This window comes from Stenotrophomonas sp. CFBP8994, from assembly GCF_034044835.1.
Taxonomy (GTDB): Bacteria; Pseudomonadota; Gammaproteobacteria; order Xanthomonadales; family Xanthomonadaceae; genus Stenotrophomonas; species Stenotrophomonas rhizophila_A.
This window is the reverse complement of sequence record NZ_JAXCWT010000002.1, coordinates 1-57671: the sequence shown is the minus strand read 5'-3', so window position 1 is coordinate 57671 and position 57671 is coordinate 1. Positions and strand designations below refer to the sequence as shown.

Genomic DNA, 57671 nt, shown 5'->3' with positions numbered 1-57671 from the left:
TTGTCCGTCATCGCCCAACCTGCACTGTCGTGTGATGTCCCCCATTTCGATGCTGTTGATCGGCTTTGCCATGTCCACCGATGCCTTCGCCGCGGCGATCGGCAAAGGCGCTGCCATGCGCAAGCCGCGTTTTCCCGATGCCCTGCGCGCCGGCCTCATCTTCGGTGTGATCGAAGGCCTTACGCCGGTGATCGGCTGGTTGCTCGGCCGCGCCGCGTCGTCCTACGTGCAGGCCTTCGACCACTGGATCGCCTTCGTGCTGCTCGGTGCACTGGGCGTGCACATGATCATCAACGGCGTGCGGCACGACCCGGACGATGACAGCGACGATCCCGACAAGCACCACGGTTTCTGGCACCTGGCCGTCACCGGCTTTGCCACCAGCATCGATGCCCTGGCCGTTGGCGTGGGCCTGGCCTTCCTGGACGTGCACATTGGCGTGATGGCGGCGGTGATCGGCCTGTGCACGCTGGTGATGGTCACCACCGGCATCATGCTGGGGCGGGTGCTGGGCGACATGATCGGCAAGCGCGCGGAGATCGTCGGCGGCGTGATCCTGATCCTGGTTGGCAGTGCCATCCTGTATGAGCACCTCAGCGGCGCCGCCGGCTGAGCAGCGCCGGGCGGCCGGGCCTCAGCTGCGTGGATCGTGGTAGTCGACGATGTCGACCAGTTCATGCCCGGCTGGGCCTTTGCGGTGCAGAAGCCGCCACACGTTGCGGCCGGGACTCTGCCGGCCCGCAAAGTGGATGTCGATGGCGAGGTAGTTCCTGCCGTGGTAACGCACCGGATGGCCGCACGGACGGTTCGCTGCGAGATCCTGCTCGATCCGTCTCAGTTCCCGGCAGGTACGACTGTCCGCGGGCAGTCCGGCCAGCTTTGCGCGCAGCAACGGCCCGCGGATGACCCGTTCGTGGTCAGCGTCTGCTGGCGCGGCGATGTGCGTCACGGGCGCGGCGCTGTCGTGGCTCACGTGCCGGCGCCGCGGCAGTCGGCGATGGGTTACATCCACCAGTGGACTGGTCGCCAGCGTTTCCACTGTTTCCCGGGCTCGGTCATGCAACGAATGCACGCGCATCTCGCCCTGGCATTCGTCGGTGGTGAACGCATGCGCATCACGCAGCGCGGTATTGGCAAGGTCCACGCGCAGGTACGGGCAGTGCAGCTGGCGCAGCACGGTGCCGGCGCGCGTGCCTGCCTGGTTCAGCGCGGTAGCGATGGCCGTGCCCTGCCCTTCGCGCGCGGCCACCAGGTAACACGCGTTGGCGTTGCGCTTGGCGAGCAGCATCACCGCACGATCGCGGCAATGGGTCAGGTAGAAATGACGGATGACGCCTGCAATGAGCGGATTCGGTGGCACCCTGCGGGTCTGGCAGTATGCATTGAATTCACGGGCGACCCGGCTGAAATCCCGCTCCAGCTGCGCGGCGAGAGACTTCAACGCGTCCAGGTCATCAACGCTGGTGCCGGCCTCATGCAGCAGCTCGCGGACGGCCGGGTAGTCGACCAGCGCCTTCTCATGCGGCTGCAGTTGCCGCGCAGGCTTGTCGGGGTCCAGCCATCGCATCGCGTTGGTGCAGCCGATCCCCATCCAGCCGGAGATCAGCGCGGGCTTCACGATCTCGGCAACGCTCCATGCGGGACCGGCGGCATTGGTGCAACCGCGGAATACCAGCTCGAATCCTGCGCCCACCACGACACCCAACGTGCCTGCGAGGGGAATCGCCGCGCCGGAATGCAGCGGGGTGGCAAGAAGGGAACGCAGCGAGGGAACGGGCACGGAAACTCCGCAGCAGGTGGTCGGCTGCGCAGCATAGACAGCGCGACGGCACGAGCGTGCCGCAGCTGTCGCCTTCAACCTTGGAGGGTCGAGTGCGCCGCCAGGTACGCGCGCAGCGAGGCTGGCTTGATTGGCTTAGTCAGCAGGCGGTAACCCCGCTCGCGCGCCATGCGCTTGAGTTCGTCGCGCCCATCGGCAGTGAGCAGCGCGCCGGGAATGTCGCGCCCGGCGCGTTCGCGCAGCGCCACCAGCGTATCCAGTCCATCCAGGCGGTCATGCAGGTGGTAATCCACCAGCATCACGTCCGGCTGCGCCTGCACTTCCTCCAGCGCCTGGTCTACGGTGCTGGCAGTGATCACCTGCACCTGCCAGCGGCCGAGCAGCGCGCGCATGCCGTCGAGGATTTCCTGGTCGTTGTCCACGCACAGCACGCGCATGCCGGCCAGCGAATCGGTGCGGGTGCTGTGCTCGGGCACGCTGGCCTGCGCGTCGCTGGCCGGTAGATCCGGCACCTGCGCACGGGGCAGCAGGATCGAGAACATGCTGCCGCTGCCCACCTGGCTGCGCGCGTTGAGGCGGTGGTCGAGCAGGCGCGAGATGCGCTGGCAGATAGACAGGCCCAGCCCCAGCCCCTGCTCGCCCCAGTCGAACGGCTGCTGGTAGCGGTGGAACTCGTTGAAGATCTGCTGCATGTGGTGCTCGGGGATGCCCGGCCCGGTATCCCACACCTGCAGTTCGATCTCGTCGCGGCGGTGGCGCACGGCCAGCACGATGCGGCCCTGGCGGGTGTAGCGCAGCGCATTGGCCAGGAAGTTCTGCAGCACCCGGCGCAGCAGCCGGCGGTCACTGCGCACCCAGGCCGGGCGCGCGAACAGGTCCAGGCGCAGGCCGCGCCCGGCCGCCACCGGCGAGTACTGCGCGGCCAGCTCGCGCATCAGCAGGCTCACGTCGAAATCGCCGATCACCGGGTGCAGGCCGCCGGCATCCAGCCGCGACACGTCCAGCAGCCCGTCCAGCAGTTCTTCGGCGGCACGCAGGGAGGCGTCCACGCGCTCTGCCAGGTGCCGCTGTTCATCGTTGTTGTGGTGGCTGTCGCGCAATGCCGAGGCGAACAGGCGCGCTGCGTTCAGCGGCTGCAGCACGTCATGGCTGATTGCGGCCAGGAAACGGGTCTTGGACTGCTGCGCCACTTCGGCTTCATGCGAACGTTCGGCCACGCGCTGTTCCAGCGTCTCGTTGGCTTCCAGCAGCGCGGTCTCGGCGTGCTTGTAGTCGGTGATGTCATTGTAGCTGGTGACATAGCCGCCGCCGGGCAGCGCCTGGCCGCGCATCTCGATCACCCGGCCATCGCTGCGGGTGCGCTCGAAGATGTGCGGCGAACCGGCGCGCATGTAGCCGATGCGGCGGTTGATCTGCACGTCGATATCGCCCTCGCCCAGCTCGCCGCGCTCGGCGTTGTAGCGGATCAGGTCGGCCACCGGGCGGCCTACGTACAACATGCCATCGGGGTAGCCGAACATCTGCTGGTAGCGGCGGTTCCACGCGGTCAGGCGCATGTCCGGATCAACCACGCTGACCCCGGCACTGATGTTTTCCAGCGTGGTGGACAGGATTTCGCGGTTGAAGCGCAGTTCCTGCCCGGCCTCATCGAGTACCGCTACCACCTCGCCCAGGTCCATGCCCGAGCCGCGCAGCAGGCTGGTCAGCAGCAGCCGCGCGGAGGCCGCGCCGATCGAGGCGGCCAGCAGGCGTTCGGTGAACTGCACCCAGGCCCGGTCCGCCGGGGCCGAGGCCTGCAGCTCGCGGCCCAGCGACTGCGCCTGCTCGAAGAACGACCGGCGCGCATGGCGATCGCCGACCACGCGCGAGGCCAGCGCCAGCAGGTCGCCCACATGCACATGGCCCGGCCAGGCACCGGCCACGGAGGGGCGCTCGGCATACGGGTCCAGGAACGGCGCGGCGCGCAGGCGCTCGTCCACGCCGGGGCGCCAGCGCACCGACACCAGCAGCATGGCCGCGGCGTTGATCAGCAGCGACCAGAACGTGCCATGGGTGAGCGGGTCCCAGCTGGTCATGCCGAACAGCCCCTGCGGCCGCAGCCAGGCAATGCCGAACGGTCCGTCGCTCAACCAGGCCGCATCCATCCAGCCGGCGTGGGTCAGCGCCGGCAGCAGCAGGGTGTAGATCCAGGTGCCGAAGCCGAGCAGGATGCCGGTCTCCACGCCCCGGCGGCTGGCACCGCGCCAGTACAGGCCACCGATCAGGCCGGGCGCGAACTGGGCCACCGCGGCGAATGCCATCAGCCCGTACGAGGCCAGCGTGCTGTCGTTGCTGCTGCCGCGGTAGTAGCTGTACGCGGCCAGGGCCAACAGCAGGATCGCCATGCGGCGGATCCACAACACCCGCGAAGCGACGTCCGCCGCTTCCTGGTGGTCGCCACTGCGGCGCAGCAGCACCGGCATCACCAGGTCGTTGCTGACCATGGTGGCCAGCGCGATGGACGACACGATGACCATGCCGGTGGCAGCCGAGAAGCCGCCCACGTAGGCCACCAGCGCCAGGAATTTACGGCCTTCGGCCAACGGCAGGGCCAGCACCATGCTGTCGTCGGCGATGCTGCCGCCGGTGCCGAACAGGGTCACACCGGCCGTGGCGATCGGAATCACCATCGCCGAAATGATGATCAGGTAGCCGCCGAACATCCACCGCGCGCGGCGCACATCGCGCACGTCGCCGCATTCCACCACCGCCACGTGGAACTGGCGCGGCAGGCACACGATGGCCAGGAAGCTGAGCAGGGTCTGCGAGATGAAGCCCACCGGCGGCAGCCCGGTGAACAGCGTATGTGCGCTGCGCACCACGGTTTCGCCACGGTCGGCCAGCCACAGGTAGGCGAACAGGCCCAGCGCCACCATCGCGATCAGCTTGATCATCGATTCCAGCGCGATGGCCAGCATCATGCCGTGGTGGTGTTCGGTGGCATCCACCTGGCGGGTGCCGAACAGGGTGGCAAACAGCGCCATCAGCAGCGCCACGTACAACGCCGGGTCGCTGAACCAGCCGGTGGGCCCGACGCTGCCGGTCAGCACCTGCAGGCTCATGGCCACGGCTTTGTACTGCAGGGCGAGGTAGGGAACGATGCCGATCAGCGCGATCACCGCCACCAGCGCGGCCAGGCGGCGCGAGCGGCCGAACCGTGAGGAGATGAAATCGGCGATGGACACCACGTTCTGGCTGCGCGCGATCAGCGCCAGGCGTTCGATGATGCGCCAGCCAAACAGCAGCAGCAGCAGCGGGCCCAGGTAGATCGGCAGGTAGCCGATGCCGTTGCGCACCGCCGTGCCCACCGCCCCGTAGAAGGTCCACGACGAGCAGTACACCGCCAGCGCCAGGCTGTAGACCACCGGGCGCAGCCACGGGCGGTCGGGGTACATGGGACGGCGGTCGCCCCACCAGGCCACGCCGAACAACAGGGCGGCATAGGCCACCGACACCAGCAGCAGGATCCAGCTAGAAACCACGGGCATGTTTCCGCAAGCGCAGGCCGCAGTGTAGCCGCTGCACGCCCCTGCTCACGCCGCCAGCGGACGCGACGGCAGCTGCAGGTCGATCCGGGTGCCCTCGCCCGGGCGGCTGTGCACCTGCACCGCACCGCCGGCCGCCTCCACCAGGCCGGCGGTCACCGCCAGGCCCAGGCCGGTACCCTGTCCCACCGGCTTGGTGGTGAAGAACGGTTCCAGGCAGCGCGCGCGGACCGTTTCGCTCATGCCCTGGCCGGTGTCCTGCAGCTGCAGGACCACGCGTCCGTCGGTATCGGGCGGCTGCAGGCGCAGCGTGAACCGGCCACCGTCGGGCATGGCCTGGCTGGCATTGACCGCCAGGCTGAGCAGGATCGATTCGAGCTGGGCCGGGTCGAAGTGGATCAGCCGCTGCACGTCGCCGGTTTCCACTTCGCAGTGCACGCGGTCATCGAACACCTGCTGCAGCGTGGGCGCCATCGCCGCCAGCGTGGCGGCCGCGTCCAGCAGCTGCGGTCGGCCCGGCTCAAGCCGGCTGAAATCCAGCAGGCGCCGGCTCACCGCGCTGGCCCGCCGGGTCGCCGAATCCGCGCCCTGCAGGGCCGCCTGCAGGGTCTCGCCCTCGCTGCGCCGCGCCTTGGCCACGTAGCCCTGGATGAGCGCCAGCAGGTGGTTGAAATCGTGCGCGATGCCGCTGGCCAGGCGACCTACGTTGTCCATCTTCATGGCATGCACGAGCTGGTCGCGCGAACGCTCGCGGGCCTGCATCTCCACCTGCAGCTCGTCGCGCTTGCGGGCCAGTTCCTGGCTGCGCTGGTGGGCTTCCTGCAGGCTTTCACGCAGGCCGGTCACGCTGTGGTGGAGCAGCCAGGCAGTCATGACGGTGCCGAATGCCGACACTGCCAGGTCACTGGTCGCGTGCAGCACCCGGTCGGTCCGGAACAGGCCCGACGCCGCGTCGACCCAGCCGCCCAAGGCCATCAGCCCGCACAGCCATGCCGCGGTCCAGGCCAGCGGACGGCGGCCAAGCACCGCCGCCACCAACAGCACCGGCACCAGCTGCACCAGCTGCACCCGCAGCTGGGCGGCCAGTCCCCAGTACCCGTAGGCCAGCACCAGCAGCAGCAGTTCACCGGCAAGGAACACCACGGCGGCATGCAGGCTGCGGCCGGCCCGGTGCTCGATCAGGCACAGCAGGCACAACAGCAGGTGGGCCGCAGCCATGGCCGGGACCATCATGTCCAGGCCCGCCCCGAGCCGAAACGCCGTCCACGCCGCCAGCAACGGGTGGTACAGCCCCACCAGCAGCAGCAGGCTGCCCAGCATGGCATCGGTACGCCGACCCAGCCCGGCAGGGCGTTCAGCGGCGGCGGCGCGGGTGGAAGGCGACGACTCGGGCATGCGGCAGGGAATGGCGGGCGGCGCCGGCGCGCGGCGGCAACATCGGTATATTAGCAGTGCGCTGTAGATCGTCTGCACTCGACCGGGGAAGTCGTTGTCGCCATGCCTATGTTGTCGCTAGTCCGGCGCGGACTGCCTGCGCTTGCCGTTGTGCTGTCCCTGGCCGCGCCGCCCGCCCAGGCACAGCGCCCGCTCGACGCAGCGCCGCAGATGGCGCAGGTGGAACAGTGCCACGCCCTGCTCACCAGCGAACCGCAGGCCTCGCTGCAGCTCGCGCGCAGCCTGTTGGCCGCGCCCTCGCTGTCCACCTCGATGGAAATCGGCGCGGTCGGCTGCCTGGGGGTGGCGCTGCGGGCGCTGGGGCAGCTGGACCAGACCACCGACCTGCCCGACCGCCTGCTGGCGGCCGCGGCGCGCGCCGACGCCAGCCCCGACGATATCCAGCGCGCCCGGACCATGGCCGCGCACCTGCTGCTGTGGCGCGGCGACCACGCGCGCGCGCTCGGCTTGACCGGCACCCTGCTGGACGATGCGGTTCGGCAACGCGACGTGCAGGGCCAGATCGGCGCGTTGATGCAGATCGCGATGATCCGTGGCGACGCGATGGGCGATGCCGAAGGCGCCCTCACCTACCTGCACAAAGCCACGCAGCTCAGCGACCACCTGCACCGGCCGCCGAACCCGGGCGACCTGATCCTGTACTACAACTATGGGTATGCGCTGCTGATGCTGCAGCGGTACGAGGAAGCCACCGCAGCCTTCAAGCGCGCCGAAGCGATCGGAACGCGGCTGAGCGGCCAGGACGTGTTCCTGCATCGCATCGCCAGCCATCGCGCCGAAATCCTGCGCGTGTCGGGGCAGCGGGAGGCCGCCGAGGCAGCGCTGCGCGGCGTGTTGGCCTGGCAGGGAAAGCAGGATCCGCAGGGCCAGGTGGTGACCCTGCAGCGCCTGGCACGGCTGGCGATGGACCGGGGCAACGCCGCGATGGCGCTGCCGCTGGCCACCCAGGCACAGGGCCTGGCAGAGCACGGGCGGTTCGTGGAAGAAGTCCGCAACGGCCTGGACCTGCTCGGTGACATCCACACCCTGCTGGGTCACCGCGAGCAGGCGCTGCAATACGTACGCCAAGGCCGCGCGATGGACCAGGCGCGCAGCAAGGGCGAGACCCTCACCCAGCTGGCCAGGCTGCAGGCCTCGGCCGAACGCAGCATCCATCCCGCCCAGGTCAATGCCGAACAGGACCTGGGCCGGGTGCGAGTGCTGCGCAACAGCGCGGTGATCGCTTTCCTCACCGTCGCGGTGATTGCGACGGTGCTCGTGCTGCGGCTACGCCAGCAGCGCGGCCAGCTCACCGCACTCAGCCGGACCGACAGCGTCACCGGGCTGCCCAACCGCCGCGAGGCCGAGCGCAGGCTCGACGAACGCGCCGCAGGCCACGAAGGCGCAGCGCGCAGCGCGCTGCTGCTGATCGAACTGGACGACTTCAAATCGCTGAACGAGCGCCATGGACAGGCAGCCGGCGACAGCGTGCTGCGTGCCGTGGGCGAATGCCTGCGTGCGGCCTGCGACCGGCACGACCTGCTGGCACGCTGGGGCGGCGCGGCCTTCCTGGTGGCGCGCCACGACACCGGCGCGGAAGCGGCACAGGCCCTGGCCGGGCACCTGCGGCTGGCCATCGAGCGGCTGGTGGTGGATCTCGCCCCCGGTCAGCACCTGACCCTGACCGCCAGCGTGGGCATGGCACCCCTGCCGTTGTTCGGCGATGCAACGGCGGAGCGGGATGACAGCCTGCGCGCTGCCGATCGTGCACTGCAGGGCGCCCGCCAGGGCGGGCGCAATGCATGGGCAGGGATATGGGGCGAGGACGGGACCCAGGCACCGCATCTGTATGCAGTGCTGGGAAATCCGGAAGAGGCCGCGGCGGCCGGGTGGGTGCGTCTCAGTGGCAGCCGGCCCATTCGCTGGGATGTGTGATGGATCCGACGTCAGCGGATGACGTCGAACCGCACTTCCACCCGCCGGTTGGGCAGCAGGCATTCCAGCAACGCCACGCGCGGGCGCACGCCGTCGCACTGCTGCACCTGCTGCGTGTCACCCCGGTATTCGTAACGGATCGTCGCCGGGTCCAGCCCGCGTCCGATCAGCAGCTCGCGCACCGTGCGCGCGCGCCGCTCTGAGAGCGCCTGGTTGGCGTCGAAGCCGCGCCCCTGCAGGCGGTCGGCATGCCCGACCAGCGTGACGCCCTGCAGCTTCAGCTTCTCCGCGGCGATGCTGGCCAGCGCGCGGTCGATGCTCTCCAGCGAGTAGGTGCGGATGTCGCCGTAGCCGTCGCGGTCGAACTCGAACAGCACGTTGGCCACCAGCGGGCCCGGTGCGGCGATGGCCGCCGGGGCCACGTCGCACTGGCGGGCCAGCGCTTCGGCGTCGTTGACCAGCTCCTCGGCGATCTGGATGTACGGCTTGGAATGCCGCCACTGCTGCTGGTTGAATTCGTTGCCGGCGTGCACGAGCTCGACCTCGCCGCAGGCCACCTGCTGCGCCGCGCAGGCAAAGCCCGGCGTGCCATGCAGCACGCGGAGGCGCTGCCACAGGTCGTCGCGCAGGTACTTCGCGTTGTTGACCAGCGGCGTGTCGGTGGGCAGCGGGCTGGCGCCCTGTTCCATGCCGATGATCAGCCGCTCGGATTCACCCAATGCAGCCTGCGGGAAATCGCTGCGGTCGTTGCGGCTGTATTCGTGGAAGGACACGTCCAGCCAGCACTGTGCCTTGGACAGGTGGTAATCGCGGATCGGGCGGCCGCCGTCGTTGAGCGCCTGGATGCGGCCCTGGGTGGCCTCATACGTGGCATGGTCGGCATGAATCGCCTCGTCGGTGATGCGCTGCTGCTGCGGCAGCAGTTGCGCCGTCTGGGCGTGTGCGGCACCGGCAAGGGCGGCAAGGAGCGCCGCGCCCAGCAGCGGGCGCGCAGAACGGAAGATCGGGTTGGCGTTGTTCATCAGGGCATCCTCAGCGTGCCGGGTCGCGGTAGCGGACGGGGTCCGGCCGGAAAAGGTCTTCGTCGAACTTGAAGCGCAGGCGCACGAACACGCCCTGCTGGGTGTACTCATAGCCGTTCAGGTCGCGGTCGCCGGCAAAGCCGGTCCAGTTGTAGCCGGCCGACAACCACAGGTTCTGGCGCAGCAGGCGGCCGACTTCCATGCCGTAGGCGTACTGGTTGGCGCCGCTCTGGCCGCGGAACGTGGAGCCGAGCACGCCGATGTCCCAGTTCTCGGTGATGTCATAGACCACCCGCCCGGACAGCAGCGTGGCGCGGAAGTCACTGTCGACCCGACCCCCGTCGGCGTAGGCGAACTGATCCTGCTGCCACTTGCCGGCCACGCGCCCGGTGAACCACCACGGCCGCGACGGATGCCAATCGGCATGGGCAGAGACAATGTGTGCGCGGGTGCGCACGTCCTGGCTGCTGCCATCCACGGTGCTGCCATCGACCAGGGTCAGCCCGCTCTCGTCGCGCTCGAGCTTGTACTCGTAACGGGCCAGCGCGTTGATCCGGTTGCGGTCGGTATCGCGGTAGGCCACGCCCAGCTGGAAGCGATCCTGCAGCACGTCGCCGCGTGCGTCATAACGCGTGCTCAGCAGGTAGTTGCGGGCCAGCAGGGTCCAGTCGCGGCTGAGCTTGCGGGCCAGCATGAACTGCAGCAGCGTCGTGTTGAACGCCTCATTGGTGTCGGTGTCCGGCACGTCTTCGGAGATGCGGTGCTCGGCCCGTATCGCACCGCGCCACAACGGGTTGGCGCCGTAGTCCAAGGCCAGCGCCAGGCCGGTGCTGTCACCGGTGCTGCCATCGATCACCTTCACGTGCTCGGCCGAACTGGACAGGCGCAGGCCCTCGGCGATGTCCCAGTTGTTGCGGATACCCGAGGCGGCCTGTACGTCGCGGCCACTGATCGCATCGCGCAGGCGGTACTCGCTGAAGGTCTGGGTATCGCGCAGGTAGCTGCTGTCGATACCGAACACCAGCGCGTCGGCCTCTCGGTCGGTGGTGGTGATGCCGTAGGCGCTGGTCAGGCCGGTCTGCTTTTCGTAGCGGCCGTAGAGGCGGCTGCGTTCGAACACCTGGTAGTCCAACCCGGCGGCCAGGCGCCGACGTTCTTCGCCGCTCACGCTGTGCTCGATCTCGGCACCACTGCTGAGCTTGTCGCTCAGGCGATAGCCCAGGCCGAAGCGGGCGCTGTCCGATTCCAGCTCGGTGCCCACCGGCAGGTCGCTGGTGATCGGACTGCCGGTGCTGCTGCCGTTTATCACCATCAGCCCGGTAGCCGGGTCCAGCGCCTGCTGGCCGTAGCCGAGCGCGCCGCCACCGGCACCGGTGGCGAAGCCGCCGGTCAGCCCGCCGGCATTGCCGAACGGTACCCCGGACGACCACGGCGAGGTCACGCCGATGGTTTCGCGGATGCTGCGCACGCCCAGGTCCACGGTCAGCCGTTCAGTAGCGCCAATGCGCACGCCGGCGCCGCCGGCATCGCGCTTGCCACCGTCCGGGTTGCGGTCTTCGCTGCGCAGCCCTTCCACGTACAGCTCCAGCCGCGGCCCAAGCTGGTAGGCCACGCGCGCGTTGTACTCACCGCGACCGCCGTACAGCGGCGCGGCCGGGTTGTTGAACGCCGGGTCGGTACGGGCGGCAAACAGGCGCGCTTCCAGCTTCTCGGTCCGGTGCGCGAATTCCACGCGCCAGGCATCGCCTTCCACCTCGCCGGTGACGTCCTTCAGGCCCTGCGAGGTGATCTGGTTGATGCTGTTGGTGTTGACCTCGCTCTGGGTGCGCGCGAACTCGGCCACCAGCAGGGTGTTGTCACCGAACCGGTAGCTTGCGTTGGCGCTGCCCATGCGGAATTCCGCATACGGGTTGCGGTCATCCACCGCCGCCGCGCCGACTTCCAGCTGGTCGGTGAGCTTCACCTGCGCGTCGGCTCCCACCACCCAGAACTTCTCGGTGTCCTGGTCCAGTTCATAGGTGATGCGCAGCGAGACCGGGTTGAGGTCGCTGTCGAAGGCCGGCAGGAACTGGTTGAGCAGGATGCGGCCGGAGAACGGCTCGAAGCTGTAGTCCACCAGCCGCGCCAACGGCCGCACCGACACGATGCGGGTGGGCTGGTTGCGGTCGCGCGAGATGACTTCGACACGCTCACTGCCTTCCAGCACCGCGTTGTTGCGCAGCGCGTAGGGACCACTGCCCTGGCTGCGGAACTCTTCGATCACCTGGCGCAGGGAATCTTCGATGGCGAACACATTGCTGCGCACGCGTTCGCTTTCGAAATGCCAGCCCAGCCCGGTGGCGGTGCGGTTGTAGGTCCCCAGGCTGCGCTGCGGAATCGGACCGCTGCCGCCGATGCCGGTGGCCGTGGCCAGCCCGTCGCCGGTCTGGAAATCACCGTACAGCAGGTAGCTGCGCTGGTTGTCGATGCGCACGTACAGGCGCTCGGCCGAGCGCGCGTCGAAGCCGCGCAGCGACGCGTCGCCGTAGACCGGGTAGAACTCCTCGGGCTGGATGTCACGCAGCAGGCGGCCGCGGGTGTCCTTGTCCGAATCGTAGGCGGCAGTGAGCAGCGCATCGCCCTTGATCCGGCCCTTGACGAAGAACGCGGTGCGCGCGGCGGCGTTGGCCTTGCCGTTGTTGAACTGGCGCTCCCAGCGACGGATGTCGCGGTCGAACGCGTCGTTGTGCTCCACCGGCGAAACCAGGCTGCCATTGCCGTGGCGACGGAAGTTGACCACGCCTTCGATGAGGCCGGTGGCGATCATCTCGCGCATCTCCGGCACGAAGCCGATGCTGCCCTGCGCGGTTTCGGCCCCTGCGGTGATCCGCAGCAGCACATCCTGCGGCTCGTGCGGCGCGACCAGGTCGAACTCGGCCACGCCGTCGACCACCTGCAGCTGCACGCCCGGGGTGACCTTGTCGGCATCCAGCGCACCCGGACCGAGCTCATCGGTGCGCGAGCCGGGCAGACGGATCCGGCCGCCACTGTTTTCAATCGTCGCGTAGCTGGTGCCGGCCAGCGGCAGACCGTTGGAGTCCAGCAGCTGCACGCGCACGTGCACCGGGCTCTGGCCATCGGCCGGCACGCCGTCGCGGTCCAGCTCGACCACGATGCGGTCCAGCGTGCCCGCTGCGGCGCGCACCGCAACCGGCGCGGCGTCCACGCTGGCGGGGCTGCGCGGGTACAGCGTGCTGGCATCGCCCAGTACCGGGGTGAAGCGGCCCGGCGTACCCACGCTCTGGGCCATCGCCGGCAGGGTTGCCAGCGCACAGGCCAGCAGGCTCAGGCGCGGCAGCTGGCGCACTACGGAAGCACGGCTCATGGCTGGCCCTCCGTGGCGGCGGCGGGCGGTGTGGCTCTGGGATGCACGATCGGTCTCTGGTTGGCCGTGTCGGTCGCCTGCTGCGGCGCCCGTGCGGGTTTGCTCTCGAAGCGCAGCGGCGCTTGGCCCGGTTCGGTTTCCGGCGCCTGCACCTCTCCCTGGGTGCGGCGTGCCTTGACCTGCTCCAGCACCGGGTTGGCGCAGCTGCCTTCGATGAAGTCGGCGCGGTGCAGCTCGCCGTTCTTCAGGTCGAGCAACAGGCTGTCGGCGTCGCCCAGGTTGCGGTTGCTGCTGGTGGTCAGGCGCGCGCCGACCGGCAGCGTGCTGCCGTCGACCTTGAGCGTGTGGCTCTGCGGCGGCAGGCCGCAGAAGCTGTACTTGCCTTCCGAATCGCTGATCACCCAGGTGCCGTCGGAGAAGTACAGGCGCACGCCCGGGATGCCCAGCTCCTCGCGGTCCTGCAGGTGGTTGTTGTTGCAGTCCATGAACACCTTGCCGAGCACACAGGCCTGTTCGGTGAACACGCCACCGGTGACGCGCACGCGGTATTCGGCACGGTTGGAGGCCAGCGAACCGGGCAGCGGGGTGACCGCCACCGGGTCGATGCAGCCGCCGCTGATCGAACAGCCATGGGCCTGCGCACGGTTGATGCCGTCGCCCTGCTGCGCGCCCACGCCCACGCGGACCCGGTAGGTCAGCACGATCTGGCCACCGACAGTGATCGGCCCCAGCGCGAAGCCCAGCAGCGGGCCAGGCTTGCCGGCCGGGTCGGCCACCGCACGGCCGTCGGCACGCGCGGTGCCGTCGATGTAGGTGAAGCCACGCGGCAGGCGGTCGATCACGTTCAACGCGGCCAGCGCACTGCCGGCGGTCTGGCGCACGGTGATGGTGTACTGCACGGTGTCGCCGATTTCGGCGGTCTGGCGGTCGCCGGTCTTCGTGATCGCCAGACCCGTGGCCACCGCCGTATCCAGCGGCAGATGGTTGTGCACGATCGCTGCGGTGGCCGAACCCGCGAACAGGGTCAGGTAGTACTCGGTCGCCGTACCCACCGCGCCGGTCGGCGCCTGGGTGTTGGTCTGCACGACATGGTTGGCACCGGCACCGCCGGCCGGCGACAACGCGCCCGCCTGCGGCGGAATCATCGTCGACACGAAGGTGTAACCCCCCGGCGGCGTGACGGTCAGCTGGAACTCGCAGCGGGCCGGCGCGGCCGGCGCGAAGGCGAACTGGTAGAAGCCTTCGCTGCCGACGGTCATCGCAATCGTGTTGCCGTCAATGCGATAGCCACCACCGGCTGCATTGAGCACGCTGGTTCGCGGGTCATACCCGCTGCACAGGCCAACCGGCGCCAGGGTCACCACCGAACCGGGAACCGGGTCGCGGGTGGTGGCGTCGTACACCACGCCTGACGGGTCCACCGGCAGGCTCTGCTGCGCGAGGTGGTCGCCGGCGCGCAGCACCACTTCCAGCTGGCTGGTGCCGTTGTCGGTGGTGCGGCAGGCGCTGACGCCGCCGCGCGCGATCGCCGCGTCGGCGTCGCAGGCTTCCTGCACGCCGCCGGCACTTTCGCGGGTGACCGGGAACGGCCACAGCACGGTGGAGCGCGGGTCGCGGAAGCGGATGTTCCACTTCACGCCTGGCACCACATCGCCGAAGCGGTAGCTGCCGTCAGCCGCACTCACGGTGGTCTTCACCACCTGGCCGTTGGCGGGGTCCACCAGCTCCACGATCCAGGCCGACAGACGACGGTCGCCGCCATCCAGCAGCTGGTCATCGCTGCCCACGTCGAACCACACGGTTCCACCGACCGACGCGGCCAGCTGCACGCTGTTGGGCACGCGGCAGGCGTTGTGGATGATGGTGTCCACGCACGCCGGCAGGTTGCCCACTTCGCCCTCGAACGCAGCGCGTTCGGTTGCGGTCGGGGCGCGGAACGGGTTCTCGCCGCCGCCTTCCACCAGCGCGGCGTTGTTGACTGTGCCGGCCTCGGCCGCTGCGGCGGCCACGCGCACCACCACGGCGATGCTGTCCGGCGATACCGCACCGGCAGCCAGCACGCGCTGGCTGGTGCAGCTGAAGCGGGTTGCGCCGGGTTCGCCGGTGCAGGTCCAGCCGGTCCCCACCGGCAGGCTGTCCAGGCTCAGGCCCGTCGGCAGGCGGTCGTGCACCGTGTACTCGCCACGGCTCGGCTGTTGGCCGGCGTTGCGCACCTGGATGGTGTAACCGGCCAGGTTGTTGACCGTGAAGCGCGTGCTGGTGGACGCCTTGCTGACCATCAGGTCGGGCGAATCGCCGATCTCACCGAAGTTGTACTCCAGCGCGTCCATGCCCAGCGGCAGCACGATCTGGCTGATCGCCGACGGCACGCTGGCGCGGTCACTGGCCACACCGACCAGGGCGGCGTTGACGGTGCCGGCGCTGGTAATGCCGTTGAGCGTCTGCGGCGGCTGGGTCGGCTCGGTCACGGTGTAGGTGCCCGGGCGCAGGCCCTCGAAGCGGTAGCAGCCTTCGGCATCGGTGTTCAACGTGAGCGATACCGGCTGGCCAAGGTCATCGGTGCCGGTCAGCACCACGCTGACCCCGGCAATGCCGCCTTCGCCGCTGTCGACGCTGCCGTTGTCGTTACTGTCGTTGTAGACGCGGCCGGCAATGCTGGCGGTCGGAATCTCACCAAAGTTGTTGTTCACCGACTGCTGGTTCACGCCCAGCACCAGCGCAGTGATCTGCGAAGGCGCCGTGCCCGGCGCGGTCACGCTGCCACCGGTGCTGCCGGCCACGGTGCGGCCATCGCGGGTGCCGGTGGGCTGCTCCGGTTCGGTCACCACGTAGGTGCCCGGCGGCAGCTCGGCGAAGCTGTAGCTGCCGTCGGCGTCGGTCACGGTCTCGCGGCTGATCGGATTGCCGGCCAGGTCGGTGCCGGTCAGGGTGACCCGCACATTGGCCAGGCCGGTTTCGCCCGGGTCGACCACGCCGTCATTGTTGCGGTCGGTCCAGACCTTGCCGCTGATGCCGCTGTTGAGCGGAATCTCGCCGAACAGGTTGTCCACCGAGGCGCTGCCCGGGGTGCTCAGATCGATGGTGCTGATCGCGCTGGGCACGGTGGTGATCGGGGTGGCAGTGCCACGCGGCGTGCCGCCCACGGTGCCGGCGGTGGTGATGCCGTTGCTGGTGCCGGCCGGCTGCTGCGGTTCAACAAGCGTGTAGGTGCCCGGGCGCAGCCCTTCGAACACGAAGCGGCCATCGGCACCGGTCTGCACGCTGACCGAGACGCTGGCGCCGGTGTCGTCGGTACCGGTGACCTGCACGGTCACCGCTTCGATGCCGGTTTCAGCGGCACCGTTGCGCACGCCATCGTTGTCGACGTCGAAGAACACCGCGCCGGCGATGGACACCGGCAGGATCTCGCCGAAGTCATAGGCGGTCCCTGCCTTGCCGGCCGGCAGCGTGATCGCGTTGATCGCGCTCGGCACGCTGGCCACGGCCGTGGACACGCCCACGATGGCGCCGTCGATGCTGCCGGCACGGGTGAGGCCGTTGAGGGTCGGGCCGCCATTGAACGACGGCTGCGTGGCCTGCTCGGTCACGCTGTAGGTGCCGGCCAGCAGGTGGTCGAAGCGGTAGCGGCCGTCGGCATCGGTCGCCACGGTGACCACGGCGTTGCCCAGCGCATCGACCGTGCCGGCCGGCAGCTGCAGCTGCACGCCCGGCAGGCCCGGCTCGCCGGCGTCCTGCACGCCGTTGTTGTTGCGGTCCAGGAACACGGTGCCGGACAGCGACGCGGCCAGCTCGCCGAAGTCGTTGCCGCTGGCGCCGGCGGCGGGCAGGTTGGCGATCAGGATGACGTTGCCCGGCTGCTCGCGGCCTTCGCCCAGCCCGGTCGGCTGGATTTCGGTGATGCGGTAGGCCTGGCCGGCGATCGCGCCAGGGTAGCTGTACTGGCCATCGGCATTGGTGACCAGGGTGACAGTGGTGTCGTCGGGCGTCCCGAACACGCCGTCGGCGCCATTGCCGACGATGGTCACCTGCACGCCGGGCACGCCGATGTCGCCGGCGGTGTTGTCGCCATCGTCGTTGCGGTCCAGGTACACCGTGCCGCTGATCGGCGCATTGGCCAGTTCGCCAAACAGGTAGCCGCTGGCGTCCTGCCCGGCGTTGATGGCGATCGCGGAAATGACGTTGGCCACGGCCGTGCTGCCGGGGGTGGCCGCATTGCCGGCCGCATGCTTGCCGTCCAGGTAACCGGCCGGCTGCGTTTCGGTCAGGGTGTAGCCGGTGCCGGCCTGCGGCGGCAACAGGTCGCTGAAGCGGTAGCCACCGTTGGCATCGGTGCTGGTGGTCAGCACGACCGGATTGCCAAGCACGTCCGTGCCCGACAGGGTCACGGTGACGTTGGCGATGGCGTTTTCACCGGCGTCGCGGCGGCCGTTGTTGTTGTTGGCCGCCACGTTGGAGAAGTCTTCGTAGACCTCGCCGCTGAGCGAACCGAGCGCCTCGCCGAAATCGTTGCCACTGGAACCGGTCAACGGCAGCGCGTTGAGGGTGATGCTGTTGGTCGCGTTTTCGGCGGCGTTCGCATACCCCTGCGGCTGGGTTTCAGTGATGCGGTAGTTCTGCCCGACCACCAGGCCGTCGAAATCGTAGCGGCCCTGCGCGTCGGTCTGCACCACCACCGGTGGCAGGTCATCGCCCGTACCGAACACGCCGTCGGGGCCCGCGCCGATGAGGGTGACGGTGACGCCCTGCAGGCCGCCATTGGCCTGCGAATTGCGCGTACCGGCATCGCCGGCGTCGAAGTCGCCGTTGCCGTTGCGGTCCAGGTACACATGGCCGGAGATGGCGGTGACCGCGTCTTCGCCGAAGTTGAACGCAGTGGCGTCTTCGCCGCGCGACAGGTCGATGTTGCCGATCCGGTCGGTGGTGGCGGCATCGCCGGCCGCGCCGGTGGCCACGGTGCAGCCTGCGCACGCCGCCGTACCCACCAGGCCCGGATTGATCGCGCTCGGGCGGTTGCGGTAGCTGCCGGTGGGCAGCACTTCGCGCAGCGTGTACACCTGCAGCGGGTTCAGCCCGGGGAAGCTGTAGCTGCCGTCGGCGGCGGTGGTGGCACTGGCCACCACGCTGCCGGCCGCGTCGAGCAGTTCGACGGTGGCATTGGCAATCGGGGCGTCGCCGGTGTTGCGGGTGTTGCTGTAGTTGCTGTCGACGTAGACGAAGCCGGACAACGCCGGGCGGCGCACTTCCGGGAAGTTGTAGCGCACGGCGTCCACGCCCGCGCCCAGCGCGATGGCGGAGTAGAGCGAGTTGGCGCTGATCGCCGGATCGACCACGGCATAGGTACCACCGGCCGACGGCGCCAGGCCGCCCGCAACGGGCGGTGCCACCGGCCCATTGACGTACGCGGCCGGCTGCACCTGGGTCAGCGTGTAGCCGTCGGTACCGGCCGGCGCAAGGTTGTCGAAGCGGTAGGCGCCGTTGCCGTCGGTGGTGGTGGTGAGCGCCACCGCGTTGCCGTAGGCATCGGTGCCGGTGAGGCGGACTTCGACGCCGGAAATGGTCGGTTCGCCGGCCTGCGGCGTGCCGCCGTCGGTGCCGCTGCGCTCGCGGTCCTGGAACACCACGCCGGTCAGCGAGGACCGCACCACGGTGTGGGTGCTGGTGCCTTCGTCATTGCCGGGGGTCGGGTCGAGCTGGTCGCTGGTGGCGCGTGCGGTGTTGAGGCCGGCGCCATTGGCCGGCAGCGTGGTCCAGCGCGCGGGCACCAGCACGCGGACGCGGCCGTCCAGCGCCAGGTCGCCCATGCGGCAGGTAAGGTTGCGACCGTTCACCACGCAGCTGCCGGTGCCGTTGCTGACCACGCCGGCATCGGCGGTGTTGCCGGCCTTCTGCCAGCTGGTGCCTTCGCCGCCGCCGATCACCTCCAGGCCTGCCGGCAGCGTATCGGTCACCACCACGCCATCGCCGCGCAGCGGGTTGTCGCCGCTGCGGTCGCGCGACAGGCTGTGGCCCGGGCCGTTGTTGACCACGTCCAGCACGTACCAGAACGGCTGGCGCAGGCTGATCGTGGTGGCAGCGGCGGGCAGCGGCTGGGTCGGGTTGGCATTGGGCGCCAGCACCACGCTGGTCTTGGTCATTGCCAGATCCGAGCGCGTGCGGATGCTGGTCTCCTGCACCGCGCTGTTGTTGCTGGTATCGCGCTCGGTTTCGGCCGAGCGTGCGGTGACCTCGTTCAGCAGCGTCGCGCCGGTGGCCGGCGGCGCGCTGAGGTACTGGTACACCAGGTACAGGTAGCTGGTCTGGTTGGCGGCGATCGCCCCCTGTTCGGTGGTGGACACACCCACGCTGGGCATGCTGCACGACAGGGTCTGCGGCGCCGTGGTGGGATTGCTGCTGCCTGGGGCAACGGTACAGCGCACGCCCGGTGCTTCCATCGCGCCCTGCGGGGTGGTGGCGGTGCCGGTGCGGCTGCCGACGAAGGCGACATTGGCGCCACTGGCCGGGGTGATGGTGTCTTCGATCACCGTGCGGGTGGCCAGCGACGGGCCGTCGTTGCGCACGCTGACCTGGTACAGGATGTAGTTGTTGGCTTCCTGGCCCACGCGCGAATCAAAGCCCAGCGGATCTACCGCGCCGGCGAAGTTCTGGTCGATCTTGTTGACGATCAGGTCCACTTCACCCGCGGTGAAATCCAGCGCGGCGGCGCGCAGGTCATCGTCGGTGCGGCTGTTGTAGTTGTAGCTGCGCCCGCTGCCGTCGACACCGCTGGCCGGTACCGGACTGCCGGTGTTGTCCGGATCGAAATGGAACGAGCCATCGTTGGTGAAACGGCGGCCGGTGTTACCGCTGTTGACGTTCGGGCGGATCACCACCGTCATGGTCTGGGTGGAGTTGTTGGCCATGTCCTGCGGCGCACAGGTCAGCCGCAGCGTGGCGGGCGCGCCGCCGGTGTTGAACCACGAGGTGCCGCCCGGGGCGGGCGCCGAGCTGATCGCCGCATCGTTGGAGGTCACGCTGCACGCGGTGCTGCCGCTGCCGGTGCGCACCGCCGAAATCAATACGAAACCGGCGTCATTGGCCGGCAGGGTGAAGGTATCGCTGAACACCACACCACGGGCCGTGGACGGACCCCGGTTCTGGTAGGTGATGCGGTAGGTGGTGTTGACGCCGGCGCGGCCCGGGCTGCCGGAGGTGATGTCCTTGGCGGTGGTGGCCACGTTGGCCACCGGGTCGATCTGCACCCAGTCCGAGGCGCTGTTGTTGCCCGGGTTGGCTTCGCCGATCGAACCGCTCACGGTCGGATCGATGCTGACGCCAGCGGTGTTGCAGAAACGGCCGGCCGGCATCGCCACGCCACCGCAGGTACCGGCGGCCTGGCTCTGGCTGTCGAACAGACCACGGTTGACGGTGAACACGATCGTGGCGGTGGCGCCGGCCGCGAGCGCGGTGCCGGCGGAGCGGCAGATGTAGCCGCTGCCGACCACATCGCAGGTCCAGCCGGCCGGCACGATGTTCTTGGTGACGGTGGTGCTGCCGGTGACAAAGCCCGGGATGGGGTCGTTGACCACCACGCCGGTGGTGGTTGCGCCGTTGTTGGTGACCTGCAGCGTGTAGCTGACCCCACCATCCGCTTCCCGGATCACGTTGTCCGCGTCGCCAGCGCCATTGGTGCGCTTGGTGATGGACAGGTCGGCCCGGGCGTCGGTGGCGCGGCTCTGCCCGCCGGTGCAGTCATTGCCGGTGTTCGGATCCAGGTTGATGCCACCGGCGGTGGTCGGTTCGGCCGAACCGCCGCTGCCGCCGGTACAGGCGGTATTGGCCAGCGTGCCCTGCAGGCGCGCAAGCGTGTACAGGGTCAGCGCGGCGGAGTTGCCGTTGACCGCAACCGGGTAGCCACCAGTCTGGGTGCAGGTGACGACCTGCGCCGGGGCCCCGCTCCAGGCGCGGTCCACGCTGCAGCTGAAACCGCCCACGGTCACGGGCACGCCCGCCGCGTAGGGCTGCCCACTGGCATCGACCCACTCTTCGCCCGCGGCAAGCGTATCGACCAGCTGCAGGTTGCCGGTGACCGTGCGCGGGCCCAGGTTCTGCGCGCGCAGGGTGCTGGTCATCACGCTGTCGGTGCGCAGGCCGGTGTTGTTCCACACCGGTACCAGCGCCGGGGTCTTGGTCTTGGTCATGCGCAGATCGGCGCCGTCGGGGATGACGGTCAGGCCGACGCTGCCTTCGTTGTTGGTCAGCACCGGGTCCGGCGTGGCCGCGCTGATCTGGGCGGTGTTGGTGACCATGCCGCTGCTGTTGGTGCCGGTGGATGGCACCTGCGCCTGGATCGCGATCTGCGCCTGCGCGCCCGGTGCGAAGCTTGCGACGTTGCAGGTGACCACGGTGCGCTCGGCGTTGTTGCTGCACGACCAGCCGCCGGGTCCGGATACCCCGTTGACGATGAAACCTTCCGGCAGCGCATCGCGCAGAACCACCGTGGTGGCGGCGCTGGGACCATCGTTGCGCGCGGTCAGCGTATAGGTGACCACCGAACCGGCGGCTGCCGGCGCGGGCGATACCGACTTGGACACCAGCAGGTCCGCACCGGCGGTCACCTGCGTGGTCACCTGGGCAGCGTTGTTGTCCGGCACCGGGTCGGGCACGTTGCCGGCGTTGACCACCGCCGAATTGACGATGTTGCCGGTGCCGACATTGACCTTGCCGCGGAACGAATAGCTGGTGCTCGCGCCTACCGCCAGGGTGCCGTTGTAGGTGCCGTTCTGCTGGGTGAAGGCCCAGTCCGCACCGGTCGGCGCGCCGACCAGGGTGACGTTCGGCGGCAGCGTATCGGCGACCCGGAAGCCGGTGGTGACGCTGGGGCCGGCGTTGCGCACGGTCAGGGTGTAGGTGACTTCACCGCCGCCAATCACCGGATCGGGCGTGGCGCTCTTGCTGAGTTCCAGGTCGGCCGCCGCCTGGATGGTGGTGTTCTGGCTGGTGCGGTTGTTGGCAACGTTGGTATCGCTGCCGAAGAACGGGTCGGTGTTCTGCAGCGAGTTGATCGGCGTGGTCGCCGGCGGCAGCGCGTTGGCGAAACCGATCGCGGCACGCACGGTGATGGTGGCCGGCTGCGAGGCGATGGTGGTGACCGGCAGCTTGAATTCGTAGGGCGCCGTGGAGGCATTCAATGCCGGGTTCGTGCACACCACGCGGGTAGTGCCGGCAGCGCCGGCCGAGGCGCTGCAGCCCGCCGGGGCGGTGCCGCCCAGCGCGGTGCCGGCGGGCAGGTCGAACAGGGTCACGCTGCCGCTGGCGGTGTCGTTGGCGCCGTTTTCGACCTTGACGTTGTAGATCACCGTGGTGCCGGCCGGCACCGGGTCGTAACCGGTGTCGGAGAAGTCGGTGATCTGCAGGTCGATGGCGAGTGCGGGTAGTGGCAGCGCCATCAGCAGGGCCAGCAGGGCGCGGCGCAGCGACAACCGCCAGGACTGCGCCTGCGTGCGCTCAAACGGCGTTGCCGCCGCGCAGATACCTGCGCGATCGCTCTGGATGGACATGCGTTTTCCCCTGTTCCGGTCGTTGCAGCGTTCACAGGGAACGCCGCACGATGCGTACCCAACGCAACCGGTCCAGACGTCCCCTGTCAGATGAATCCCAGGCCTGCAGGCGACAGACGTCGCCGACGGTGCCGGGCGGGGCGGATTGTGATGTTGCCGTGAAGGCAAGTCAGTGCCGGCGGCTCACGCACGCTCACACCGGCTCACACAGACCCGCGCGGGTCAGGCGGTAAGCAGGTAGCCCTGGCCGCGCAGCGCGCGGATCGGCAGCTCGACATCGGTGGCGCTGCGCACGCGCGTGCGCAGGCGATGGACCAGCACATCCAGGCGGTGCGGATCGAAATCCCACGGGGTGTCGGTGATGTTGGCGATCAGCTGCTCGCGGGTGACGGCGCCGCCGTTGGCCGCGAACAGCAACTGCAGCACGCCGCGCTCCATCATCGTCAGCGCCAGTGTGGCGGCGGTCGGTGCGTGCAGGGTCCAGCCGTCATCGGCCAATCGCCAGCGTGGCGGCGCCGTGGCGGGGGCCGGCGCGGTGGAAGGAGGCGACAGGCGGCGGCGCAGGCTGTGCAGGCCGGCTGCCAGCACATCCAGGTCCGGTGGCTTGACCAGATACAGGTCGGCGCCCTGGGTCAGGCCCAGCGCCATGTCACGGGGATCGCCACGGCCGGTCAACATCACGATGCCGATCGAGGCCGAGGCGCGAAGGTGGCTCGCCACCGTGTAGCCGTCTTCGCCAGGCAGGCCCACGTCCAGCACCACGATGTCGCAGCGGTCGCTCAGCAGCGCGCGGTACAGGGCTTCGGCGCTGTCCAGGCCACGCACGGTCGCGCCGCGCCAGGCCAGGTCGTCCAGCAGCAGTGCAAGCAGCTCCGGGTCGTCTTCAACCACCCAGACCTTCAGCCCTTCAAGTTCCCGTACTGCAGTCACGTGGTGCGTCGCTTCCTCCGGATCCAGCCTGCAGTCTAGCCGCCGCCCGGGAACCCGCCAAATGCTACAAAAGCCGCAGTGCCGGGGCGTGTGGGTGCAAGCGACAGTGGGGCGTCGTGGTTGCCGCTTGTTCGTGTGGATCGGGGCAGGCAGCGTTGACCGCCCCTCGTTCCCACGGAGTTCCAGCATGCCCGTAGCCACCTCGCCGCCCGCCATACTCACCCCGCTCTTGCGCCACCGCCTGGAAACCTCGCTGCCCGCGGACCAACGCGAGGTCACCTGCAACGCGCTCAGCAACCTGCTGTATTCGGTCTGGAACGCCCGAGCCGTCACTGAAACCCCTCCGCCGGCTGACCGTACCAGCCGTTGGCCGATGGCGCAGATCTACCAGCGGCTGGCGGTTCCGGTAGCCGGTTCCCCTTTCGGTCCGCTCAGTGCGGATGAACACCGCACGCTGCAGCTGGTGCACTACCTGCACGAAGTGGAAGCGGCACTGCCGCTTGATCCCGGAGGCGATCCCGCCGTGCGGCGGCCGCAGAGCCAGATCCATGCCCACGTGCTGCATGAACTACGCCGCGAGTTCTCGTTGCTGCCGGTGCCGGTAACGTTGACCTGGCGCGAGCTGGCAGTCAGCGATATTGCCGTCAAGCTGCTGGCCAAGGCCGAGCGGCTGGGCTTTCAGCCCACAGAAGTACGGGCACTGGGTGCGCAGCAGTTGGACGCGGTGGCAGGCGTTCACCGCGGCGGCATGAAGCTGACCCTGGTGGCGTGGAACGGCGCCGCGCCGCCAGAGCGCTCGCACGCTGCAGCCAACCCCAACGTCTGGGACCCCGGCAACCCGCTGGGCAACGAACTGGATCTGCTGCTCGCGCCCTTGCAGATGGACTGGACCGGGCTGACGCCGCTGGCCCGTTGAAGGGCGCCGGCCTACTCGGCCGGCACGCCCATTTCGGTCAGCAGTGCCGGCGCCGGGTAGACCTTGGCCAGCAGCCAGCGCAGGTAGCGCATGTCCACGTGCACGGCGCGCTTGAAGCGCGGGTCGAACCACCAGCTGGCGCTGACCGATTCCCAGTTGCTGTCGAAGTTCAGCCCGATCAGCTCGCCGCGTGCATTGAGCACCGGTGAGCCGGAGTTGCCGCCGGTGGTATCCAGGTTGGTCAGGAAGTTGACCGTCTGGGTCTTCAGTACCGGGTCGGCGGTGCTGCCGAAATCGCCCTTGGCGATGGCCGCCAGCAACGGCTTGGGCGCATCGAACGGGAATGCATTGGTGTTCTTCTCGACGATGCCGGCCACGGTGGTCACCGGATCGAAATGCACCGCATCGCGCGGGGACAGCGCTTCCACCTTGCCGTAGCTGATGCGCAGGGTACGGTTGGCGTCCGGGTAAACCGCCCTGCCCTGCTTTGCCCGCCACGCAAACAGCGCCTGCATGTAGGCCGGGCGCAGGCGCAGCTGCTCGCCTTCGCGTTCCTTGCGCTCACCCTCCATGCGCAGCTGCGCGGCCACCAGCGGGCCGGCCAGGTCGATCAGCGGGTCGCGCGCCAATGCCTTGCCTTCCTTCGCAGCGGCGAAGCGACTCAGGCGTTCGGCTTCATCACCCAGCCGGGTACCGCTGTACAGCGCGTCCAACGCCTTGGCCAGCGCGGCCGGGGTACGGCCGAACGCGGCGTCGAACTCGGGCACGCGCTGTGCATCGGGCAACTGCTGGTAGCGGGTCAGCAGATTCGTCAGCAGCGCCTTCTCGACCTCCGGCGCGTAGCGGCGCTGGACCTGCTTGAGGGTGCCTTCGATCAGCGCCTGATCGCGCTGCTGGTAGCCGCTTTCGCGCTCGGTATCGGGCTTGGCCGATTCGATGCGCAGGCGCTCCAGCAGCAGCGCCGAACGCAGCAGCTGGCTCTGCGCGGCGGCCTGTTCCAGCACGAAATCGCGCTCGCCCATCGACGCGCCCTGCGACAGCGAGCCCAGCAGCGCCTGGATGTCCGGCTGCCAGGTCGCATCGGTAGCCTTCAGCATCGCCGCCTCATCGGTGGCGCGCTGGGTCTTGGCATCGCTGCGCAGCAGGCCTTCCAGCTCACCGGCGGCACGCTTGCGGTTGTTTTTCAGCGACTGCAGCTGCGCGGCATAGCGGGTGCGCGCCTGCGCATCCTTGGCCGTGGTCGCTTCGATGGTGTCGATCATCTGCTGGAACACCGCGACCCTGCGCGGCAGCACCGCGTCGATCTGGCCGGCGAACTCGGCCGCCGTGCGGTGGCGGTAGGTGATGCCCGGGTAACCGGCCAGCATGGCGAAATCACCTGTCTTCGGCCCGTCGACCGACATCTTCAGGTGCGCCGGCGGGTGATAAGGCACGTTGTCCGGGCTGTAGGCAGCCGGCTTGCCGTCCTTGCCCACGTAGGCGCGCAGCAGGGTGAAATCGCCGGTGTGGCGCGGCCACATGAAGTTGTCGATCTCATCGCCGTAGTTGCCGATCGCGCGCGGCGGCGCGTACACCAACCGCACATCGCTCAGTTCCAGCTGGCGGATGCGGTAGAAATCGGTGCCGTAGTACATGTCGGCCACGCTGCAGCGCACGTTGCCTTCCTGCTCGCACTCGGCCACCAGCCGCTTGCTGGCGCGGTCCACTGCGTCGAAGTAGGCGCGGCCGGTCTTGCCGCGCGCGTCGCGCAGCACCTCATCGGTGACCTTGTCGAAGCCGGTGGTGACCAGCACGCGGAAATCCGGGTTGGACGGGCGCTCATCGCTGCGGCCCTGGGCGATGAAGCCGCCGTCGATCAGGTTGTGCTCGGCGGTGCTGTTGTACTGGATCACCCCCATGGCCACATGGTGGTTGGTCAGCAGCAGGCCATCGTCGGAGACGAACGAACCGGTGCCGCCACCGGCACGCACCACGGCGCTCAGCGGCGCGGCGGTCACGTTGGCCAGGTCGGCCGGGTTGCCCTTGAACCCGGCGGCCTTCAGCGGCTTGGCCAGGTCCGGCAGCTGGGTCGGCATCCACATGCCTTCGTCGGCGTGGGCGCCGGCGGCGAGGGTGAGGCCAAGGGCCAGGGCGGCGCTGAGGGGCTTGCGTGCGGGCATGGGTGCATCCAGTACGGCGGAACGAGCGGGCACCTTAGCCACTGGGCGCGCGCGGGGCAACGCCCGATGGTCAGGGGTGGGCGGCAGCGCCCATTCAGCGGAGGTGCGCTTCCGACGATCGCAGTGCCATCACCGGCTCAATCGTTGATGGGTACAACGATTCCCGGCAAGTTCGGATCCGTTGAGAAGATGAAACGACTCTCATGGAGGTTGCCGACTTGTTCCATTGCACTCATGTGACCAAAAACGCGCGTCGAATCGGCCTCCAGGAACCGTAGGGTCCATTGCTCGTTGTCTACCTCCTTTCGAGTCTGCACCGTCCCCATGCACATACTTAATCCACAGGAAAAGCTGGCCACCGCGCCATCGGCGCCGACTGCCTGCGTCAACGCACTGCGATAGTGAGCTGCCTGATCCTGCGCCTCCATGCTCTTGGCGGCGTCGGAACTCATTTCATCCAGAGCACGGAAGAATTGTTCGCGTGATTCAAGAACCTCGTCGGCGCGGACGCGGGATAGACCACCATGCTCGATGAACCTGGTCTCTGTCGCCAGGTAGACGGAGTTGGGAGGTTCCAAGGACTGCTGGCCGACAGCACGCGTCTCCGCGTTGATGTCAGGCCGCTCGTCTCCAGCACGAGCATCCTTGATCTCCAGTTGATTGGCGTACCCTGCACTCGACTTGGGCTCCAGATTAACGGCGTTTGGATTGGCAGCCTCCTCGTGCGAGCAGCCAGCACACTGGCTCAGGACGAGGAGTAGCGTGGCGCGTATCGCGCGGGGCATCGCAACGCCCCGCTCCATGCGGCTCGGAATCAAGTTTTCCATCTCACCTCCACGGACAACCGTACGCTTCACAGGTCCCAGGCGGGTAAGTAGGAATCGGGCGTCGCGAAGGTCCCTGAACCCAGCCGCCCGCCGCATCCACTACCCATGCATTTCCGCCCGACACTGCGACCTGACAACTTGTTTGGCAATAGTATCGATCCCCTTTGAATACGATCGTAGATGCTGCCTCCACTTCCCCTGCGCTGAGGGCCAAACCCGTCCCGACCAGTAATCCGCTGACGACACTGGATTTCATTGTCTTCTCCATCTTCGTGGACGAATTGCCACGGGAGAAGTGTTCGGGCAGCCCGTCGCTTGCTCACTCGTACTACTCCTAAATTCGGCGTGTTACGTTCAAGTTGTGGCCTCGATCTCATCTCACCAACGCGCGCTGGATGGATCATGGTCCAATGACCAACATTCGTCGCATCTTTGTTCAGATTCCCAGCTACCGAGACCCACAGCTTGTTCCGACGCTCATTGACATTGCCCAACAGGCACGCGCTCCGAGACAGCTTCGTATTGTGATTTGCTGGCAACATGACGCTGAGGAATCAATCGACACCTTTACCTGCCAGGGCTTTCAGTTCCTGTCCTCGCAATCAAATGGCCCCTATGACGTGCACTTTCTGGAGTTCATTGGAGTCCAGATCGAGCTTATCGACGTTCCCTTCCTGGAGGCGAAGGGCGCTGGCTGGGCGAGGAGCATTGCTCAGCAGAGATTTGAAGGTGAGAAGTACAACTTGCAGATCGATGCCCACCACCGGTTCGTCTCCAATTGGGATGGCCAGATGGTCGCAATGCTTGAGGACTTGAGAAGCCGCTCCGCCAAACCGCTACTGACGGGCTATCCACCTGCTTTCTCGCCTGCATCCTACCCAAGTGGCCGACAGGAGCAGTCGGCCGTAATGCTGGCTGACGAGTTCACACCTATGGGCATAGTCAGATTCAAGTCGGTGATGCTTCCAGGTGATGGAAGGTTCTCAGCTCCACTGAGGGCTCGATTCATGAGCGGCGGATTTGTCTTCTCGGACGGGATGTTTGTTGACGAAGTCGGACAAGATCCGAACCACTTCTTCTTCACAGAAGAGATAGTCATGGCGGTACGAGCTCATAGCCATGGCTATGACTTCTTTCATCCCCACGTGCCGCTTCTCTGGCACGACTACGAGTCGTCCGCACCAGAGGTATGGGAAGATCTCACAGAGGACCTGAAGGTTGGTGGCTCCATCGCCAAGAGCGCTGACGATATGGCGCATGTCTCGGTCCAGCATGCGAGATTCCTGCTCGCGATCGATTCTCCGAACTCAGTGACAAGATCGCCGTATGGGCTGGGTAGCCGTCGGTCACTTCACCACTACGAGCGATTTGCGGGACTCAGCTTCTCGCATCGCGGCGTTCATCGAGACTCCTTGCTACCCGGCGAGCCGGACGAAGCGCACGTTCTCCTGGGCACCAAAGACTGGGAGTCCGGCTTGATATGCAGGCGGATGTTGCGAATCTCAGTTTGCCTCACACTGATCGACGACATTGAGGTTCATGAGGTTGAAATCATGATGCAGAATCATTCGGGTGCTGAATCCCTCGTCAGACGACTAACTTCGACTGATATCCTGGCCTTGGTCGAGCAACGTGCCCTTACGTTTGTTCGTAACTTCTCGACGAGCCCGGATCAGTTGCCGACCAAGCTTCTGCTCAACTGCCGTACTAACCATGCAGGTGCGGAGCGCTTCTTCTCCATCACAGCAGACGAAGTGAGTTCTTGACGGACGCGGGCCGTGACTTGTCCGGTCCACGCGTTGATTGTCTGCCGGTGCGTTCCTTCTGGGGTCGATTCCCAAACGACCGCCGACTCTGGTCGCGATCTCTTTGGCGCATGGACCGGCGCCATCGCACGGCTGGCGGAGGCGCGATGCCGATCATCGCAATGCCATCACCGAATGCGGATGCAGAGCCGACGGTCGATTGGGATGCGACCCTACCAGCGCGCGCGGGTGGAATCCTGCGCGGCCTGGTACCAGCCCGGGCGGCAGGCGACGCGTACTACCGGGTTGACCATGCGCAGCAGCAGGCAGCCGGGTGCGATGTGCAGGCTCACGCGCGAGCCGGTTTCCATGCCGGCGGTGGTCATCCACATGCCGCGCAGGTGCAGTGAGGGGATCAGCACTTCGCCGGGCCTGGGTTCGTCGTCGTCTTGACGGTCTGCGCCGATGAGGACGGTGCGGGGCATGCGCCAGTGGTAGGTGACGCGGGATCGGGCGTCGGCGCGGGAATCATCGTTGTTGTCGTGCATGGTAGGCCTCTCCTGGATGTCTCCCTCGCCGGGATGGCGAGGGAGTCGGGAGGCTAAAAGCCGTTAGCAAGAAACGGTGCGACGTATTTCCACGAGGGTGTTGTATTCCGCCACCCTCCCGACGCAGTACATCAAGCTTGCTGAATTGCTGAGCTTTTAGACTCAGGACCTACCATGCGTACGCGATGACGATATCGGAATTCGGTTTTATCTGTTGATTTGGTCGAACCGGTAGGCGGTGCCTAACACTGCGTCGGAAATGGACCGCGAGTGCCCTGCATCCATTGCGGTGCAAGCACATCGCGAAGTGTGATGCGGTAGGCGAACTTTCTTTCTGTGCGCTCTGCGCAGCATGAAACGCCAGGATTTTCCATGCCGCATTCGGCATGTACCGCGCGGTAGGGTCGGTTCCCAAACGACTGCCGACAATGTGGGCGATCGCTTTGACGCATGGACCTGTGCAATTGCATGGCTGACGGAGGCGTGATGCCGATCATTGCAATGCCATCAACGGTCGCGGATGCCGCGTCGGTGGTCGATTGGGATGCGACCCTACCGGTGTCGGACCCGCAATCACACGGGCTGACGGAGGCGCGATGCCGATTACTGCAATGCCTTCACCGGGCGCGGGCGCCGCGTCGGCGTTCGATTGGGATGCGACCCTACCGATGCCAGGTCCCCACACGTCCGGTGGGCCGTGGCGCCGATCATTGTCAGCAGCCAGGCAGGGCCTGGCTCTACTTTTCCTTTCGCCAGTTGAGCGAGCCGCGGTTTTCCACCGTGCTGGATTCGATTTCGATGTCGAAGCCGCGGCGCAGCAGGTACTTCAGTGTGAGTACCGAGCCGCTGCCTACCAGCGAGACGCCGTAGCCGACGTACAGCTTGGGCGAGATGTACTTGCCCACGCCGATCACCGAGCCGCCCAGCGCGCGCGACTGGCTCACGCCGGCGTCGTCCAGGCCGAGCTTGGCGCCCAGCTGCGAGGCCAGCAGGCCGCTGCCGGCCGACAGCGCCGCCGAGGCCGCGTTCACCTGCTGGGTCTGGTCGCTGCTGGCGCCGGTAAGGCTGCGCCCCAGCACCAGGAACGCCAGTGCTTCGGACTGCGACATCGACGGGTCCGACCACACGTCCACCCGGGGCGACTGCGCGCGGCCGGTCACGTCGATGCCGGCGGTGACATCACCCACCCGGCGCTCTGCACGGATGTTGATGCGCGGGTCGGACACCGCGTTAAAGTTCCAGTTGAGGTTGCCGCGGGTGATGGTCAGGTCCTGGCCATAGGCCTTGTAGCGGCCACTCACTTCCAGCGCACCGTTGGCGGTCATCTCGCGACCGGGCCGCGCCCACACCTGCATCTTGCCGCCCAGCCCGCCCTTGAGGCCGAAGCCGGCCATGCGGACCTTGTCGCCCAGGCTCACGGTCAGGTCCATGTCCAGCGGCAGGCTCGGGCCTTCTTCCGGATCGGCCGGGTCCAGCACCACCACGTCTTCGGACACCGAGGTGCCGCGATCCAGCCGCTCCAGGTCCAGGTCGGCTTCGGGCACGTGCACGGTGCCGCGCAGCTGCATGGCCGCCTTGGCCAGGGTGAAGTCGAGGTTCGGGTTGGCCACGATGCGCAGTTCCGGCGTGTTGGACAGCAGCACGTTTTCGCCGTGGATATGCAGCTGCAGCGGCTGTGCATCGCCGAACCACGACAGCCCGCCGTCGACGTACAGCGTGCCCTTGCCCGAGTTCGCCTGTGCGGTGATCTTCGCCGAACCATCCGGCTGCGCGGTGAAGCTGCCGCTGCCCTGGTCGAAGGTCAGCCCCAGCGCCGGGAATTCAGCCTTGAAGTTGCTCAGCTTGGCGTCGCCGCCCAACGACGGCGTGCCGCGCGTACCGCGCAGGCTGACGTGGCCTTCGATCAGGCCGGTGGGGCGCACGATGTCCGGCGAGAACAGCTCGATCCAGTACAGCCGCGACATGTTGAGGTACAGCTCGCCGTTGAGTGGCGCGTTGGCATCCCAGCCGGTCTGCACCTTGGCATCGACGAAGCCGTTGCCCTGGAAGCCGACACCGAGCTTGGCGTTGATCTGCGCCGGGGTCATTTCCAGCGTGGCCGAGAACTGGTCGTAGCGCACCAGCTCGCCGCGCGCGTTGTCGCCCAGGCGGATGCCGCCTTCCAGCGAGGCGATCCTGGCGCTGCCTTCCCACGCGTTGCCGCGCGGGCGGATCTGCCCATCCAGGGTGATTTCGCCACGCAGGTGCAGGCGGCGCCCGGATTGCGGCGGCAGCCACGGCTGCACCAGCGCCAGCGGCAGTGCATCGCCGCGCACCTTCAACCCATCACGCGGCCAGTTGGCGCTGGCGCACAGCGCGCCGCCGGTGGCCGCGCCCAGGCAGGTGTCGGTCAGGGTGAAGGTGCTGCCCTGGATACCGAAGGTGGCCGGTGCGCGCAACGCCCATGCATCGCCCTTGATCGGTGCGATCCGCAGCGCGGCGATATCACCCCGCCATGCATTGCCCTGCTGGCGTACCCCGCCCTCCAGCGCCACCGCACCCAGTTCGTTCTTCGCCTGCGCATCCAGCCGCAGGTTGGACACACTGCCGCGCGCGTCCACGTTGATCGTGTCCAGCAGCATGCCGGCCTGCACCTTGCTGCCCTGCAGCGCCAGGGTGCCGTTGCTGCCCTGCCACGGCAGGCGGCCACGGATGCTGAGCGCTTCAGCGCTGTAATCGGCATAGCGCAGCCCGCTGCCGACCAGGTCGGCGGTGATGTCCGGTGCGGTGCGCGGTCCGCGCACCTGCACCTGGCCACGCAGCGTGCCGGTGCTGCCGGGCATCAGGTCATCCAGTTGCACCGGTTCCAGCTGCGCCTGCACATCGAGGCGGTCGCCGACGCTGCCGCGCGCGGTCAGGCGGCTGTTGCCCACCGCCAGGCGCACGTTGCCTTCGCCCTGCTGCCCGCGCAGCGCGAAGCGGCCCTGCGCATCCACGCGCCGGTTGCGCAGCATGCCGTTGATGCCGGGCACGTCCACGGTGGCTTCATAGATCCCGGCGGTACCGGCCGGGCTGCCCGCCGGCGGCGGCAGCTGGCGGCCCTTGGAGGCCACGTTGCCGGACAGGCGGCCATCCCACCCGGGCACGAAATAGCCGGGATCGAATGCAGCCAGCTTGGCGGCCACGTCCCAATCCAGCTGCGGCGCCCACGCCACCTGGCCGGTCACATCGAGCGCGCCGCCGGGAGTCTTGGCCTGCAGCTGCTTGATCCGGGCGGCGGTGTCGCTGCCGCGCACATCGAACGTCAGGTCGGCCGATTGCTGTTCGCGCTCCACCGAGGCCGTGCCGACCGCCGCCCAGTTCTTGAGCGTGCCGGCCAGGCCCATGCGCGCTTCGTTGAGCGTCACCGGCACCGGCTTGGCGGCGCCCGGCGTGGTGGGATCGGCCTCGGGCACGAAGGTCAGGTCGTTGGCGACGATCGCAAAGCGCAGGCTGGCATTTTCGCGGTCACGGAAATCGGCGGTGCCCTGCAGCCGGGCCTGGCCACCGAAGCCCTTCACCACCAGCGGTGAGACGGTCAGTACCTGGTCGGCCAGGCCGACATTGGACGGCGCCAGCTCCACCGCCAGGTCGCCCTGCTGGATGCGGCCCTGCAGGTTGGCCTGCCCGCCCTTTCCGGTGGCCTGGAAATCCAGCGACAGCGGCGTGCTGGTACTGGCATCCATGCCCGGCACCAGCAGGGCCAGATCCAGTTCCTTGCTGCGCGCACTGGCCTTCCACACCGGTGCGTCGCGGCCGTCGAAGACCAGGTTGGCCTGCAGCGGCGCGGGGGCATGCCCGGCCAGCGCGATTTCCATGCGGTCCAGGTTGCCACGGGCCACCAGCCCGAGCCGCGCCGGGGTGCGCCCGCGCGGTGCCGGCAGCACCGCGCCGATGGTGATGTCGGTGGAATAGTCGTTGCGCGGCACATAGCGGCCGTCCACGCGGAAGTCGCCCAGGTCGCTGTCCACCTTGAGCTGGCGCGCGCGGAATTCGCCGTTGGCAATTTCCAGCCCACCGCGCAGCCTGGTGATGTCGATCAACGGCTCCTGCGCCTGGGTGATGCGGAAGCCATCGATGATGATGGTGTCGGCCTGGATCGCCAGCGGCATTTCGATCTGCGGCAGCGAATCGGGCCACGAGGGCATTTCGAACGGTTCATCGCTCTTGGCCAGGTTCAACGTGGCGTTCTTGATCTGCAGCGCATCCAGCTGCAGCTTGCGGCCCAGCAGCGGGCGGATATCCGGATCCAGGTACGCGCGCTCGGCGGTGAAGTGGATGTCGTCGTAGCGGAAATCCAGGTTGTGCAGCACCAGCGGCCCGGCCACCGGGCCATCCACCTTGCTCCAGGTCAGCGTGGCGCCCACCGGCAGCCGCGCCACCACCTGGGCCAGCAGCACATCGCGCCCGGCCACGGTCTGCAGCAGCCAGTACACCAGCAGCAGCGCCAGCAGCACCAGCCCCAGCACGGTGAAGCCGGACCATGCCCAGAACCGGCGCTTGCGGTAGAAGCGCACGCGCGGCGGCGGCGGGGTTGGCGTGGTCGGGGTCGGCGTGCTCACAGGTCCGCTCCCACGCTCAGGTACAGCTGGAACTTCGAATCCGGATTGTTCAGACCGTGCGCGATGTCCACGCGCACCGGACCCACCGGTGATTTCCAGCGCACGCCGAAGCCCACGCCGGTATGCAGGTCGATGGTGTTGTCGAACGCGCTGCCGGTATCGACGAACACCGCGCCGCCCCACGGCCCGCCCTTGAAGTAGTGCTCGTACTCGGCCGAGGCGGTCACCAGGTTCTTGGCACCCAGTGCGAATTTATCCGGCGGAGGCGTGCGCGGGCCTACTTCACGGAACGCGTAACCGCGGATGCTGCGGTCGCCACCGGCGAAGAAGCGCAGGCTGGGGGGCATCGCCACCAGGTCGCTGGTCCAGGTGGTACCCCCTTCGCCGCGCAGGATCAGGCGGTCGGCATCGCCGACCGGAATGAACCAGCGCAGCATCACACTGGCCTGCACGAAGCTGGTATCCGAACCTGCGCCTTCGATGCCGCCACGCATGGTCGCGCTGCCACTGATGCCCTTGCGCGGGGCCAGGCGGTCGTCGACATTCACGTAGTCGGCCACCAGCTGCGGATACACCAGCGTGGAGGTGTTGTAGATCGCGTTGGTGAATTCGGTGCCCGAGGCATAGCGCCAGCGCTCGCGCAGGGCATTGATCGAGGCGATGGCCGTCCAGTTCTCGTTGATCTCGCCGCTGCGGCTGCCGATCAGCTTGAAGTTGCGAAGGTCGATGTAGTCGGTCTGCTCGTCATACGCGCTGGCGGTGAGCCCGTACCACCCGTCCAGCCACTTGAACGCCGGGATCCGGTAGGTGGTGACAAGACTCTTGCGCTTCTGCGCGTAGTCCAGCTGGGTGTTCATCTTGTGGCCGCGGCTGTTGAGGAAGCGCCGCTCCAGGCCGCCGCGCACACCGGCGCCGCTTTCGCTGCCGTAGCTGATACCGGCCGTGTAGATGCTGCGCTTGGCCCGGGTCAGGGTGACATCCACCGGCACGTTGCCGTTCTCGTCGGCCTGGTCCGGCTGCGGCTGGATGTCGATGACGCTGAAGTAATCCAGCTTGGTCAGCGATTCGCGCAGGCGGTCCAGCTTGCCTTCGTGGAAGTAGCTGCCCTTTTCCCAGTACACCAGCGGGTCGAACAGGCGCTCCACGAAGTAATCCTGGTGGAAGCGGATATCGCCCATGTTGTAGCGGCGGCCGCTGTCCCAGGTGAGATCGATGTCGGCGGCATTCTCGGCGCGGGTGATCTCGACCCGGCGCTGGGTGAAATCGGCATCGAAGTAGCCACGTTCGGCCAGGCGCCGGGTGATGGTCACGCGGCTGGCGTCGTACAGCGTGTGCTCGAAGCGCTGGCCCTTGCGCGGCCGGAAGTTCTCCAGGTCTTCCTGCAGGTACTGGTCCAGCTGCGCCGGACCGGTGATGTCGATGTTCTCGCGGCGTACCAGGGTGGGCGGACCACGATCGACATGGATCACCACGCGCAGGTTCTCACCTTCGCGCGGGCTTTCCACCGTGATCACCGGGTTGTAGTAGCCGAACGGTTCCAGCGCGCGCCGGGTCTGGCGCTCGGCCTGCGACAGCAGGTATTCCAGCCGGGACTCGCCCTGTTCCTTGCCAATGGTGTCGTACAACGACAGCGAGACTTCGATGTTCTCGATCATCTCGGCATCGTCGTCCCTGTCCAGGCCGGTGATGTCCACCTTCTCGATGGTGCCGCGCGCATGCGCGGTCGAGGCGATCGCCAGCGACAGGAACAACAGCGGCAGGAAATATTTCAAAGGCGGCATGGGCACAGGATAGCGGGATCGTGCCAAAAACGAAGCCCGTCGCTGCGGTGCATGCGGCCTCGAGCATCACGCCATATTCACGCAGGCGGAAGGTGAGCCAGAAATTGTGACCAGTCCATCGAGGGGGACACGGAGATTTCGTAGGCCTCACCGCTGTCCACGCCGGACTCGATGCAGATGCTGAAGAACGCAGGCGCCCCCCTGCCCGGCACGCAGGCGTAATAGCAGTCGCCGTTACCGTGGTTGTTGTAGCGGCCGAAGATCAGCACCCCGTCGCGCAGGGTCAGATTCCCGCCGCAGGCATCGAGCCCGTCGTCGCCGTCCCCGGGCGCCACCTTCCGTTGTACCGGCCCGCTGGCATCAGCGTCGTGCAGGAATCCCTGTTCGAGATAGGCGCGCAGGTCGTCGGCGATCCCACTGCGGAACAGGTCGCGGGCGAACGCGGTGGCCTGGCTGCCGAACAGCAGGAAATCGTGCTCGCGCGTGGCCAGGGCCTGCTCGCGGTCGGCCCCGAGAACGGAGGCGTCCGCCGCGGTGAGGCCCGGTGTGCTGGAAAGTGCGGCAGGACGGCCGGCGCCGTTGATGATCATTGCAAGTGCTCCCGGAATCGGTGGTCCAGCGGCGGCCGGGGCTCGCACCCCGGCCGTCGCACATCGACATGGTGCCGCATCCGCATGCGGCGCGCCTCAGAATCCCTCGGCTTCATACTCCGTCCGTGTCCAGAGCCGCGGCACCGGCCGCGGCGGCGGCGATGCCAGCAGCTGTTCCTCGGCCCATTGGCGCACATCGGGCTTCTTCAACTCGGCGGCGGCCATCTGCCGAATGTCGTTTTCGGAATGGCCTGCACCCTCCCATGCGACGCGGTGTTTCTCCATCACCCGCAGCATGGCCTGCTCCGACCGCCACTCCAGGGCCTCGGTTGGCGTGTCGAAGTGATAGAACACGGTAAGTTCGACATCGGGCAGCATCTCCTCCAACTCGGCCAGGCGGCGATCACAGCTGTAGGAACAGGGGTTGCTGTCGGACAGGATGCCGACCTTCCCCGTGACCTTCGGTATCGGGCCCCTTCCATCGAGAAGGTCCGCGATCGCAGGCACCGCCTTCTTCAATGCGTCAAACCAGCCCTTCAGGATCTTGCTCTCGCTGCATGAGCGGATCTGGTACAGGTAGTAGTCGCCGGGGGTCAGGGATTTTGCATTGCTTGCCAGCAGATTTCCCTCGCCAACGTACTGCCGCATTGCCTCCGAGAGCGACTTGCCATCCAGTGCGTCGAACTCCGCGTCGGTCAGCTCGGCGAACGACCGGGCCTGCTTCCCGCCCGGCACCGTCACCTGCAGGTCGCGCTCGGTCAGGGTGATCTTCTTCGACGCCTGCCCCGGTTCGGCCAGCTTGCCCACCGAGGGCATCAGGTCTGCACCCAGCGGATAGTCCGCACGGAACAGGTCGCTCTGCATCGGCTTGCCCTCGGCCTGTGCAGCGGGCAGGAACACGCGGCGCACCGGCACCGGCTTGACGAAGTTTTCCGGGTGCATCCATGCCCGCGGCACGGTACTCAAGGCGAAACCACTGTCCGGGAAATCCGGTGATGGACCCAGCGGCACCCCACCGTACGCGATGCCGTCCAGACGGTAGTAGGCCGCGTTCATCAGGTCGTAGCCGTTCAAGGTGCGGAAGTTCTTCTTCTGCAGCTCCTTCATGCGTGCGGCGTCGGCCGGCGGCAGGGATTGCTTCTCCAGCTTGAGCTGCATCATGCGGCTGGTCAGCGCCTTCAGTTCGCGTTCTTCCGCGCGCAGGCCGGTGTAGGTCCGGTCCAGCTCGTGCCGCATCGCGCCCAGGCTGCGCTGCATGTCGTCACGCAGTGCAATCATGTCCGGACCCAGCGAGATGCTGTCCGGGGGATCGCAGTCCGCCGAACGGCGGGTGCGTTCGTGCGGCCGTGCCTCACTGTTGGGGCTGCTGTCGGGCACCGGCTTGAGCGGTCCCCTCAGGCTGCAGCGCTGCGCGATCGGCATCTGCTTCATCTGCTCGACCACTTCGCGCCGCAGCGTGGTTGCGTCGCCCAACCGGCGTTTTTCGGGTGCGGCAAGCTGTTCGAACAACGCGTCCTGCCAGTGCGTATGTACCTTGTGCTACGCATCCGACACGATCAGTGCGCTACCCGTGCCAGGGCTGAAGGCCAGCCGTGCTTCGGCAACCCCGGGCGTTGCCGAGCCGACCAGCAGCACGGAACCGCCCTGGCCATCGTCACGCACCTTGATGGTGCGGCCAGGCAGTGCCGACTGCAGGTGGGTGCCCAGTTGCTGCACATCGGCAAGCGTGCCGAAGGCGTCGTTCACCACCGCCTGGCGTTGCTGGCGCTGCGTCCGGCTGGTGAGTGTGTCGGCCACGATCGCGCGGATGTCCGTGGAGAATATCCACGATTCCACCTCGCGCTTCTGCAGGCCGTTGGAGCGGGTGATGATCTCTTCCGCCTCGGCCTTGGTGAGATCGGGGAAGTGCTTGACCAGGTTGTCCGCTGCCGTTGGCAGGCGGTGCTGGGCGGCGATCCAGCGTTGCCAGGTGAGGCGGCTCTGCGCCGGGTCGGCCTTGATCACCCGGCCCAGCTCGCTGCGCACTGCCTGCAGCAGCGCGTCGCGGCCGGTGTCCGCCGGTAGTTTCAGCCGCGTGGCCAGGGCGGTTGCGTCAGCAGCGTCAACCAGGGCCTCGACGCCGGGCAAGGTGCGCGTGTCGGCCACTTCCACCATCAGCCCGACGGGACCGCGGCCGAAACGTGCGCCTCGGGTCCACTCGCCGATGGTGTCGACATAGGTTTCCACACCCTTGCCGTTGCCCAGTGCAGGGCTGTCGGCCCAGGCGCGCATGATGATCGCCTCGTCGCCGGGCATGCCCAGCGAATCGGGGTCGCCGAGAATGCGCTGCACACGCTGGTCGATGGTGAGCTCCTGCACCACGTGGCGCAGGTCGGCACTGGGTGAGGAATCACGCGAACGCACGCCGAACACCGCCTCCAGCTCGTCCAGCTTCTCCGGCGGCAGGTTTTCCGCCTCCGGCAGGCGGCTCACCCACCCGCGCCCGCCCACCGGCGACAGCGTGGTGGTGCCGCGGTGCGCCGGCGGGCGCTCCTGCCGGTACCAGGCGTTGTTCCTGAATTCCACCGGTGGACCTGGCGCCTCGGATGCATCGGGCATGCGCAGGCGCACATCGCGGCCATCGGTCACCGCTTCGACGAAATGACCTTCCTGCCGGATATATGTACGGTCCCGCTGCCGGTACAGCAGGCCGCCACCGGCGAGCGGTTGTTCCAGCATGGGCAGCGCTGCGGTCGCCAATGCGCTGTCCGACACCGCGAAGCCCTGGTTGACCTGCCCGTCGGCGCTGAATCCCCGCCGCTGCAGGCGCAGCTGGCGCACTGCAGCGGTCGCCTCGGCGATGCTGCCCAGGCTGCGCTTGCCGAGCTGGTACAGCAGCCCGGGGATCGCGGTGATCTGGGCCGGGTCGAGCAGGTCGACCACCCCCCCGCCGATCTCGAGGATGCCGTCATCGACCAGGCCGCGCTCCAGGTAAACCAGGCCCCGGTGGAAACTGTCGACCACCACCCCCAGCGTGCCGGCCAGGCACAGCAGCGTGCCGGTGCCGCCACTGGCGAGGGAACACAACGCGCCCACCCCGATCGTGCCGATCATCCTGAGCGTCTCGACCAGCTGCTCGTGCGGGCTCACCGTCAGCTCGTCCACATCGTCGATGCGCGCGGCGATCAGCGTGGCCGCCGCCGCCTGCGGCCCACGCGTGGCCGCGAAGCCGAACGGGATGCCGCGCGAGCTGGCGGTATGCTCGAACGCCCCGGCCAGGTCCGGGTGGTAGCGATACTGCGCGCGGGCGCGAACGTAGGCTTCGGCCTCGGGTCGGCGCAGCCAGAGGGCAAAGGCGCGCTCGTCCAGCACCTGGTCTCCGTAGGGGGTATCGGGCAGGAACACATGGCGACCGGCAGGCGTCTGGATCGCCCACAGCCCCACCAGCGGGTGGCCTTTGAGCGTCACTACCTGCAGGGTCGAGGTCTGCTTGCCGACCGGGTCGAGCTGCGTGTGCGCCGTTTGCAGCGCGGCGTGGGTGGCTGCGTCCAGCAGGCCGTCCTGTCGGGCCACCTCGATCATCCACGCGGTGCGCGCGCGGATCTGGTTGCCCAGCGCAGCGGCGAAGGCCCTGCCCTCCCCGGTGCGCGGCAGCGCGCGCAGGTGCTCAATGTAGGCCGCGGCCAGCCGGTTGCTGGTGGCGAAGCTCTCCAGCTCGCCACAGATCGCCCGGCGCAGCGCCGGGTCGGCCAGCCGCGCGGTGAGCTCGGTGTCCACCCCGCCCTGCGCGTCGCCGCGCCACGCCACCAGCTGCATCGCGTCCAGCGTCGCATCGTCCAGCCAGGTGGCTGGCGGCAGCCGGGCATTGGGCATGCCGGCCGCGTCGGGCGCCCAGTCCGGGGCGTTCAGCGGTACCGGCGGCCGGGGCAGCCCGTGCTGCTGCCAGCCGCGGGTCGCCCAACGGGTCAGGTCCATGTGCTGCTCGCCCAGCTGCAGGTGGACCCGGCTCGGATCGAAGCCCGCCAGCGAGCCTTCGAAACCGGCCATCCGCAGCGCGCCCACCATGGCATCGGTGACGCTGGTCTGCGCGTGCGTGTCCAGGGTCTGCAGGGCGCTGTCGCGGCGCTGCTGGTAGGCGGCGTCCGCGGCCACGTTGGCAATGCCCAGCGGGCTCCAGCGCAGCAGGTTGCGGCCCAGCTGTTGCTGCGCCAGCGCCTGCCCGTGATTGACCAGCGTGTCGGCCCACTGCTGGCGCGCCCCGTCGGCGTGGTCGACCGGAGTGAACGCAAAGGTGAAGCTCGTGGCCGGGCTCCATGCCTGTGGTCCGCGCTGGCCGCGCTGGTGAAGCACGAGACGCGCTTCCCAGTCATCGACCAGTCTCTGCACGTCCCTGCGGTGTTCTGGCGGCGCGGCCTGCACGATGTCGTCGCCCAGGCTGCGTTGCACCCCGCCGTCGGCGGCGAAGGCCCCGCTGCGGGCGCGCTGGGTATCCAGGAACTCGCGGAACGCGTCTTCGTCGCCGAACGCCTGGAAACGCGACAGGTCCGCGCGGTACAGCACCACCTGGCCGCGCAGCCCCTCCTCCTTGGCGGCGCTGCGCAGCACCAGGTAGTTCGGCACCGGCACCGTGATCGCGCTGCCGTCGGGCAGCCGGTCCACATAGGTCAACGTGGCGCGTTCGACCGCGCCGGTGCCCTGCAGGAAGCCCAGCACCACCTCCGCACCACGCCGATGCGCGTCGCCGCTGCCCAGCCGGCCCAGCGCCTTGGCCTTGAGCGCGTCCAGCACCAGCTGCGCCTGCACGGCTGCACTGAGCGCCGGCCGCGCCTGTTCGACGCGGGCGGCGATGTCCACGCGCAGGCGGCTGGCGTCGGCACTGGCCAGCGCCTGCCTGAGCTGGGCCCACTCACGCGGGGTGACCGGCAGGTCATCGCGCAGGAACGACGCCTCACCGGCGCGCGGCCGTGACAGGCAGTACGCGAGCAGCGGCAGGCGATCGTCCACCTGCATCCCGGCCACGTCCTTGTGCGGCAGACGCACTTCGATGTCCATCCAGTTCCCCTGCCACCCCGCTTTCTGCAGCAGTTCTTCCATCACCGCATCGGCCGCGTTGTCCACCGCCGCCAGGGTGGGGGCGATCCTGCGCAGCGCCTGCCAGTGGCCGACCAGCAGTTCCTGTTCCGAGGCCGACAATCGCGCCACCCATTCCCAGCCGGGCTGCGTGGCGATGTCGCGCGCTACCGCTACCGACCACAGACGCATCGACTGCAGCTGCTGTATCAGGGCAGGGTCGGCGCGCAGTACATCCAGCTGCGCGGTCGACACACCGTGCCGCTGCAGGTCGGCTTCCTGTTCGCCTGCGCGGTGGGCGGTGGTGGCGGGTGCCGCGCGCCGCGTGCGACCGCTACGCGGAGTGGGCTCCAGTTCGCCCAGCACCAGATCCAGCGCGGTGCCCCAGTGGCCGTCCGGCAACCCAACCACCTCGCCGGCCAGCTGTTCGGCCAGCGAGATCGGCGTGGCCGCGGCGGTATCGGGCCAGAAATAGCGCTTCAAGCCAATCACTGCCGCACCCGCACCGGTTACCGTCGCTGCCGCTGCCAGCGCCAGCGGCGTCCGTCGCAGATTGGGGAACATGCGCGCGGTGGCAGCAGCTCCCGTCGCCACTTCAACCGCTTCGGGCGACATCAGCGGCTCGGTCACTACCTCGCGCAGCGCCGAGCCACCCATCAAGGTCATTTCCACTGCGGGTGCGGCTTGTGGCACCGACTGGAAGCCACCCCGTGCCGCATGGCCCAAGGTGGCAATGCCGGCGCCCAGCCACGCAAGCCAACCGCTCTGCGGGCGACTGCCCGGTGACGCTGCCGCATCGGCCGGCCGCGCCGGGCTAGGTGCCGGGGCAGGTTCGCGGGTCGGCCCCCCTGCCTGCGGGGCCCCGGGCGCGCGCGACGCTTCAAACGTCACCGGCTCAAGGCTGTCGATGGTGGGACGGATCCGCGGCGGGCCCGGCCGCATGCCCCGGTCCGCCCAGCGCTGGAACTCGATCCGTTGCGCCTTTTCTTCCGGGCCTGGACGCAGTGCGCGTTGGTCGCGTTCGACCGGCACGTCCGCTTCCCCATCGGCAGCCACCGCGCCCGGTGCAAGCAGCGCCCCGCCCACGCCATTGAGCACGGCGATGCGCTGCCAGTGCAACGGCAGTTCGGCGATGAAGCGACCGATCCCCTGCAGCTGCCCCGCCGGCTTGGGCAGCGCGCGTTGCACCTGCCAGAGCAGTGCGGCCACCGCCAGCGCCGACATCAGGTGACCGCCGCCGAGGTTGGGGCGCAACTGCGCGTCGGCCTGTGCGATCTGCTCATGCAGGGTCCACAGGCTGGCCCGGAGTGTTTCGGGCAACGACTGCACCAGCGCGTCGAACTGCGCATGAGTGCGCAGCGACGGAAGCGCCGCCGCCAATGACGGCAACACGGCGGCCACGCTCCCCCACGTGCCGGTGAATACGCTGCGGGCGAGCTGGCCTGCGGTCATCGCGCTGCTGGCCCAGCCGGGCAGTTCGGCCATCAGTGTGGTCCACGCTGCCCGCGTCAACGCGCTGTCCAGCGTGTTGATGCCCAGCTGGCGCAGCATCGCCACATCGCGACCTCTCGCGGCAAGCGCCTGCTCCATCCGCTGGGTGATGGCCTCGCGTTCTTCCGGCGTGGTGGCAGCGGCGATGTACTTTTTCATCGTCCACGCCAGCGCCGCGCGTTCCGGCGCTTCTGTTTCCAGGATCGCATCATGCACCGCCCTTTCACGCGGGCTCAGCACGACGTCCAGTGCCGTGGCTTCCTGCGGGTACGGCGATGTCGCATTGCTTACATGGGTGGGGATATTTGTGCCTGTCCCAGCCGCATCCTGCGCCACAGACTCGTTGGCCGGTGCGTTGAACGGGTTGAAGGTAGACAAGGCGCCAGCGGCGCGATCGAAGATGGGCATGCGGCAGAACTTCCATGCGAAGCGGGGGCGAGCCGCGCAGGACGCACGCGACGTGTCGGTGCCGCGTGGAAGTGCGGCGCCGGATGATCACGCGGCGCTGGGAAATACCGATTGCACGAATTTATCGTTTTCTGATTTTTCCTAAGAAACGCTCAATCAATATTCAGATTGATTGCAGTTTTCGTCGCATTCGAGCAAATGCGCATAAAAAGAAAGCGCCCGAACCAGTCGGGCGCTTTCAAGGGTGAGACGCGATCAGGCTGTTGCCGTCAGCTGGACAAATGCTCGATCGCCGCCACGCTGCCCAAGCGGTCGCCCAGGCGCTTGAGCAGCGCCAGACGGTTGCCGCGCAGTGCGGGATCTTCCGCGTTGACCATCACCGCATCGAAGAACGCATCCACCTGCGGGCGCAGGCGGGCCAGGCGCGCAAGCACGCTGACGTAGTCCTTCTGGTGCAGGCTGGCATTGCTGTCGTCGATGGCCGCTTCGACGGCTTCAGCCAGTTCGCTCTCGGCCGGTTCGGCCAGCAGGGCCGGATCGACCATGCCGGGAATCGCCCCCTCGGCCTTGCGCAGGATGTTGCGGATGCGCTTGTTGGCGGCGGCCAGCGCTTCGGCTTCGGGCAGCGCAGCGAAGATGCCGATGGCGTCGATGCGGCGGTCGAAGTCGTACAGCGAGGCCGGCTTCAGTTCGGCCACGGCGTTGAAGTGCGTGGCCGGCACACCCTTGTCGGCGTAGTAGCCGCGCAGGCGGTCGATGATGAAGTCGTACAGCTCCTGCGGCATGGCCTCGGTCTTGCGCTCGGCACTGGGCTGCACCGCCGCCGGCAGGCCGGCAAAGGCCGTTTCCAGCAGCGCGCGCAGGTCCAGCTCGAAGCCAGATTCAATGATCGTGCGCGCCAGGCCCAGCGCGTTGCGGCGCAGTGCGAACGGGTCCTTGTTGCCGGTTGGCTTCAAGCTTGCGGCAAAACCACCGGCCAGGGTGTCGGCACGCTCGGCGATGGCCAGCACCTTGCCCAGGTCCGACAGCGCGATGTCATCGCCACCGAAGCGTGGCTGGTAGGCCTCATCGATCGCCAGCGCGACGTCGGGCGATTCGCCACCGGTCACCGCGTAATGGCGGCCGGCAATGCCCTGCAGCTCGGGGAACTCGTTGACCATGCGCGACTGCAGGTCGTTCTTGGCGAGCACCGCGGCGCGCCTGGCCAGCACCGGATCGGCGCCCACCTGCGGTGCGATAAGCCCGGCCAGCGCGACAACGCGCTGCACCTTGTCGGCCACCGAGCCCAGCTTGGCCTGGTAGGTGACGGTCTTGAGACCCTCGCCCATGGATTCCAGGCCCTGCTTGAGGTCCTCGTCGAAGAAGAACTTGGCGTCGGCGAAGCGCGGGCGGATGACCCGCTCGTAGCCCTTGGCCACTTCGGCCACGTTCTTCGATTCGATGTTGGCGATGCCGATGAACTTCTCGGTCAGCTTGCCGCTGTTGTCCAGTACCGGGAAGAACTTCTGGTTGATTTCCATCGTCTCGATCAGCGCTTCCTGCGGTACCGCCAGGAAATCGCGTTCGAAGCTGCACAGCACCGGCGCCGGCCATTCAACCAGGTTGACCACCTGTTCCAGGTTGTCATCGGTGATGCGCGCCTGGCCACCGGCGGCGGCGGCTTCGGCATTTACGGCCTCCACGATGCGGCTGCGGCGCGCGTCGGCGTCCACCAGCACATAAGCGGCCTGCAGCGAACTGACGTAGTCGTCCGGCGAGGACAGCCACACGGTCTTGTCGTGCATGAAACGATGGCCGCGGCTCATGCGGTCGGACTTCAGGCCCAGCACGTCGGCCTCGATCACGTCCTTGCCGTGCAGCAGCACCAGCCAATGCACCGGGCGAGCGAAACCGTAGGCGTGGCTGCCCCAGCGCATCGGCTTGGGAATGGGCATGGCGGCAATCGCTTCGGCCAGGATCTCCGGCAGCAGCGCCGCGGTGCGCGCACCCGGGGTCACCGAACGGTGCACGAAACGCTCGCCCTTGGCATCGCTGGTGCGCTCCAGCGCGGTCCAGTCGATCCCGGCCTTGGCCGCGAAACCCTGCAGCGCCTTGGTCGGCTGGCCATCGGCGTCCAGCGCGATGTTCAGGTACGGGCCCAGCACTTCACCGCGCTGTTCCGGCTGCTCCACGGCCACGCCGGGCAGCAGCACCGCCAGCCGGCGCGGGGTGGACAGCGGCTTGGCGTCGCCGCGTTCCACTTCCACGCCACGCTTGGCCAGGCCGTCCACCACGCCATCGAAGAATGCCTGGGCCAGGCCCGGCAGCGCCTTCACAGGCAGTTCTTCGGTACCCAGTTCAATCAGCAGCGGCAGCATCGTGCTCATGCCTGCACCTCCTTGGCCGCCACCGCTTCGAGGCGCTTGGCTTCATACAGTTTCGCCACCGCCTGGGCCAGCGCGCGCACGCGCAGGATGTAGCGCTGGCGCTCGGTCACGCTGATCGCGCGGCGCGCATCCAGCAGGTTGAACGAATGGCTGGCCTTGCACACCTGCTCGTAGGCCGGCAGCGGCAGGCCCACCTCCACCAGCTTCTGCGCTTCCTTCTCGCACGCGTCGAAGCGGTGGAACAGTTCTTCCACGTCGGCGTACTCGAAGTTGTAGGTGCTCTGCTCCACTTCGTTCTGCAGGTACACATCGCCGTAGGTCACCGGCGTGCCGTCGGGCCCGTAGGTCCAGACCAGGTCATACACGTTGTCGCAGTTCTGCAGGTACATGCACAGGCGTTCAAGACCGTAGGTGATCTCGCCCAGCACCGGCTTGCACTCCAGGCCACCGGCCTGCTGGAAGTAGGTGAACTGGGTCACCTCCATGCCGTTGAGCCAGACTTCCCAGCCCAGGCCCCAGGCGCCCAGGGTCGGCGATTCCCAGTTGTCCTCGACGAAACGCAGGTCGTGCACCAGCGGGTCGATGCCCAGTGCCTTCAGCGAATCCAGGTACAGCTGCTGGATGTTGTCCGGGCTGGGCTTCATCGCCACCTGGTACTGGTAGTAGCGCTGCAGGCGGTTGGGGTTTTCGCCGTAGCGGCCATCGGTCGGGCGGCGCGAGGGCTGCACGTACGCGGCATTCCAGCTTTCCGGGCCGATCGAGCGCAGGAAGGTGGCCGGGTGGAAGGTGCCGGCACCGACCTCCAGGTCCAGCGGCTGGATCAGCACGCAGCCCTGCTGCGCCCAATACTGGTTGAGGGTCTGGATCAGGCCCTGGAAAGTGATCGGAACGTTCTGGGTCGCGGACATGCGGCGGAGTCTTGCCTGCTCAGGGGGTGCGCTAGTATAGCGACGGACCGCCCGCCGGCATTCCAGGCAAGCTGCCATCACGCCGTGCAGGCCCCCGCTCCGAGGATTCTGGCGCCATGGAACACCGCTCACCGGCAACGCTCGCCCCCGTTCCTGCTCCGGGGCCCCTGCCGCCGGGTCGGCTGGATTTCGATCAGGTGGCGGCTGCCATGGTGGCCGACGGGCTGGTCGCGGCCAGTGACGTGGAGCGCATCCGCTTTTCCGGTCAAGGCGCCCGCAATGCCAGCGAGGTGCACCCGCTGGTGCTGCTGGCCAACCTGAAGCTGGCGGCCGCCTCCGGCGGAGAGCTGGGCCTGGAACGGCTGACCGAATGGCTGGCCACCCGAACCGGCACCCGCTACCTGCGCATCGATCCCACCCGGGTGGACGTGGCGGCGGTGACCGCGCTGGTCTCGCATGCCTATGCCCGCCGCCATCGGTTCCTGCCGCTGGCAGTGGACAGCGAGCGGCTGCTGGTGGCTACCAGCGAGCCGCTGGCCCAGGAGTGGCTGCTCGACCTGCAGCACCTGGCCCGGCGCCGGATCGAGCTGGCCATGGTCAACCCGCTGGACCTGCACCGCTACACGATGGAGTTCTACGGGGTGACCCGGTCGGTGCGCGGGGCGCGCGGCGACGTGCGCGGCGAAGCCAGCGGCGTCCTGCCCAGCTTCGAGCAGCTCGTGGAGCTGGGCCGCTCCGGCGATGTGAACGCCGATGACCAGCACGTGGTGCACATCGTGGACTGGCTGCTGCAGTACGCCTTCGAGCAGCGCGCCTCGGACATCCACCTGGAACCGCGCCGTGACATGGGGCGCATGCGTTTCCGCATCGACGGCGTGCTGCACAAGGTGTTCGAGGTGCCGCCGGCGGTGATGACCGCCATGGTCAGCCGGATCAAAGTGCTGGGCCGCATGGACCTGGCCGAGCGTCGACGGCCGCAGGATGGCCGCATCAAGACCCGCTCGCCGGGTGGGCGCGAGGTGGAAATGCGCCTGTCGACCATGCCCACCGCCTTTGGCGAGAAGTGCGTGATGCGCATCTTCGACCCGGATGCGGCCTTCAAGAGCATCGACCAGCTCGGTTTCAGCCCACAGGAAGCGGCGGGCTGGACCGCGTTGGTGGAGCGCCCGCACGGCATCGTGCTGGTCACCGGCCCGACCGGTTCGGGCAAGACCACCACCCTGTATTCCACCCTGAAGCGGCTGGCCACCCCGGACGTGAACGTGTGCACGGTGGAGGACCCGATCGAGATGATCGCGCCGGAATTCAACCAGATGCAGGTGCAGACCAACATCGACCTGGACTTCGCCGCCGGCGTACGCACCCTGCTGCGGCAGGATCCGGACATCATCATGATCGGCGAAATCCGCGACCTGGAAACGGCCCAGATGGCCGTGCAGGCGTCGCTGACCGGCCATCTGGTGCTGTCCACGCTGCACACCAACGATGCGCCTTCGGCGATCACCCGCCTGCTCGACCTGGGCGTGCCGCATTACCTGTTGGCCAGCACCATCAACGGGGTCCTGGCCCAGCGCCTGGTCCGCACGTTGTGCCCGCACTGCAAGGTGCCCAAGCCGCTCAGCGCGGCCCAATGGGCGGTGCTGGCTGATGCCGATGAGGCATTACCAGAGTCTCCCACGCCATATGCGCCGGCCGGTTGTCTCGACTGCCGGCGCACCGGGTACATGGGCCGGGTAGGCCTGTATGAGTTGCTGCCATTGAGTTCGCGGCTGCGCGGGCTGATCCGGGCGGACATGGATCTGGCCGGTTTCAACCGGGCCGCGCGTGCTGAAGGAGTACGAACCCTTCGCCGCGCGGGGCTTGAAAAGGTGGCGGCAGGGCTGACTACAATCGAGGAAGTCCTCAGCGTGCTGCCTCCCCCCGATGAACCGCTCGCCTTTCCTGATTCTTGAAACCGGCCAACCGGTCGCTTCGCTGCGCCGGTACGGCCGCTTTCCGCACTGGATCCGGGTCGCGGCGGGGCTGGATGCGGACGAGACGGTGGTGGTGGACGTGGAGCACGGCGGCGAGCTGCCCGACCACCGCGATTTCGCCGGGGTGATCATCAGCGGCTCGGCCGCCTACGTGACCGACCGTGCCGACTGGAGCGAGCGCAGCGCGCAGTGGCTGCGCACCGCCGCGCATGACAACCGCCCGGTGTTCGGCATCTGCTACGGCCACCAGCTGCTTGCACATGCGCTGGGCGGGGAGGTGGCCTACAACCCGGCCGGGCGCGAATCGGGCACGATCGAGCTGGCGCTGGAGCCCTCGGCGGTGGACGACCCGCTGTTCGCGGGCCTGCCGGCTCGCTTTCCGGCCCATGCCACCCACCTGCAGACGGTGCTGCGCGCGCCGGAGGGCGCGGCCATCCTGGCGCGCTCGGCGCAGGACAACTGCCACGCCTTCCGCTGGGGCCAGCAGGCCTGGGGCGTGCAGTTCCACCCGGAGTTCGCCACCCACCACATGCGCGGCTACGTGCGGGCGCGTGCCGAGTGCATCGGTCGCCACGGCGGCTGCGCGCGCAGCGTGGCGCGCGGGGTCAGTGCGGCCCCGCTGGCCCGCCAGCTGCTGCGCCGGTTCGTCCGCCAGGCGCGCAACAACTGAAAGACCGCCGGGAGCGATCTTTCCTTCAGGTGATGGGCACGGAAAACAGGGATAATCGTTGGTATTCGGGGCGTACGCGCCCTTCCCCCTGTTCCGGAATGGTATGAGCGAAATTCGCAAGCTGCCCGCCTCGGCGGGCGCCCAATGGCTGCTGGACGCGTTCACCCTGTATCGCCGCGCACCGCTGCAGCTGGCGGTCCTTGGCGTGATCGGCATGCTGGTCAGTTCGCTGATCCTGGTGCTGGCGCAGGCATTGCCGAGCTGGCTCGGCGTGTTGCTGCAGCTGGTGTCGGTGGCGGTAGGCCCGCTGGTGTTCGGCGGCATGCTGGTGGCGGTGAGCGAAGTGGCCCAGGGCCACCGCGCCATGCCGACCCACCTGCTGCAGCCGATCCGCGACCGCCGCGTGAGCCACCTGCTGGTGCCGCTGGCGATCCAGCTGATCGCGGTGATTGCGCTGGGTACGCTGTTGTACGTGATGATGGGCCCCGACGGCCTGACTGCCACGGCCGAGATGTTCCGCAAAATGCAGGAGCTGCAGCAGTCCGGCGCCACGCCGAGCAATGAGCAGACCATGGCGTTGATGGCGGGCGTGCCGGTGGTGCGCATCCTGCTGTGGCTGCTGATTGCATTCGGCACGTTCGTGGCGCTGAGCATGGCGATGTTCACCCAGCCGGCTCTGGTGGTGTTCGACCACCAGAGCGGCATGCACGCGCTGCGCATGAGCCTGCAGGGCTGCATCCGCAATTTCGGCGCGATGGCAGTGTTCATGCTGCTGGGCCTGATCGCGGCGATGTGCATCTACTTCGTGATGATCATCGTGATGCAGCTGGCGCTGATGGCCGGCGGCGCCGGTGCAGCCGCGTTCGTGATGCAGCTGACCAACACCGCGGTGATCATGCCGCTGTACGTGGGTGCGGTATACGCCGCCTGGAACCAGATGTTCGCCCACCGCGGCCGCGCCGCCCCACCGCCGGTACCGCCGTCGAACGGGCCTGGGAATATTTTCGCGGCTTGATTGACGGCGACAGCAACAGCAACAGCAGCGTTTCAGTTGCTGCGGGCTGGGGCCGGGCGACGGGCAGCCCCCTCCGGGACACGCCGTGAATCCATCCCTGGAGGCTTGGCAAAAACATCCATGTTTTTGACAGTCCCTCCGGGGGCTACCCGCCGCCCGACCCCGTCATGGATCGCGCTGTGCGGATGGAAGAGCAGCGACGCATGGCGTCGCTCTACCGTGCGCGTGCGATGTATTCGGTAATGCATTGAAAGAATCAAAAACGTAGAGCGACGCCATGCGTCGCTGCTTTGCTTTGCTTTGCTTTCGTATCCGCACCTGCGATGCACGAGAGGGGAGGCCGGCGGGCAGCCCCTGTAGGGACTGTCAAAAACATGGATGTTTTTGCCAAGCCTACAAGGATGTATTTACGGCGTGTCCCGTAAGGGGCTGCCCGTCGGCCTCCCCAGCACGTAGCAACCGAAACGCTGCTGTTGAAGCTTAAGAAGCCTGAGGCTCATCGCTCTTCGCGGGCACCAACCACCGCGAAGCATGTATCCCAAGCTCATAAAGCAGGCACATGGGAATCGCCAGCATCAACTGGGAAACCACATCCGGCGGCGTCAACACCGCAGCCAGCACGAAGATGCCCACGATCGCGTACCCACGGCCGTCCTTGAACTGCTGCGGCGTAATCCACCCCAGCAGGGTCAGGATCACCATCGCCACCGGCAGTTCGAAACTGCTGCCGAACGCGAAGAAGATCGCCAGCACGAAATCCAGGTACGCATTCGCATCCGGGGTGATCGCAATCACTTCCGGGCGGAACGTGGTCAGGAAGTGGAAGACCGCCGGCAGTACCAGGAAGTATGCGAACGCGCAGCCGATGTAGAACAGCAGCACCGAGGTTGCCAGCAAGGGCACCGCCAGTCGCTTTTCGCGCGCATACAGGCCCGGCGCCACGAATGCCCACAGCTGGTACAGCAGCCACGGCACCGCGATGAACACGGCCACGAAGAAGGTCAGCTTGAGCGGCGCGAAGAATGCACCGGCCGGGTTGGTCGCGATCATCGACTGCCCGTTCGGCAGCTGCGAGATCAACGGCTGCGCCAACCACGTGTAGATCTGCCGCGAGAACGGCATCAGCCCCAGCAGCACCACGCCCAGCCCGATCAGCGCCCGCATCAGGCGCGCGCGCAGTTCGATCAGGTGTTCGATCAACCCGCTTTCCGGCGACTCGTTAGCGCTCATCGCGGGGCCTCCGTCGTCGCAGGCGGCGGATCGCGGGGCGCCTGCCCGTCGATGCCCGGCGGTGCCATCGCATCACGCGGTTCTTCAGGCACGGCCTCGGGCTCGGGTGCCACCACGTGCTGGGCCACGCTCGCCGGCGAACCCGGCGCGGGCCCGGTCATGACCGGCTCGTCGGTGCTGGCTGGCGTATCACCATCGCGTTGCACCTGGTTGCGCACCTGCTCGGCTTCGCGGCGTACCGCCTCACCACTGGCACGCAGCTGCGCCTCGGTATCGCGCACCGAATCCTGCGCGTCGCGGAACTGGCGCTTGATCTCGTCCGCGTGCAGCTCGCGTTCCAGCTCCTGCTTCACCGAATCCCACTGGTTGCGCGCGCGCCGCACCCACAGCCCCGCGAAGCGGGCTGCCTTGGGCAGACGCTCGGGACCCAGCACGACCAACGCTACTACCGCGATGACCAGCAGTTCACTGAAACCGATGTCGAACACGCCATGCCGCCCCGATCAGCGCCGGTCGCGGTCGTGCTCGTTCTGCGATGTCGTCGTCGAATCCTGCGGACGCGACTCATCGCTCAGGTTCGCGGTCGGCTTGTCCTCGTCGCGCATGCCCTTCTTGAATTCCTTCACGGCACTGCCAAGGTCCTTGGCGCCACTGGTCAGCTTCTTGGTGCCGAACACCAGCAGAACGATGACCAGTACCACCACCCAATGCCACAAGCTCATACTGCCCATGATGTTCTGCTCGCATTACCCGGTTACAAGGACCTGAGCATAGCGCACCGCCGGTAGGGCGGCGCGCGTGACGAAAGTCAGTTGCCGTCCAGCGATTCGGTACGCACTTCGCCTTCGCCCACCGGCTGGAAGCCCTGCTGCGGCGCCGGCTGCGCCGGAACGGCCTGCAACGGCGCGGTGGTGGCACCGGCATTGGCCTGTTCAGTTACGACCGGCGCCGCCTGGGGCTGCGGGGCCGCCGCACGCGGGGCCGGTGCACTGCCGGCGGTGCCGCGCTTTTCTCGTGCCGAATACGTCGCCTCTTCCAGACGGTCGCGGAAGGCCACCACGTCCATCGACGGCGCTTCGCCCATGCGGCCCTCGAACACCATGCGCGGCGTGGTGTTGCTGCCGTAGGCGTCCAGGTTCGCCTCATCGTCGATCTGCAGCACCGCGCCATCCAGCGCCACGCCGGCAAACAGACCGCGCGCACGCGACCACGACCAGATCTCGGCCTTCAGCTGTCCATCGGTGGCCGCGGCGGCATTGCGGCCGACGGGACCGGCCGCCACGCCGGCATCGGCGCCCAGGGTGAATTTGCCGTTGACGAGATTGTCCAGGCTGCGGTCGTTGCGGAACACCAGCACCACGTCCGAGGACTGCACACCGGCCTGGAAGCCGATGCTGCCGCCGGTGAGCTTCATGAACACCGGGTTGGACCAGCTGCCATCGGCGTTCTTGACCGACATCAGACCGTGGCCACGCCGGCCGCCGATCACCAGGCCTGCCTTGATTGTGTCGGGAATGACCACGATCGCGCGGCCTTCGTCCAGCAATTTGTCCGGAATGCCCTGCTCGGGAATATTCTGGATGTCATTCAACACGCGCACCGCGTTGCGGGCGCGCTGGTCCTCCTCCGGCCCGGCCATTGCCTGGGTCGACAGCAGGCTGGCGGAGATCAGCAGTACAAGGCTCAAGCGGCGCATGGGTGCTCCAGAAAGGGGAAATACGGACAGCGTCGATACGCTTTCCCCGAAATTAGTGGGGTTCTGATGAATCCGCAATGAGTATGTTCGGTTCAATCGAGCCACTCAATGACAGTGATGGCGTGATTCGATCCCGCCCGTCGCGCAGACCTGCGAGAATGGTCCCATGCTCGACGCACCCGATACCGCCGTGCTGGCGGTCAATCTAGGCACACCCGAGACGCCCACCGCCCCGGCGGTGCGGCGTTACCTGGCTGAGTTCCTCAGCGATCGGCGCGTGGTCGCGATTCCGCCGCTGCTGTGGAAGCCCCTGCTGTTCGGGCTGATCCTGCCGCTGCGCAGTGGCCGCTCGGCAGCCAAGTACGCCCAGGTCTGGCTGCCCGACGGCTCTCCCTTGATGGTCTACACGCGCCGCCTGGCCGAAGCCATGCAGCAGCTGATGCCCAATGTGCGCGTACGCCACGCCATGCGTTACGGCGCGCCCGCGCTCACCGCCGAGCTGGACCGGCTGGCTGCCGAAGGCATGCGCCGGATCGTGGTGCTGCCGTTGTACCCGCAGTATTCGACCACCACCACCGCCTCCATCGAAGACCAGGTGCGTGACTGGCAGCCCCGCCATCCGGGCGTCACCGTCACCCTGGTACGCGATTACGCGGTGGACCCGGACTGGGTAGCGGCAGTGGCCGGCAGCATCCGGCAATGGTGGGAGCAGCACGGCCGCGGCGAGCAGCTGGTGTTTTCCTTCCACGGCATTCCGCAGCGCCTCGCCGATGCCGGCGACCCCTATCCGCAGCGCTGCGAAGCCAGTGCGCAGGCGATCGCGCAGGCACTCGGCCTGGCGGATGGCGAGTGGAAGCTCACCTACCAGTCGCGCTTCGGTCGCGAGAAGTGGCTGCAGCCCTATGCCGAACCCACGCTGTGGGCGATGGCCGAGCGCGGCGTCAAACAGATCGACGTGGTCTGCCCGGGCTTCGCCACCGATTGCCTGGAAACGCTGGAAGAAGTGGCGATGGGCTTCACCGAAACCGTCGCCGCGCGCGGTGCGCAGATGCGTTACATCCCTTGCCTCAACGCCGATCCCGCGCACGCGCTGGCGTTGTCGCGGCTGAGCATCACGGCGTTGGCATGACGCTCGAACCGTTTGTACTGCCGGTGGCGGGCACCCGCGTGGCCGGCCTGCGTTCGACGCCGACGGCAGGCACGCGTGTGCTGGCGCTGCACGGCTGGCTCGACAACGCCGCCAGCTTCGTGCCGTTGGCCGCAGCACTGCCCGGGCTGGACCTGGTGGCCATCGACCTGCCCGGGCACGGCCACAGCTCGCATATGCCGCCGGGCACGCAGTACAACACCCCGGGCGCGATCTGCCATGTGCTCGACGTAGCCGATGCATTGGGCTGGGAGCGCTTCACGCTGCTCGGCCATTCAATGGGCGCCGGCATTGCCAGCCTCACCGCTGCCGCCGCGCCCGAGCGCGTGGAGCGGTTGATCGCCATTGAAGCGCTCGGTGGCCTGCGTGGGCCGGAAGATGAAACCGCGCAGCGCCTTCGCGAGCATGTGCGCGCCGTGCGCGCGTTGCCATCGAAGAAGCTGCGCGTGTTTTCCGATCTGGCCGCACCGGTGCGCGCGCGCATGATGGCCAACCAGCTCAGCGAGCCCTGCGCGCGCCTGCTGGTTGAACGCGGCGTCATGCCGGTGGAAGGCGGCTACAGCTGGTGCAGCGACCAGCGCCTGATGCTGCCCACCGCGATGCGGTTGAGCGAAGCGCAGATCGACGACCTGCTGGCGGCGATCGAATGCCCCACCCAGGTGATCTACGCGACGCCGGCACAGTCGTACTACCCCGAGCCGCTGCGCAGTGAACGCATCAAGCTGCTTCGCGACGGCCGCCTGGATGTATTCCCCGGCACCCATCACCTGCACATGGAGCACCCGGCGCTGGTGGCCGACGTGATCACGCGCTTCCTCGCCGGCTGACCACTGCGACACCCTGTCGCACTCAACTTCCAGCGGCGCCAACCGATACCGATGCAGCAGGCACGCGCAGCGTGCCTGTGTCGTCGCTTGCTCCGCCGTCTGCGAAGCCGCGTGTCATCCGGCTTCCAAGGAAGGAGTGCTCTCCCCCAATCCCGTCTGTGCAAGGTCTTTCGTCGCTGGGTCGCCGGGCCTCGCATCCGTTTGTCCGCGTTTCAGCGGATGACGTTCCGTTCCGAATTGCTTCTGGAGTTGTCATGTCTGCCAGTCCCCACCCCTCCTCACGTCCACCCGACGCCATGCTGCTGTCACCTGCGTTGCACCCGCACCCGCGCGGGCAGCGCATCCTCGCGGGGTTGCTCTCCACCGGGCTGGTTTGCGGCCTTGCCGGCGCCCTCTGGCAACAACAGTCCGTCACCGTGCTTGGCATCGCGATGGCGACCGGCGCGCTGGTGGTGCTGGCGCCGCGGGTGCGGCGCAGCAGGGACGCGCTGCGCGCCGAGCTGGCGCGCGTATCAGCAGGTCATGCGCAGCTGCAGGCGCATTGCACCCGCCAGCATGCCGGCGCTGCGGCCGACGCCACCCTGCGCCTGGCATTGGAGGTCTCGCACACGGCGGTGATGATTGCCGATGCGTCCCACGTGATCCGGTATGTAAACCCCGCCGTGGTGCGTCTGCTGCGCAACCAGCAGGCCACGCTGCGCGAGGCATTTCCGGATTTCGACGCGGACACCCTCGTGGGGACCAGCATCCATCGCTTCCACGCCGACCCGGATCGCATCCGCGCCATCCTGGACACCCTGCAGGCCACCCACCGTGGGCGCGTGCGGATCGGTCCCGTGCACTTTGCCCAGGTGGTGAGCCCGATGTTCGACGCGGCCGGGACGCGCGTCGGCTTCGCCGTGGAATGGCACGACCGTACCCAGGAGCTGGTGCTGGAGACGGCCGTGGCCGAGATCGTGGATGCCGCGGCGCGCGGCGACCTGGACCGGCGCCTGCCGCGCGCCGACAGCGGTGCCGCTTTCATGGATGGCCTCACCACCGGCATCAACCAACTGCTCGAGCGGGTGGGCAGCACCGTCGGCGATCTTCGCCGCGTGTTGTCGGCCTTGGCCGAGGGTGATCTGGGCCAGCGCATGGAGGGCGACTACGAGGGATCGTTCGCCGCCATGCAGCGCGATGCGAATGCGACGGCGATCCAGCTGGGCAGCATGGTCGAACGCATCCGGCGCAGTGCCGGCGCCATCGCGCTGGGCGCTGAGGAAATCGCCAGTGGCAACCATGACCTCTCCACCCGTACGGAGCGGCAGGCAGCACATCTCGAGGAAACGGCCTCTTCGATGGAAGAGCTTACGGCCACGGTTCGACAGAACGCCGAGCATGCACACAAGGCCAGCACGCTCGCGCGTGGGGCGCAGGACGTGGCCGACCGTGGCAGCGCGGTGGTGGGGCGCGTGGTCAGCACCATGGACAGCATCCACGGCGCATCCAAGCGGATTGGCGAGATCACCGGCGTCATCGATGGGATCGCCTTCCAGACCAACATCCTTGCCCTCAATGCGGCGGTGGAAGCGGCGCGCGCCGGTGACCAGGGCCGTGGCTTCGCGGTGGTGGCCAGCGAGGTACGCAGCCTGGCACAACGTTCGGCCGAGGCCGCGCGTGAGATCCGGCAGTTGATCGATGCATCGGTCAGCGAGGTGGCCGATGGTGCCCGGTTGGCGCAGGACGCCGGCCACACCATGCAGGAAATCGTGGGCAGCGTGGCGGGGGTCAGCGAGATCATGGCGAGCATTGCGTCGGCGTCGCAGGAGCAGGCCGCCGGCATCGACCAGATCAACCAGACGGTGGTGCAGATGGACGAGGCCACCCAGCAGAACGCCGCGCTGGTCGAAGAAGCCAGCGCCGCCGCGCGCGAGCTCGAGCAGCAGGCAGCAGGCCTGACCGAGGCGGTTGCAGCGTTCCGTTGAGGGGTTGTGCGTATCGACTGACAGTCGATACCGACCTGGTAGATCACGACCGTTGGTCGTGATGCGCGAAAGGCGCCCCGCGGGGCGCCTTTTTCATGCACTCGGTAGGTGCCGACCGTTGGTCGGCACGCATTGACGAAAAGAAAAAACCCCGCTGCGCAAGCAGCGGGGTTTTTGGGTGTAAACCCTGGCGATGACCTACTCTCGCATGGCTTGAGCCACACTACCATCGGCGCAGCTGCGTTTCACTTCCGAG

Annotated in this window: 31 protein-coding genes; 10 read left to right on the top strand and 21 right to left on the bottom strand. The window is 67.8% G+C overall.

All coding sequences use genetic code 11. The annotated features are described in order from the left end of the window. Positions 1 to 34 precede the first annotated feature (34 nt). Positions 35 to 613, top strand: a complete 579-nt coding sequence (gene mntP / locus SOM39_RS05020) for a manganese efflux pump MntP (RefSeq protein WP_320457688.1) — start codon at positions 35 to 37, stop codon at positions 611 to 613. A 21-nt stretch (positions 614 to 634) separates the two neighbouring features. On the opposite strand, the gene SOM39_RS05015 is transcribed toward mntP, so the two are convergent. The 3 genes from SOM39_RS05015 to SOM39_RS05005 all read right to left on the bottom strand — a co-directional run bounded on the left by SOM39_RS05015 (position 635) and on the right by SOM39_RS05005 (position 6699). After that, positions 635 to 1780 (bottom strand): hypothetical protein, encoded by a 1146-nt coding sequence (locus SOM39_RS05015; RefSeq protein ID WP_320457687.1) that lies wholly within the window; start codon positions 1778 to 1780, stop codon positions 635 to 637. Between the two features lie 74 nt (positions 1781 to 1854). Beyond that, positions 1855 to 5301, bottom strand: coding sequence for a hybrid sensor histidine kinase/response regulator (locus SOM39_RS05010; RefSeq protein WP_068847889.1), 3447 nt, complete (start codon positions 5299 to 5301; stop codon positions 1855 to 1857). A 51-nt stretch (positions 5302 to 5352) separates the two neighbouring features. Further along, on the bottom strand, positions 5353 to 6699 hold the full coding sequence (locus SOM39_RS05005; protein ID WP_320457686.1) for a sensor histidine kinase: 1347 nt from the start codon (positions 6697 to 6699) through the stop codon (positions 5353 to 5355). A 102-nt stretch (positions 6700 to 6801) separates the two neighbouring features. On the opposite strand from SOM39_RS05005, the gene SOM39_RS05000 reads away from it, so the two are divergent. Then, on the top strand, positions 6802 to 8673 hold the full coding sequence (locus SOM39_RS05000) for a tetratricopeptide repeat-containing diguanylate cyclase (RefSeq protein WP_320457685.1): 1872 nt from the start codon (positions 6802 to 6804) through the stop codon (positions 8671 to 8673). A gap of 11 nt (positions 8674 to 8684) precedes the next feature. On the opposite strand, the gene SOM39_RS04995 is transcribed toward SOM39_RS05000, so the two are convergent. From SOM39_RS04995 to SOM39_RS04980, 4 genes are all read right to left on the bottom strand, one after another. Further along, positions 8685 to 9695, bottom strand: a complete 1011-nt coding sequence (locus SOM39_RS04995) for an OmpA family protein (RefSeq protein ID WP_320457684.1) — start codon at positions 9693 to 9695, stop codon at positions 8685 to 8687. A gap of 10 nt (positions 9696 to 9705) precedes the next feature. Further along, positions 9706 to 13059 carry a hypothetical protein gene (locus tag SOM39_RS04990; RefSeq protein ID WP_320457683.1) on the bottom strand — a complete coding sequence of 1118 codons (3354 nt, stop codon included), beginning with the start codon at positions 13057 to 13059 and terminating at the stop codon, positions 9706 to 9708. Continuing rightward, positions 13056 to 22595, bottom strand: a complete 9540-nt coding sequence (locus tag SOM39_RS04985) for an SdrD B-like domain-containing protein (RefSeq protein ID WP_320457682.1) — start codon at positions 22593 to 22595, stop codon at positions 13056 to 13058. Before SOM39_RS04985 ends, SOM39_RS04990 begins: the two co-directional genes overlap by 4 nt. Before the next feature lie 222 nt (positions 22596 to 22817). Beyond that, positions 22818 to 23525, bottom strand: a complete 708-nt coding sequence (locus SOM39_RS04980) for a response regulator transcription factor (RefSeq protein ID WP_320457681.1) — start codon at positions 23523 to 23525, stop codon at positions 22818 to 22820. A gap of 187 nt (positions 23526 to 23712) precedes the next feature. On the opposite strand from SOM39_RS04980, the gene SOM39_RS04975 reads away from it, so the two are divergent. Beyond that, complete coding sequence (locus tag SOM39_RS04975; RefSeq protein ID WP_320457680.1) at positions 23713 to 24441, top strand: hypothetical protein; 729 nt, start codon at positions 23713 to 23715, stop codon at positions 24439 to 24441. Positions 24442 to 24452: 11 nt separating this feature from the next. On the opposite strand, the gene SOM39_RS04970 is transcribed toward SOM39_RS04975, so the two are convergent. Together SOM39_RS04970 and SOM39_RS04965 are read right to left on the bottom strand one after the other, a co-directional pair. Continuing rightward, the gene (locus SOM39_RS04970) at positions 24453 to 26600 is read right to left on the bottom strand and encodes a S46 family peptidase (RefSeq protein WP_320457679.1); all 2148 of its coding nucleotides are present in this window, start codon (positions 26598 to 26600) and stop codon (positions 24453 to 24455) included. A gap of 137 nt (positions 26601 to 26737) precedes the next feature. Then, positions 26738 to 27427, bottom strand: coding sequence for a hypothetical protein (locus SOM39_RS04965; protein WP_320457678.1), 690 nt, complete (start codon positions 27425 to 27427; stop codon positions 26738 to 26740). A gap of 410 nt (positions 27428 to 27837) precedes the next feature. Between SOM39_RS04965 and SOM39_RS04960 the strand changes: the two genes are divergently transcribed. Beyond that, entirely contained in the window at positions 27838 to 29193 is a 1356-nt protein-coding gene (locus SOM39_RS04960; RefSeq protein ID WP_320457677.1) for a GlcNAc-transferase family protein, read from the top strand. A 212-nt stretch (positions 29194 to 29405) separates the two neighbouring features. Here SOM39_RS04960 and SOM39_RS04955 read toward each other — a convergent pair whose 3' ends face one another. The 8 genes from SOM39_RS04955 to glyQ all read right to left on the bottom strand — a co-directional run bounded on the left by SOM39_RS04955 (position 29406) and on the right by glyQ (position 46893). Continuing rightward, positions 29406 to 29720 carry a SymE family type I addiction module toxin gene (locus SOM39_RS04955; RefSeq protein WP_320457676.1) on the bottom strand — a complete coding sequence of 105 codons (315 nt, stop codon included), beginning with the start codon at positions 29718 to 29720 and terminating at the stop codon, positions 29406 to 29408. Positions 29721 to 30457: 737 nt separating this feature from the next. Continuing rightward, entirely contained in the window at positions 30458 to 34300 is a 3843-nt protein-coding gene (locus SOM39_RS04950) for a translocation/assembly module TamB domain-containing protein (RefSeq protein ID WP_320457675.1), read from the bottom strand. Continuing rightward, positions 34297 to 36081: an autotransporter assembly complex protein TamA gene (locus tag SOM39_RS04945; RefSeq protein WP_217539147.1), complete on the bottom strand. Its 1785-nt coding sequence runs from the start codon at positions 36079 to 36081 to the stop codon at positions 34297 to 34299. The genes SOM39_RS04950 and SOM39_RS04945 overlap by 4 nt, the downstream gene beginning before the upstream one ends. A gap of 77 nt (positions 36082 to 36158) precedes the next feature. After that, positions 36159 to 36671 carry a hypothetical protein gene (locus tag SOM39_RS04940; RefSeq protein ID WP_320457674.1) on the bottom strand — a complete coding sequence of 171 codons (513 nt, stop codon included), beginning with the start codon at positions 36669 to 36671 and terminating at the stop codon, positions 36159 to 36161. 96 nt (positions 36672 to 36767) lie between these two features. Further along, positions 36768 to 38180 (bottom strand): hypothetical protein, encoded by a 1413-nt coding sequence (locus tag SOM39_RS04935; RefSeq protein WP_320457673.1) that lies wholly within the window; start codon positions 38178 to 38180, stop codon positions 36768 to 36770. Positions 38181 to 38210: 30 nt separating this feature from the next. Next, positions 38211 to 43619, bottom strand: a complete 5409-nt coding sequence (locus SOM39_RS04930) for a hypothetical protein (RefSeq protein ID WP_320457672.1) — start codon at positions 43617 to 43619, stop codon at positions 38211 to 38213. A 269-nt stretch (positions 43620 to 43888) separates the two neighbouring features. After that, on the bottom strand, positions 43889 to 45985 hold the full coding sequence (glyS, locus tag SOM39_RS04925; RefSeq protein ID WP_320457671.1) for a glycine--tRNA ligase subunit beta: 2097 nt from the start codon (positions 45983 to 45985) through the stop codon (positions 43889 to 43891). Next, entirely contained in the window at positions 45982 to 46893 is a 912-nt protein-coding gene (gene glyQ / locus SOM39_RS04920; RefSeq protein WP_068847918.1) for a glycine--tRNA ligase subunit alpha, read from the bottom strand. The genes glyS and glyQ overlap by 4 nt, the downstream gene beginning before the upstream one ends. A 116-nt stretch (positions 46894 to 47009) precedes the next feature. Between glyQ and SOM39_RS04915 the strand changes: the two genes are divergently transcribed. From SOM39_RS04915 to SOM39_RS04905, 3 genes are all read left to right on the top strand, one after another. Then, complete coding sequence (locus tag SOM39_RS04915; protein ID WP_093532598.1) at positions 47010 to 48845, top strand: GspE/PulE family protein; 1836 nt, start codon at positions 47010 to 47012, stop codon at positions 48843 to 48845. Then, positions 48817 to 49536, top strand: coding sequence for a glutamine amidotransferase (locus SOM39_RS04910; protein WP_068847921.1), 720 nt, complete (start codon positions 48817 to 48819; stop codon positions 49534 to 49536). Before SOM39_RS04915 ends, SOM39_RS04910 begins: the two co-directional genes overlap by 29 nt. A gap of 103 nt (positions 49537 to 49639) precedes the next feature. Then, entirely contained in the window at positions 49640 to 50551 is a 912-nt protein-coding gene (locus SOM39_RS04905) for a BPSS1780 family membrane protein (RefSeq protein WP_184126062.1), read from the top strand. Positions 50552 to 51031: 480 nt separating this feature from the next. On the opposite strand, the gene tatC is transcribed toward SOM39_RS04905, so the two are convergent. From tatC to SOM39_RS04885, 4 genes are all read right to left on the bottom strand, one after another. Beyond that, entirely contained in the window at positions 51032 to 51781 is a 750-nt protein-coding gene (tatC, locus tag SOM39_RS04900; RefSeq protein ID WP_320457670.1) for a twin-arginine translocase subunit TatC, read from the bottom strand. Then, on the bottom strand, positions 51778 to 52269 hold the full coding sequence (tatB, locus tag SOM39_RS04895; RefSeq protein ID WP_068847927.1) for a Sec-independent protein translocase protein TatB: 492 nt from the start codon (positions 52267 to 52269) through the stop codon (positions 51778 to 51780). Before tatB ends, tatC begins: the two co-directional genes overlap by 4 nt. Positions 52270 to 52284: 15 nt before the next feature. Continuing rightward, positions 52285 to 52512 carry a Sec-independent protein translocase subunit TatA gene (gene tatA / locus SOM39_RS04890; RefSeq protein ID WP_320457669.1) on the bottom strand — a complete coding sequence of 76 codons (228 nt, stop codon included), beginning with the start codon at positions 52510 to 52512 and terminating at the stop codon, positions 52285 to 52287. A gap of 77 nt (positions 52513 to 52589) precedes the next feature. Next, positions 52590 to 53477 carry a lipid-binding SYLF domain-containing protein gene (locus SOM39_RS04885; RefSeq protein ID WP_068847931.1) on the bottom strand — a complete coding sequence of 296 codons (888 nt, stop codon included), beginning with the start codon at positions 53475 to 53477 and terminating at the stop codon, positions 52590 to 52592. A gap of 166 nt (positions 53478 to 53643) precedes the next feature. On the opposite strand from SOM39_RS04885, the gene hemH reads away from it, so the two are divergent. The 3 genes from hemH (at position 53644) to SOM39_RS04870 (ending at position 57415) form a co-directional block, all read left to right on the top strand. Beyond that, positions 53644 to 54606, top strand: a complete 963-nt coding sequence (gene hemH / locus SOM39_RS04880) for a ferrochelatase (protein ID WP_217538945.1) — start codon at positions 53644 to 53646, stop codon at positions 54604 to 54606. Then, positions 54603 to 55451, top strand: a complete 849-nt coding sequence (locus SOM39_RS04875; RefSeq protein ID WP_320457668.1) for an alpha/beta hydrolase — start codon at positions 54603 to 54605, stop codon at positions 55449 to 55451. Before hemH ends, SOM39_RS04875 begins: the two co-directional genes overlap by 4 nt. 254 nt (positions 55452 to 55705) lie before the next feature. Continuing rightward, positions 55706 to 57415 carry a methyl-accepting chemotaxis protein gene (locus SOM39_RS04870; protein ID WP_320457667.1) on the top strand — a complete coding sequence of 570 codons (1710 nt, stop codon included), beginning with the start codon at positions 55706 to 55708 and terminating at the stop codon, positions 57413 to 57415. Positions 57416 to 57671: the final 256 nt, after the last annotated feature.

Excerpts from the sequence above, each read along its gene's own strand:
- mntP (WP_320457688.1), top strand. The coding sequence starts at position 35 with ATGTCCCCCATTTCGATGCTGTTGATCGGCTTTGCCATGTCCACCGAT.
- SOM39_RS05005 (WP_320457686.1), bottom strand. The coding sequence starts at position 6,699 with ATGCCCGAGTCGTCGCCTTCCACCCGCGCCGCCGCCGCTGAACGCCCT.
- SOM39_RS05000 (WP_320457685.1), top strand. The coding sequence starts at position 6,802 with ATGCCTATGTTGTCGCTAGTCCGGCGCGGACTGCCTGCGCTTGCCGTT.
- SOM39_RS04995 (WP_320457684.1), bottom strand. The coding sequence starts at position 9,695 with ATGAACAACGCCAACCCGATCTTCCGTTCTGCGCGCCCGCTGCTGGGC.
- SOM39_RS04990 (WP_320457683.1), bottom strand. The coding sequence starts at position 13,059 with ATGAGCCGTGCTTCCGTAGTGCGCCAGCTGCCGCGCCTGAGCCTGCTG.
- SOM39_RS04985 (WP_320457682.1), bottom strand. The coding sequence starts at position 22,595 with ATGTCCATCCAGAGCGATCGCGCAGGTATCTGCGCGGCGGCAACGCCG.
- SOM39_RS04975 (WP_320457680.1), top strand. The coding sequence starts at position 23,713 with ATGCCCGTAGCCACCTCGCCGCCCGCCATACTCACCCCGCTCTTGCGC.
- SOM39_RS04970 (WP_320457679.1), bottom strand. The coding sequence starts at position 26,600 with ATGCCCGCACGCAAGCCCCTCAGCGCCGCCCTGGCCCTTGGCCTCACC.
- SOM39_RS04965 (WP_320457678.1), bottom strand. The coding sequence starts at position 27,427 with ATGGAAAACTTGATTCCGAGCCGCATGGAGCGGGGCGTTGCGATGCCC.
- SOM39_RS04960 (WP_320457677.1), top strand. The coding sequence starts at position 27,838 with ATGACCAACATTCGTCGCATCTTTGTTCAGATTCCCAGCTACCGAGAC.
- SOM39_RS04955 (WP_320457676.1), bottom strand. The coding sequence starts at position 29,720 with ATGCACGACAACAACGATGATTCCCGCGCCGACGCCCGATCCCGCGTC.
- SOM39_RS04945 (WP_217539147.1), bottom strand. The coding sequence starts at position 36,081 with ATGCCGCCTTTGAAATATTTCCTGCCGCTGTTGTTCCTGTCGCTGGCG.
- SOM39_RS04940 (WP_320457674.1), bottom strand. The coding sequence starts at position 36,671 with ATGATCATCAACGGCGCCGGCCGTCCTGCCGCACTTTCCAGCACACCG.
- SOM39_RS04930 (WP_320457672.1), bottom strand. The coding sequence starts at position 43,619 with ATGCCCATCTTCGATCGCGCCGCTGGCGCCTTGTCTACCTTCAACCCG.
- glyS (WP_320457671.1), bottom strand. The coding sequence starts at position 45,985 with ATGAGCACGATGCTGCCGCTGCTGATTGAACTGGGTACCGAAGAACTG.
- glyQ (WP_068847918.1), bottom strand. The coding sequence starts at position 46,893 with ATGTCCGCGACCCAGAACGTTCCGATCACTTTCCAGGGCCTGATCCAG.
- SOM39_RS04915 (WP_093532598.1), top strand. The coding sequence starts at position 47,010 with ATGGAACACCGCTCACCGGCAACGCTCGCCCCCGTTCCTGCTCCGGGG.
- SOM39_RS04910 (WP_068847921.1), top strand. The coding sequence starts at position 48,817 with ATGAACCGCTCGCCTTTCCTGATTCTTGAAACCGGCCAACCGGTCGCT.
- SOM39_RS04905 (WP_184126062.1), top strand. The coding sequence starts at position 49,640 with ATGAGCGAAATTCGCAAGCTGCCCGCCTCGGCGGGCGCCCAATGGCTG.
- tatC (WP_320457670.1), bottom strand. The coding sequence starts at position 51,781 with ATGAGCGCTAACGAGTCGCCGGAAAGCGGGTTGATCGAACACCTGATC.
- tatA (WP_320457669.1), bottom strand. The coding sequence starts at position 52,512 with ATGGGCAGTATGAGCTTGTGGCATTGGGTGGTGGTACTGGTCATCGTT.
- SOM39_RS04885 (WP_068847931.1), bottom strand. The coding sequence starts at position 53,477 with ATGCGCCGCTTGAGCCTTGTACTGCTGATCTCCGCCAGCCTGCTGTCG.
- hemH (WP_217538945.1), top strand. The coding sequence starts at position 53,644 with ATGCTCGACGCACCCGATACCGCCGTGCTGGCGGTCAATCTAGGCACA.
- SOM39_RS04875 (WP_320457668.1), top strand. The coding sequence starts at position 54,603 with ATGACGCTCGAACCGTTTGTACTGCCGGTGGCGGGCACCCGCGTGGCC.
- SOM39_RS04870 (WP_320457667.1), top strand. The coding sequence starts at position 55,706 with ATGTCTGCCAGTCCCCACCCCTCCTCACGTCCACCCGACGCCATGCTG.